Here is a 40,772-nt window from a genome sequence, read left to right as displayed (position 1 = left end):
CCTTGCGGGCGTTGAGCAGCTCGCGGAAATTGAAGAGGACCTGCACGCGCCGGGCCAGCGAGGTGTCGCGCCAGGCCGGGAAGGCGGCGGCGGCGGCCGCGACGGCCTGACCGACGGTGGCGGTGCTGGCCAGGGCCACGCGTCCGCTCACCTTGCCGGTGGCGGGGTTGGTGATCTCGCCAAAGCGGGAATCCGCGGCCTGCCCGGCCGTGGTGCCGTTGATCCAGTGGGTGACGGTCTGCATGATGTGCGGGGCCTTTCGATTGCTGCTCTTGCCTTTGGGCCGGGGTGATGCCCGGCTTCTTCCTCAATCCTGACGACGACCCGACGATAGGGGTAGTGACGTACTGTATGTTCTTTTTTCTTGAGCTATACAATATGTAAATGCATCGACTACCCGAAGAAGAGGAGACCCCAAGTCCCGGCGGGCAGCAGGCGGCCACCCTCACGCTGCGTACACTGCTGGATCTCGACGAGGTACGGCTCGGCCATCCGGAGCTGCTCTCCGGCGGGGAAAGCTTGGACGCGCCCGTGCACTGGGTCCACATCGCCGACTCCGAACGCGTGGAGCCGCTCCTTGAGGGTGGTGAACTGGTCTTGAGCACGGCGACGTCCTTCCGTGCTTCAGCAGTGGCAGTAGGGTCGTTTCTCGACGAGCTGGAGGCCGCGGGAGCGTCCGGGGCCATCGTCGAGCTCGTGGATGCCGACGGCGGCCCCGACCTGTCGGCCGTCGAAGTGTTGCGCCAGGCTGCCTCCGGCAGGAAACTTCCGGTGGTTGTGCTGACGCGGACCATTAAGTTCGTCCGCGTGACCCAAATGGCCCATCGAATGCTGGTCGGGGAGCAGTTAACCAGGCTGGAGCGCGCCCGCAGAGTCCACGAGGTCTTTACCCAACTCAGCCTGGAAGGAGCAAGCGAGCAGCGCATTGTTGACCGGACGGCAGAGTTGCTGGGCGCAGCGGTCGTGCTGGAGGACGTGGCACACCGTGTCCTCGCCTTCAACCCGGCCGATATGGAGTCGGAAGAGCTTCTGCGGGATTGGGCGGACCGGGCCCGCCACGTGGGCTACCGGGAGCAAACCGGCCGCCGTGATTCAGGAGACTGGCTGCAGACTCCGGTCGGCGTGCGTGACCGCCGCTGGGGCCGGCTCGTGGTTCCCGTGGGCCTCCAGGACGACGCCGACGGTTCACAGGTCCTTGAACGTGCCGGACAGGCGCTGACCATTGCCCGGATGGCCGGGCGGGACGAACAAGACTTGCTTCAGCAGGCACAGGCGGGGCTGATGCACGACCTGCGACAGCCCCATGCACTGGACGAGCGGGAGGCTGTCGCCCGAGCACAGTCCCTGGGTCTGGAACCGAGCGCTTTCTACGTTCCACTCGTGGTCAGGCTCGATCAACCAATGGAAGAGAACCCCACGGGCCTCCACCTGCGAGAGAGGGCCCTGATGGAAGAGTTGACTGCCACGGTTCGCCAAGCACGGCACTCCCTGCTCGCCGGCGGACTTCATTCGGGCTCGTTCGGCGTCCTTCTCGGCGTGCCTGCACGCCAGTTGGAGGACAGCATCCTTGAGCGGGTTTTCGGCCAGCTCGCAGAACTGGAGGAGCAACGGACCGGAGGGCAGCAACGTCGAGGGGTGGGCACCCCGACGTGGACCGTTGGGGTGGGACGGAGCAGTACCTCATTGCTGGAAGCGGCCGCGGGCCTGGACGGAGCCATCCAAGTGGCCGATATTGCCGCAACCCTGGAGACCCGCCCGCGACGCTACTACCGGTTCGCGGACGTAAGACTCCGTGGCCTCATGGCGGCCCTGCGGTCCGATGCCAGGGTCCGGGCCTTCGCCGAAGCCGAACTGGGTCCGCTGCTCGAGGAACAGGACGCCGAGGCTCTGGACTTTCTTGAGCTCTACCTGCGGCACGGAGGCAACAAATCCTCGGTCGCCCGCACGGGTTATCTGAGCCGGCCCGCGCTGTACGCTCGAATAACCCGGCTGCAGGACCGGCTGGGGGTTTCCTTGGACGATGCCGAATCGAGGGCTGCGCTGCATGTGGCTCTCCTGTGGCATCGAATGCGAGGACAGGTAGAAGGCGAAACCGCCTTCGGCCCCGCGGGAGGCGGGGGCAAGACATAGATTCCCGGCCCTCCCCGGGGTAGGCTATGACACGAGTGTCTGACAATCAGCATTACAGCGCGGCAACCGCGGGGAGGACAGCAATGGCATCGATAAATACGTCAGCCCCGGAAGGCAACCTAGTCGGCCCGGTATTGTCGCTCTCGCGGCGCGACGGGGCCATTCAAGAGATCCGCCGGGCCGTTGTCCGGGGATGGCTGAAGCCCGGCGACAAGCTCACCGAGGTGCAACTCTCCCAAATGCTGAACGTGAGCCGGCCGACAATCCGGGAGGCGCTGAATCAGCTCTCGCAGGAAGGCTTGCTGGTCCAGGAACCCTACCGGGGCCTGCGCGTGGCGACGGTGGACTCAGAGCAGATCCTGGACATCGCCAATACGCGCCAGGCGCTGGACATGCTGGCCGTCGACGGAATCCTCGACGATCCCAGTGGATCGCGTATGGACGCCGTGCGGCAGGCCTGGACGGAATTTTCCCAGGTCGAGGACGATCCCGATCCGTTGTTGCGGCACGAGGCGCACATCGCCTTCCACCGCCGCATCTGGGCCGCTTCGGGAAACTCCCTTCTGCTGCGCCTCTGGCCGGTCGTCGAGGCCCACATCACCATCGCGCTGGCCTGCGACCAGGCTGTCCGGTCCGACCCGGAGCGCGCCAAGCTCGTCCACCACCACCTCGTGGACGCCCTGCTCTCCGGAGACCGTGCCGCCATCGAGAAGGCCTTTGAGTCCCACACCATCGGCAGCGCCCACGAACTGATCGAACTGATGCGAAAGGAAGGTGCAGCATGAGGATCCTCGTCACTGGGGCCACGGGCCTGATCGGCAATGCCGTGGCCGAGACATTAGAGGATGGCCACGAGGTCATCCGCGCCTCCCGCGAAGCGGACCCGTCCGTAGACCTGACGGACCGGGAATCGATCGTCTCGCTCTATAAGTCACTCGGCACGGTGGACGCGGTAGTCTGTTGCGCCGGCAAGGTCCCCTTCAAGCCGCTGGCCGAACTCACTGAGGACGATTTCCGGGCTGCACTCAATGACAAGGTCATGGGCCAGGTTAACCTCGTCAGCGCAGGGTTGGACCACGTCGCCGACGGCGGCTCGTTCACATTGATCACCGGGGTCCTGGCGCAGAACCCGATCGCCACCGGCACGGCCGCCTCGCTGGCCAACGGCGCGATCGAGTCCTACGTCCGGGCTGCGGCCACCGAACTGCCGCGCGGCCTGCGGATCAACGCGGTCAGCCCCACCGTGCTTGAGGAGGCCACCGGATACCACCCGTTCTTCCCGGGCTTCCCGCAGGTCCCGGCCGCCGATGTGGCCGCTGCATTCGTCCGCTCGGTCATGGGAGTAGAGACCGGGCGCATCTTCCGCGTCTAGCGCGGTTCCCCCCACGTTTCACGGCACGACGCCGGGACTGGTACCCATGGTGCCACCCCGGCGTCGTGCCGTTTTCGGGACCGTCTGCACTGGAACCAACTCGTGCCGGCGTCACTCCCCCAAGCCTGAATGCGCGGACGGCCCCCGGCCCCGTCCAACGGACGGGGCCGGGGGCCGAACCGACTGCTGCAGCGAGATTGCGCCTACAGCGAGAAGACCGTGCGGTGCCAGTCCTTGACGGACTGCCCGGTGAGGTCGAACATCACGTGCTTGATGACGGTGTATTCGTCGAAGGAGTAGGTGGACATGTCCTTACCGAAGCCGGATTCCTTCATGCCTCCGTGCGGCATTTCGCTGATGATCGGGATGTGGTCGTTGACCCAGACGCAGCCGGAGCGGATTTCGCGGGTGGCCCGGAGCGCCCGGTAGACGTCGCGGGTCCAAGCCGAGGCGGCCAAGCCGTAGGGGGTGTCGTTGGCCAGCGCGATCGCCTCGTCGTCGGTGTCGAAGGGCATGGCCGCCAGGACCGGGCCGAATACCTCGTCGCGGACGATCTCGCTGTCCGCCGGGGCGTCGGCGACCAGCGTGGGCCGGTAGTAGGAGCCGGCCTCCAGCTCCCCACCGGGGATGCCGCCTCCGAGGACGCGGGCGTACCCACGGGCGCGCTCCACCATGGCGGCGACCTTGTCCCGGTGCGCTTGGGAGACCAGGGGTCCCATGTCGGTGGCGGGATCGGAGGTGGGGCCGAGCTTGACCTTGGCGAAGAGCTCCGCGACGCCTTCGACAAACGCCGGGTAGAGCGAGCGGTGCACGATCGCACGGGTCGCCGCCGTGCAGTCCTGGCCGGCGTTGATGAGGCTTCCGGCGACGGCTCCGTGGATAGCGGCCTCAAGATCCGCGTCATCGAACACCACCAGCGGGGCCTTGCCGCCCAGCTCCAGGTGTACTCGCTTGGCGGTGGTGGCCGCGGCCTCCAGCACCGTGCGGCCGACCCCGGTAGAGCCGGTGAAGGACAGCATGTCCACGTCCGGGTGGCGCAGCAGCGCCGCCCCCACGGTCGAGCCCCGCCCGCACAGGACGTTGATGACGCCATCGGGAACGCCTGCGTCGGACGCCGTTTGGGCGAACAGGAGGCTGGTCAGCGGGGTGATCTCGGCGGGCTTGAGCACGATCGTGTTACCTGCGGCGATGGCGGGGAGAATCTTCCACGCCGCCATCTGCAGCGGATAGTTCCACGGTGCGATCGACCCGATCACGCCGATGGCCTCGCGGCGGATGGAGGAGGTGTGGTCCGGCGAGTACTCGGCGCTGGCCTTACCTTCGAGGTTCCGGGCGGCGCCGGCGAAGAAAGCAATGTTGTCGATGGTACCGGGGACGTCGAATTCGCGGGTGAGCCGAATCGGCTTGCCCGCTTGGCGGGACTCGAGCTGCGCGAACTCTTCCGCGCGCTCCTCGAGCAGGGCGGCGAAGCGGGTCAGTACCGCGGAGCGCTCGGCCGGCGTGGCGCCGGACCAGCCCGGGAATGCCGCACGGGCGGCAGCGACGGCTGCTTCCACGTCTGCCGGACCGGCGGAATCGAGGGTGGCTACGACCTCGCCGTTGGACGGGTCGAGGACCTTACACACGTCGCCCGAGTTTCCGCGCACCGGGCGGCCGTTAATGAACTGGCCAGCGGTGGCCTGGACGGTCGTTTCACTCATGGTGATTCCTGCTTTCCTTGGCGGTGCCCTACGCGGAGGCGGGGCCCCAGATGTCACCGACGGTGTAGCCGGTCGGGAACGGGTCGGTCGGGTCGAGGGTCCACTGGCCGCGGCCGGTAATCCAGCCCCGACCCGTGATGGTGGGGAGGACGGCGGAGTGCCCCGCCACCATGGTTTCCCCCGTGAGGCGCCCGATAAATTCGGTGCCAATGATGGACTTGTGGCTGAAGTCCTCGCCGATGGCCAGCTGCCCCCGCGCGTGGAGCGCCGCCATGCGCGAGGAGGTGCCCGTCCCGCACGGGGACCGGTCCAAAGCGCCGGTCCAGGTGGTCGGGTCGTTTGGCAGGACCGGTCCGCTGGTCAGGATCACGGTGTTCCGCGCCTGCATTCCGGGGACGCGGTCCCCGGAATGCAGCATGACCAGATTGACGCCGGAGACGCCGGGGTTTTCCGGGTGGACCGCGTGGATCTGCTCGGCGGCTGCCATCCTGATCAGCGCGCCGGCCCGTGCGAGCTCCTTGCCGCGGGACGGGTCCAGGTCCAGTCCCAGGTCCGCGGCCTTCGCCTGGGCGAAGTACTGTCCGCCGAAGACAATGTCCACCGGCACCGTGCCGTACTCGGGCACCTCCAGCGGCACGTCAAGGCCGACGACGAAGCTGGGCACATTGGCCACGGTCACCGAAGTGACCTTGCCGCCGTCAACCCGGGCAGTCGCGTGCACACGCCCGACCGCCGTGTCGATGAGCACTTCGACGACGGGTCCCGGGCGGTCGACGATGCCGGTTTCGATGGCGGCGGTAACCGCGCAAATCGTGTTCGATCCGGACATGGGGGTAAACCCGCCCTGCTCCATGACGACGATGCCGAAGTCGGATCCGGCGTTGACGGGCGGCAGCAGGATCACTGCGCACAGCCCGGGGTAGCCGCGCGGCTCGCGCAGCATCAGCCGGCGCAACCAGTCCAGGTTTTCCCGGCAGTACGCCAGCCGCTCGGCCATGGTCTCGCCCTGGACCAGGTGGGCGGCGTTGGTCAGGATCCTGCCGGGTTCACCTTCGGCATGGACCTCGACGGCGTCAAGGAGCAGGGGCGAGGTCATGCCGCGGCCGTCTTGAGCACACCCGCCGCGGCCAGCAGGGTGGCCAGGCGCTCGCGCTGCTCAGGGGCGAGCGGCTGGATCGGGGCGCGAGCCGGGCCGGCCGACTCGCCGACGAGGTCGAGTCCGGCCTTGATGCCGGCAACGTAGTTGACCGACTCGAGGAAGTCGCTCAGCGCCCACAGCGGCTTCCACTGTTCGCGGGCCGCGGCCAGGTCCTTGCGCTCGGCCAACGTGTTCCAGAACTCGACCGCGAGCTCGGGAACCAGGCCGGCAGTGCCCCACACCGAGGCTTCGGCCCCGGAGGCGATGCCGAAGAAGGTGAGCGTGTCCCAACCGTTGAAGGCCTTGATGTCGTCAGTGCGGTTAGCCAGCAGGTCGGCCAGGGTTACGGCGTCCCCGGAGGTGTCCTTGAGGTAGTCCAGGCCGTCGATCGAGCCAAGCTCGGCGATCTGCGCCGCATCAAGGGTGATCCCCGTAGCGCCGGGAACGTTGTAGTAGACGATCGGCAGGGTGACCGCGCCGGCGACGTCGGAGAGGAACTTCTTCAGCGTCGGGTAATCCAGCGGGTCGTAGAACGGCGGTACCACCATCAGCGCATCGGCGCCAACCGCCTCCGCGTGCCGGGCCAGCGAGATGGCGCCGGCCGTGGAGAGGGAACCAATGCCCGCGACGACGGGAACACGGCCGGCCGCAGCCTCTACGTAGAGCTCGATCACGCGGCGGTATTCAGCGTCGGACAGGGTGGTGAATTCTCCGGTGGTACCGGTGGGCACGAGGCCGTGGATGCCGGCACCGACCAAGCGCTCGACTTGGCGGCGCAGGGCGTCCTCGTCGAGGGTGGAGGCGTCATCGGTGAAGGGGGTGGTCACCGCTGCGAGGATGCCGCGGAGTTCGACCTTCTTGTGCTGGGACATGTGTGGGGTTCCTTATCTAACGGGGTGGTTGTCTAGTGCGCCGCGACAGGCAGCTTGCGCTGCACGCCGCGGAAGCGGTCGGGCGCGAAAGGCTGCAGCGTGGGGGCGGTGCGTCCGTGGACGATCAGGTCCGTGAGGGCCGCGGCGGTGCCCGGAGCCAGGGTGACGCCCATCATGCCGTGGCCGGAGGAGACATAGGCGTTCTCCAGGCCTCCCAGGTGGCCGATGACCGGCAGCCCGTCCGGGGTCATAGGCCGCATCCCGGCCATAGGCACGGGCGGGACAGAAGGCGCCTGCCAGGTACGGAAGTACTTGGCGGGGGCGCGCAGGATCGCATCGACCCGGATCTGGTTGATCTTCTCGTCCAGGCCGCCGAACTCCATGGTCCCGGCGAGGCGGAGGCGGTCGTTGAACGGGGTGACGGCGACCTTCGCGTCCCACAGGTTCACGGCGCTGCGCAGGCCGAGCGCCGGCACCTCCACGGAATAGCCCTTGCCAGGGCGGATGGGCAGCGGGACGCCGAACTGCTTGGACAGTCCGCCCGTCCAGGCGCCGGCGGCGAGGACGATCCGGTCCGCCTGGTAGCGGCTGCCGCGGCTGTGCACCGCAGTGATCCGGTCACCAGTGCGGTCCACGGCGTCGATTGGAGAGTTCTCTATGACCTTCACGCCCATGGAAACCAGCCGGCGGTGCAGGGCGGCCGCCATGGCTCCGGGGTCGACGTGCCGCTCGTAGGGGAAGTAGATGCCGCCCAGGACCGCGTCGGTGAGCAGCGGCTCGTGCTCGTGGACGGCGTCCCGGCGCAGTACCTGCGGTTCCCGCCCGTATTCGGTGGCGAGGTCCAGGTTGTCCAAGTGGTGGTCGAAGTTGTCCTGGTCCGTAAACGCCATCAGGAGTCCGTCGGTGTGCATCTCAAAGTCCATGCCATCGGCACGGTAGTCGTCAAAGATCTCCAGTGTGTCCGCGGCGAGGCGCAGGTGACCCTCGAATCCGGCCCGCTGGTCGCGGGCATTGGACTTGCGCCACATGCCGAACATAAAGCGCAGGAACTGCGGGTCCAGCGAAGGCTTGATGTAGAGCGGGCTGTCCGGGCGGAGCATCCACTTCATGGACTTCAGGACGACGCCGGGTCCGGGGACGGGCGCGGATTCGGCCGGGCAGATCCAGCCGGCGTTAACCTTGCTGGCGCCAAGGCCGGTGGCCCGCGCGTCGATGACCGTCACCTCCGCGCCTTCCCGGGCGAGGTGGTAGGCGGTTGTCAAGCCGATGACCCCGCCTCCGATGACGAGCACGTGCATGGTGTTCCTTTCGATGGAGTGGATAGCCCTAGAAGCGGACGGCATCCACGAAACGCTTGAGGTCCTCGTTGGTGCAGTGGTCGAAGGCATCCGCCGGGGAGGAGTTCACTGCGATCTCCCCTTCATGGAAGAACACGACCCGGTCGGCAGCCTTGGAAGCGAAGGCCATGTCGTGGGTCACTAGGGCCAGGGCGATGCCGTCCTCCTCCTTCAAGCGGCGGAGGACCTCGAGAACTTCTGCCGCGACTGGCGGATCCAGGGCGGAGGTGATCTCGTCGCAGAGAAGGAGCTTGGGCTTCATCATCAGCGCCCGGGCGATGGCCACGCGCTGGCGTTCGCCGCCGGAGAGTTGGGTGGAGCGGCTGAGGATGTGGTGCTTCATGCCCACTTCCTCGAGGGCAATCTCTGCGCGGTCGCGCGCCTCACCGGCCTTCATGCCGAGCCGCTTGCGCGGGGCGAGGGTCAGGTTCTCCAGGACGTTCATGTGCGGCCAGAGGGTGTACGTCTGGAACACCATTCCGACATCGGACTTGACGGTGTTCCATTCCTTGGTCCGCGCACCGTCGGCGAAGACGGTCTTGCCGCCGATCGCGATCTCCCCAGCATCAGGATCGGTGAGCCCGGCGATGGCCCGCAGCAGGGTGGATTTGCCGGACCCGGATTTGCCGATGATGACAGTGATGTCGCCGGTCTTCATCTCGAAGTCGACGTGCTTCAGGATGGTGCGGCCGTAGAAAGATTTTTCCAGGCCACGCGCGGAGACGAGGACTTCGCCCCTGCGGGATGCCTGCTCCACGTTGTCGATGGTGGGTGCATTTTCCATGGTGGGTGCCTTTTCCTGTGCCAGGTGCGCGGGCCTCATAGCGTCACCGTTTTCTTGCCGGGGACGAGCCGCGCGAGGAAGAGCTTCTTGCCGATAGGCCCATGCCCGGCGGCCAGTTGCATGCGCCGTTCGATGTTGCTGGTAATGAGCGAGACCGGGAAGGCGATGGCGAAGTACATCAGTGCCGCCACCGTGAATACTTCCAGGGAACGGTAGGACTGGGCCGAGACGGTGTTGGCGATGAACATCAGGTCCGCCACGGCGATGGTGGAGACCAGGGCGGTGTCCTTGAAGAGCGAAATGTTCAGCGACAAAATGACCGGCAACTGCTGGCGCAGGGCCTGCGGCAGGATGATGTAGCGCAGCTGCTGCAGGTGGCTCAGCTGGAGCATACGGCCGGCTTCAACCTGCTCTACAGGAACCGACTGGAACCCGCTGCGGTACGCCTCGGCCATGAACGCGGTCAGGTTGGCGGAGAGGGCAATGAGCGCCGAGACGTATCCCGGGAGCGTGATGCCGGTCAGGGCCGGCAGTGCGTAGAAGATCCAGAAGAGCTGAACCAGCAGCGGGGTGCAACGGAACACCTCGATGTAAGCCTGGGCTGCCCAGCGGATGACCTCGATGCGCGCCATGCGGGCCATGGCCAGCGGGACCGCGAGGACCATGCTGATGACAATGGTGATGACCGCGAGCTGCAGGGTCAGGCCCAAGCCACCCAAGAGGGTGGGGAAAGCATCGACGACGACGCCCCAGTCAAAGTTGTAGTTCATGGCAGAGCCTTTCGGGGGCTACTTCTTGCGCAGGTCGCCGAGGTTATCGACCTCAACGTAGTTGACTTCCTCGTAGGCCTTGGTGAGCAGGCCCTCGCTCTGCGCCCGCTCGATCGCGATGTTGACGATCTGCAGGGAGCGGGCGTCGGCGCTGGCGGGGACGCCGTAGCCGGTCGAGGTTTCGTAGAGGGCCGGCTCGGGAACCACAATCTTCAAGTCCTCGTCAGCCTGGGCCTGGCTCTCCGCGGTCGGCAGGTCAGTGAACTCGGCGATGGCGCGGTTTGCCTTGACGGCCGAGATAGCGTTCGAGTAATTGTCCATGGACATGATCTTGTCGGTCCGCTCCTGCAGCGGCGGGACCATGGAGGCGCCTTGGGCGACCGCGATCTGCCCCCCGTCATTGATGATGTCCTCGGCAGTGAGGTACGGAGAATCCGCCTTGACCACGAACACGGCAGGGTAGGAGTAGACGGGGTCGGTGAACTGGATCGCGAGCGAGCGCTCGATGGTCAGGTCCAGGTTGGCGGCGAAGTCGTAGCGGTCCGCCTGCAGGCCGGCCACGATGTTTTTCCACTCGGCGGCTACGGGGACCAGTTTTACGCCCAGCTGTTCCGCGAGCTGCTCCAGCGGGACCAAGTTGGCTCCGCCGAGCGTTCCGTCTTCCTTCTGGACGGTCATGGGAGGGGCGATGGCCACGCCCACGCGGAGCTCGCCGCGTTCCTTGATCTTCTCGATAAAGGCGCCATTGCCTACGGCCCCGCTGGCCGCTGAGGCCGGGTTGCCGCGCAGCCCAGCTCCCAAAATGCCTCCGCCGATGGCGAGGACGAGAACGGCGAGGGCAGCGAGAACGATCTTGCTGGTCTTGGTCATAGTGGGCTTCTCTCGGTTCAAAGCGGGGAATCCGCAACGCCAGTGGAAGAATACTGAGTAGATAGACAGATTGTCAGGCAATCTGCAACTACAAAAACTGTAGACCAGTGAGGCACGTCACGTCTAGTCCTTTCGGACAACGTCACGTTCCCGGCGCCGGACTCAGCGAACGTAGTCCGCCCCGGTGACATCGATCGTCGCGCCCGTGGCATGGCGGCATTTCCCGCTAGCCAGGAAGGCGATGAGCTCGGCTACATCCTCAGGGGGCGTCACCTCGCCCAGAGGCAGATGCGCGGCCAGATCCTCGGCCACATGTCCGTCAGCCAGGTCGGTTGCCACCCAGCCGGGGGCGACCGCGTAGGCCAGGACTCCGTCCTTGCCGCAGCCCCGGGCAATGCCCTTTGTCAGTGCCAACAGGCCGGCCTTGGCCGCGCCGTAGGCCAAGTGCTCGACATCGTCGCCGCGATGAGCCGAACGGCTGGTGACATTCACGATGATGCCCCCGCCCCGCTTGCGGAAATGCTCGATGGCCAGCCGGCACAATTCCGCCGGCGCGGTGAGGTTCAGGCCCAGGTTCGAGGCCCACCCCGCATCCCACGAGTCCTTATCCTCGATCGGCGATGCGATCCAGGCGCCGGCGTTGTTGACTAACGCATCGATACGCCCCCGCCAGAGAAGCGCTTCCTCCCAGATGCTTGCCAGCCGCGCCGGATCGGCCAGGTCTCCGCCGACCACGGTTGTCCCATCCCCGAGTTCGGCGGCCAATGCATGGGCCGGAGCCGCCTGCGAGCCGTAGTGGATCACCACGGAAGCGCCCTGTCCGTGCAAGATCCTGGCCGTGACGGCGCCGATACCGCGCGAGGCACCGGTGACCAGCACGACCTTTCCTTCCAGCGGCCTCATCAGGACACCGCCTGGGCGCCGGTGATTTCGACGACGGATCCGCACAGGTACGGGGCCTCGTTCGAGGCGAGGAAGGCGATTAGTGCGGCGATCTCGTCCGGTTCCCCGATACGCCCAAAGGGGACGAGGGCATTGAGATCGGCGACGGTGCGGCCGGTGCGCTGCAGGTTGCCTTCCAGCATGGGCGTGCGGACCTCGCCGGGAGCGACCGCGTTGACGCGGATGCCGTGCGGGGCGTAGTCGCGAGCCAGATTCTGGGTAAAGGCGACGACGGCCGCCTTGGAGACGTTATAGGCAATGTGCCCCGGTGCGGGATGCAGGCCCCACTGGGAGGCCGTGTTCACGATCGCACCGCCGCCAGCCTCGATCATGTGCGGCAGCACCGCCCGGCACAGGTGGAACAGCGCGTCCACATTGACCGCGAAGCTCAGGTCCCAGTCCTCGGCCGAAAGGTCCAAGAGCGCCCCCCGCCGGTTGATGCCAGCGTTATTGACCAGAACGTCAACCTTGCCATGGTCCCGGACAATGTCTCGCACGGCGGCGTCGACCGCGGCAGCCGATGCCAGATTGAAATTCAGGGCCTGCGCGGACCACCCCGCCCCTACAAGCCCTTCTGCTACCTCGGTAGCCGTAGCGGCATTGGCGTCACAAACCACCACATGCGCCCCTTCACTGGCCAGGCGGGCTGCGACGGCAGTTCCGATCCCGCCGCCTCCACCCGTCACGACGGCAACCTTTCCCTTGAAGCGACCACCCGCCCCTCGTCCGGAACGCGCTTCTTCCAATGCTTCCATGCCACTGTCCCTTCGTCATGACCACTGCCACTATTACTGCCAGATTGTCAGGCAATCTTTAGTGAAGGTAGGAGGTCGAAGTGATGTGTGTCAACGTCGTTCCCCCACAAGAAGTGACCGCCCGGGAATCATGCCGCCGTAAACCAGAAGATGCGATCCTGAAACAGCCGGAAGGAGCACGGGTCAAGTCCATTTGCGTGGTGTAACGCGGTTGCCGCGTGATTCTTGGGTTGGTTAGGCGCTGAGCGCCAGGTCGGGGTGGCTGTCCTCCTGCTCGTCGGTGCCGGTCGCCGGTTCGGTGCCGACGGTTTGGGATTGCTGGATCAGGTCCAGGCCCAGGTAGCGGCGGGATTCGGTCCATTCGTCGTGCTGCTCGGCCAGGACGGCGCCGACGAGGCGGATCAGCGCGGCCCGGTCCGGGAAGATCCCCACCACGTCGGTGCGTCGGCGGATCTCCTTGTTCAGCCGCTCCTGCGGGTTGTTGGACCACACCTGGCGCCAGAGGCCCTTGGGGAAGGCGGTGAACGCGAGGATGTCCTCGCGCGCGGCCTCGAGGTGCTCCGCAGCCCTGGGCAGCTTCTCGACCAGGGCGTCCAAGACCCGGTCGATACTCAAGCGTGCACGCCGGCCGCGTCGGGCTGGTCGTAGACCGAGCACAGCAGCGTCTTCACCCACGGCCACGAGGCCTGCGTGGGCGTCGGAGGTCACCAGCTTCACCCCGGACAGGCCCCGTGCGGTCAGGTCACGGAAGAAGGCGAGCCACCCGGTCCCGTCCTCCGCGCTGGAGGCCTGGATGCCCAGGACCTCGCGGTAGCCGTCGGCGTTGACCCCGGTGGCGAGGCAATTGCGTGGACGTTCACCACCCGGCCGCCCTCGCGGACCTTCAGGACCAGAGCGTCGGCGGCGACGAACGTATACGGGCTGGCATCCAAAGGCCGGGTGCGGAACGCCTCGACCTGCGTATCCAGGTCCTGGGCCATGACCGAGACCTGGGACTTCGGCAGCCGGGTGATCCCGAGGGTTTCCACGAGCTTTTCCATCCGCCGGGTGGAAACTCCGAGCAGGTAGCTGGTGGCCACGACCGTGGTCAGTGCGGCCTAGGCGCGGCGCCAGCGCTCGAGCAGCCAGTCCGGGAAATACGAGCCCTGCCGGAGCTTCGGGACGGCCACATCCAAGGTCCCTGCGCGGGTGTCGAAGCCCCGGTACCGGTACCCGTTGCGGGAGTTGGTCCGTTCCTCGGAGCGGGCCCCGTACTCGGCGCCGCAGACCGCGTCCGCTTCGGCGCTCATGAGCGCGTTGATGAACGTGGTCAGCATGGAACGCATCAGGTCCGAAGAGGCCTGGGCGAGCTGTTCGGACAGGAAACGGGCAGGGTCGATAACATGGGGTGCTTATCAATCGCGTGGAAACTCCTTGAGAAAAGACTTTGGTCGGTCTTGCCAAGAATCACGCGATGGCCGCCTCACGTTCCGGAGCAACACGCCCCTGACCGGGGCCGTTACACCACGCTAATGGGCACTACTTCACCCAACTGGGCTGACTAATCCATACCCGGCTCAGAGTGCGGCCGGACACGCCAGCATGCAGACCACCCAGAAGTACATCGACCCGGATGCCCAGGGCGTAACAGACCTGTCCAACTTGGAGGCCGGAAAACCATCCCCTGACACATTTAGGCGGCAAAAAAAGGGGGCCGAGGGCGTTGCCGCAAAAAGGGAAACAGCCCTAATTCCCCGAAAGTACGGGGAAGTAGGGCTGCCCCAGCGTGCCCCCAGTGGGACTCAAACCCACACCACAACGATTGCGAGTCGGACGTTTCGGCCCTCTTGAGTTCCCGAAGGATTTCGCGCAGTGACTGGGGAAAAGATCCTCTTGGTTCCACCCGTCATGTGCCACTCAGTGCCAAAAAGTGACACGTGGTGACGCAACCGAGCGGGATAAAAAAGCCGATCCCGCTCGGTTACCCCAACCCCTCCCGGTTCGGCGTGAACCGGATCGGGCCCGGTGTACACGGGAGGGCATGACGACTTCAACGAGCACGGCCCGCGTAGCTTCCGCCCTGGCACGCATCCCCCTGGACCAGGCATGGCTCGGCACCATTGACCGGCTGGCCGCGGCCCTGGCGATCGAGCATGGGTTCATCTACGGGCAGGACCACAGGGCGCACCTGCTGCGCACGCTCACCCGCTGGCCGAACGGCGGGGTCGAACTCGGGTTCCTGGACACGCTGGTTCGGGCGACCCTCGGGATCGAGGTCGACGCGGCCGAGGCGGTGGACGCGTTCCGGGTTCCGGAATGGACACCGCTCGGGGTACCTATGGGGCGCCTAGCCGCCACCACCGTCCTGGATACCGGTGCCCTGCGCGAGGCTATGACCCCGCACGGGACCTGCTGACCGGGGCCGCAGCCGGAACATGGCTGCCACCAGGTCAACCAACACGAAAATTCGAAGTAGCCATCCGGCGTACCCTTCACCGCAGAGGATTCCGCTGCCGCATCAACGTGAAGAAGTTGCAAGGAAAACCTGACGTAGTTCTGCCCCGGTACCTCGCCGTGATCATGGTCCGCGACTGTTTCTGACGTGGTCTTGACTGTGCCCATTTTTACGCTTTCTCAGGGAGTGCCGTTCATCTGACACTCCCTTCCCCGGCCTGCACGGCACTTGATTCCCGCCGTTTCCGGTGTGGTGAGACGGTCAAGCACGTACCGCAGGGCTGGCCAGGTGTCGTGTCCCTTCCGGGTTTGGGCGTAGGAGCGCAGCCTGACTCCGGGTTGGTCCAATGCAAGAATGGCGACGCCGGCGCGGGGCTTCCGGTCCTGGGGCAGCAGTCCGACACCCAGCCCCGCGAGGATCAGGTCCTCGACGAGGTCGAGACTATCGGCTTCATGGCGCGGTTTGGGTTCGAACCCTGCGAGGGATCCGATAATCCGTAGTACCTCCTCGTCGCCCTGGTTCCGGGAGGCGCCGATCCAGTCCCGCCCGACAAGCTGCGCGAATATTTCCGGCGCGGTTCCCCGGAGGCCCCCGGCATCCTTTGCGGGAACGCCCAGCCCCCACGGAGTGGACCACAGTTCGGTGACGTCGAGCCGGGGGTCCCTGAGTTGTGGCGCCAGGCTGTAGTCGTAGGTGAGGGCAACGTCGGTCTGACCGGAGAGGAGCATCTTGACGGCTTCGGCAGGCTCGTGTTCGTGCACCTCGATCCTAAAGGAGGGGTACCTGGCCGCGGCCTCACTGATGATGGGAATGACGCCTTGGCGGATTGCCGTGGCGAAGCCCGCAACGCGGAGCGTGCCCGCAGGCTCGGCGCCGGCACGCAGATCGGAGCGTGCGGCCTCAACAGCCGCAAGGATGGCCACCGCATGCTCGGCCAACCGCCGTCCGGCCGGAGTGAGGCGCACTCCCCTGCCGTGCGGCTCCAACAGTTCGCTGCCGACTTCGTCGGCCAGCGTGGCGATCTGCGCCGAAACGGTCGAGGTCGTGGTGCCTAGCAAGTCCGCAACCTCGCGCATGGACTCGGCGCGGGAGAACTCAAGAAACGTTCGGAGGCGGCGCATGTCCATATGCCCCATTGTCCATAATTTTTTGACAAAAGGACCACTTTTATCACGTGGACATGCATGGTCAGACTCGGTCTACTTGGGTGCATGATGATTCTCCTCCGGCTTTCCCCCGCCATGACAGGCACCGTCATGGCTGTGACGGCAATGTGCTGCGTCCAGTTAGGGCTGGCGGTCTCGGTTGGGCTAACCGGCCAGCTGGGCGCTGGCGGGGTCGCGTGGTTGCGGCTGGCGTGGGCGGCGGTCATCGTAATTGCGTTCACCCGTCCCTGGCGGATGAAATTCCACGTCCGGGCCTTGCGCACGTGTGCGCTGCTGGGTGTGGCCACAGCCGGCATGACGATTCTCTTCATGGCCGCGGCTGCCCGGCTTCCGCTGGGTACGGTGGCGGCGCTGGAGTTCCTGGGCCCCTTGGGCATCGCGGTGACGCGCGGCAAGGGCGCGTCGCGCTTGTGGGCCGTTGTGGCGGGAGCCGGGGTGCTCGCACTAACGGAGCCATGGCATGGACAGACCGACGCCGCCGGGGTGCTGCTGGCCCTCGGGGCGGCCGCGTGCTGGGCCGGTTACATCCTGCTTACCCAGCGCGCGGGGGACGAAATGACCGGCCTTCACGCATTGTCCGTCTCCATGCCTGTCGCCGCCCTGGTCGCCACGTTCACCGTGGGCCCCTCGGCCTTCGGCCATCTTGACCCGGGCCTGCTGCTGGCGGGCCTGGGGTTGGCCGTGCTGCTGCCGGTGGTCCCTTTCAGTCTGGAAATGCTGGCGTTGCGCCGGCTCAACGCAGCCTTGTTCGGTACCCTCATGTGCCTGGAACCAGCGATCGCGCTTCTGGTGGGCCTGGTTTTCCTAGGACAGATTCCGGGACCGACGGCGGTGCTGGGCATCGGACTGGTGGTCGCTTCCGGCATCGGGGCCACCCACACCGGACAGCGGGAGCCCGACGCTGACGCTCCGGACTCCCTCCGACAGGACGTTACCGCACCCACCGCCTGATCGCCCGCCAACCGCTTCATCGTGCACGAGTCCATCGCTGACGCCTTCGCGACAAAGTTTCCTGCCAGGATCGGCGTGCTCACCGCTGCCCGTGGAACCGAGCCCGATTCCCAGAGGGGCCCGTTCGTCGACGGCAAAGCCTGCAACGGCGTTGGCGCACTGGTCGCCTACGTCTTTCACCCAGGACCTCGACCGGGGCCTGCGCGTGAGCGAACGTCTCGAAACCCGCATGTTGGGCTGGGATGCCGGCGTCGTTCCCAATGCCGCCACACCCTTCGGCGGAGTCAAGCAACCCGGGTCGGCCCGCGAAGGCGGATCCGAAGGCATCGAAGAGTGCCTCTACGCCTAACATGTGAAAACTGTGAACCCGTATGCCGCCTAAAGGCATCAATCCCCCGTCGAAAGGAAGCGGAACGGCTCCCCGGCAGCATGCCGGGGAGCCGTTCCGTGCCGAGAGTGCGGGTCATCCATCACAGGCCACGCCAGGGGGAAGGGCCGCTCGTGAAGAACCGGCCGGTCCACCACGGAGTTACCGTATTAGTGGCGGTGGACTTCCTCCAGGCCCTCCAGCGGCACTTCTTCGGTCACGGTGCCGGCGACGCGGCGGTTCCAGGCGTTCATGGTGTCCGGATCCGTGGGTTTGCTCAGCAGCGAGAAGGCAATGTAGGCCACCAGTGCCGCAATCAAGCCGTAGTAGATTGGCTCGTTGGCGTAGACGCCGTCGTACTGGTTCTCCGCGTTGATCTCCAGCACGATCATGGTCGCCAGCGTAACCACAGTGCCCGCGGCCATGGCCGCCGCGGCGCCGAGTCCTGTGCCGCGCTTCCACAACAGCCCGCCGAGGATCGGGATCAACAGGCCACCGACCAGGATGTCGTAGGAGATAGTCAGCGCCGCGACCACATCCTGGACCACGATGGCCAGGCCGATCACCAGCACGCCCAGGCCCAGCACGTACCAGCGGCTGCCCTTGACGTCGTGTTCCGGGTTCTCCCCGTGGTCATGGTGGACAGGCTTGCCGAACCAGGAGCGGACGAAGGGAACCACGTCGGCCTTGGCCACGGTGGCGGCGGCGATCAGGGCGCCCGAGGCGGTGGACATCATCGCGGCCACGGCGGCGGCCAGCACGATGCCGCCGATGCCGATCGGCAGGATGTTCATGGCCACGTCCGCATACACGTCGTCCTTGACCTCCACGTTGGGCAAGATCACCGAGGCGGCCATGCCGATCAGGGCACCGGCCACGCCGTAGAGAATGCAGTAGACGCCAGCAGTGGCTCCGCCCCAGCGGGCGATGCCCGGGGTGCGGGCGGTGAAGACCCGCTGCCAGATGTCTTGGCCAATCAGCAGGCCCAAGGTGTAGACCACGAAGTAGGTGATGATGGTCTGCAGGCCAATGCCAGTGATGTCGAAGAAGGATTCGTCCACGCGCTGGCGAATCCCCTCCAGCCCGCCGGCCTGGGTGAGGGCGAAGGGCAACATCAGTAGGAACACACCGATGGTCTTGATGATGAACTGGGCCGTATCGGCCAGGGTGATCGACCACATGCCGCCGATGGTGGAGTAGATCAGCACGATCACGCCGCCGACGGCGATGGCCGCCCACCGCTCCCAGCCGAACAGCACCACCAGGATGGTGGCATAGGCGCCGGTGGAGGTGGCGCAGAGCATCAGGGTGTAAGCCAGCATCACGATGCCCGAAACCTTGGTGGCGTTGACCGCGTAGCGCAGTGTGAGCATCTGGGCCACCGTGTAGATCTTGAGCCGCTGCAGGGTCGGCGCGAAGAGCAGGCTCAGCAGCAGCACACCGGCGCCGATAGCCACCACAAGCCACATGCCTGAAATCCCGAACTTGTAGCCGAGTCCCACGCCGCCAACGGTGGAGGCCCCGCCCAAAACGACGGCAGCCATCGTGCCGGTGTAGAGCAGAGGGCCCAGGCGCCGGCCGGCGACCAGGTAGTCGCTGTCGTTCTTGGTGCGGGACTTGCCCCACCAGCCGAAAAGCAGCATCGAGACGAGGTACGCGACCACGATCCCGGCATTGACGATTTGTCCGTCCACGAGGACTCCCATTGGTCAAATATTGAAAGCTTAAGGAAAGAATTTTTGCCTAATAGGCAACAATTGTTGAGCATTAGGCTAAACATGACGTACCGCACACGTCAATCCCATGACGTGACTGGCGGCTGCACCCGCCTCGCCGGGAACCACCGAGGATCGGGGCCCGCCATGAATCCACTGCCCATTGAGCCGGCCAATTCGCCCGCGACCATCGACTCCGGATCCGGGCCCCACGGGAATCTCATCGCACCCTCGGCGGTGAAGGCATTCGCGAAGAGTTGCTCACGCCGTGCCACGAGCGCCGGCCGGGAAATCCCACGCCTGAGTCCACGAAACCGACTAGGAAGCGGTGGCGATCTGGGCTCTCGCGCCAACTGAGGCCCACTGAGGGCACAACCCCAAGCACGGGCCGTACTGGCTAAAAGGACCTTTTTTTGACGGATGCGCCACGTCACATCTAGCCTCTTGAGCAACATATGATGCATATGAGAAAACTTTTGAGAGGGAGCAGCGGCATGGATGAGCTTCGGATTGAGGCCAACGGGAACATCGGTCCCATCGATTCTTCGCGTGTCCCCCGGTATGCGGGAGCGGCGACTTTCGCCCGCCTCCCCAGGCTCGACCAGGTCCAGGCTGCCGACGTGGCCGTGGTGGGCGTGCCCTTTGATGCGGGGGTGTCCTACCGTCCGGGGGCCCGGTTCGGTGCCAGCCACGTGCGCGAGGCCTCCCGCCTGCTGCGTCCCTATAACCCGGCTTTGGACGTGAGCCCGTTCGAACTGGTCCAGGTCGCGGACGCCGGGGACATGGCGGTGAACCCGTTCAACATCCAAGAGGCCATCGAGACGATCCAGGCCAATGCCATGGACCTGACCTCTTCCGGAACGAAGCTGGTGACCCTGGGCGGGGACCACACGATCGCGCTGCCGCTGCTGCGCGCGGCGGCCGAGCGGGCCGGGGAGCCGGTGGCACTGCTGCACTTTGACGCGCACCTGGACACCTGGGACACCTATTTCGGGGCCGAGTACACGCACGGGACCCCGTTCCGCCGGGCGGTGGAAGAAGGCATCCTGGACACCGAAGCGCTCTCCCACGTGGGCACGCGCGGGCCGCTGTACGGGAAGAAGGACCTGGACGATGACAGGCGGTTCGGGTTCGGCATCGTGACCAGCGCGGACGTCTACCACCAGGGGGTGGTGGAGGTCGTGGCGAAGCTGCGCGAGCGCATCGGGAACCGCCCGCTGTACGTCTCGGTGGACATTGACGTGCTGGACCCGGCGCATGCCCCGGGCACGGGTACGCCGGAGGCCGGGGGCATCACCAGCCGGGAGCTGCTGGAGATTTTGCGCGGGTTGCGGGGGATGAACCTGGTCGGGGCCGACGTGGTGGAGGTCGCCCCGGCCTATGACCATGCCGAGATCACCGGGGTCGCGGCCTCCCACACCGCCTACGAACTGGTCACCCTGCTGGCAGACAACACCGTCCCGGGCGACCGCCGCGGACAGGCTAACGGATACGCCGCCCAGGCAGTGGAGCGCCGCCCTACCGCCGTGGCCACGGGCCTGGGCGGCCGGTAGGAAACGGTCGCCGGTCAAGCCTCCGGCGCCCCGCGCGTGGGCGTAGACCCGACCGTCGAGGCTCTAACGGGGCCAGCCATCGCCGACAGCGACTGATGGCCTGCCTCTCCTGTTTCGTGTGCGTCGACCGTGCCGGCCCTGCTCCTGCGTCGACCGTAGGTGGCCTCGGCTTCGTGCCGGGGCCCCGCGCGCCGAGCGCAGGCGTGCGGCAGGCCTCACCGTGGCGCATGCGCCACATCAATCAGAGCTTGATACGAAAGGCATCGTCATGGGAATCATCGCACCATGGAATGAGTTGATCGGCCGAATGGTGCAGATCCAGCACCACGGCCACACCATCCGCACCGGCTATGTCGAGGAAGTCACCGATTCCGCGGATGCCCTCTGGATTGCAGCCCACGGCATCGACCGGCGCGCCCTATACGAAAAGGCGCAGGGCCACACGGCCCTGCCGGTCGTCGAATCCGAAAGGTCAAGCCGTTGACGCCGCCACTGACACCCTCATCGAAGTCCGGGGCAGCGACAAGGGGTCCAGGGACGAGTGCCTCAACGTCGCGGTCGATCGGATGATCTAGGTCGCCCTGCGGGACTGCCAGCAGGGCATCCTGGTCACCCACCTAAGAGCAGGCCACTTCAGCATCGAACTCAGCGAGGAAGTCCCCTACGGCTGCACCGAACAGTGCGACGCCCGGAACAGGTCCTCCTGACCGCCAGCTCGCACCTACTGCATCAAAAATGTCTTGCAGCCGCAGGGGTACGAGACAGCTTGTCGAGACAGTGTAGTTATCCGAGCCCTCGACAATAGTCGTGTCCCCGGCAGTGCCCTACGCCTCCCGCAGCTTGCAGGGACGAGGCCCATCCGGCCCCGCCGAAACCGGCAAAAGGACCAAGTCACATGCCCGGCCTAGTGGGAGCAATGAAGGGACCACGACAATCATGGGACGTTCCCGAAGGGTTTCGAGGACCCATCTTCTTGATCATTTATTCGGATCAAGCGCACGGCATGGAACGCGGCTCATGTTCACCGTGTTTGGGGTGGCAAGCCATTAACCTGGAGCGATCCGGAACATGGGCAACCGGTGGGGCAACATCTTCACGGCCTAGATCCGGAAAGACGCCTCCCCGCTGCGTCGGCATGCTTGTCGGGCCTACTTCTTGATGGTTTTCTCGATGATTTCCATGATGAAGGGTGCCACGACCGTTCGGCTGATGCGCAGATCGACCACCAGGGTACCCCGGGCGCCGGCCTCGACCCAACCGCGGACACCATTGAGGTCCTGCATGGTCTCGACCACCAGGCCGGCGGCGCCGAAGCCTAGGGCGAGTTGCGCGAAGTCGGCCTGCTCGATTTCCATGACGGCCTCATGCAGCCCCTGCGAGCCGTATTGGTGAATTTCGGCGCCGTAGCACGCATCGTTGAACACCAGGACGACGGCGCTGCTTGCGGTGCGCACTAGCGTGTCCAGGTCCGGCAGGCCCATGATCCCGCCGCCGTCTCCGGTCACCACGACCGTGGTGGCATCCGGGCGGGCGCGCACGGCGCCGGGCGCCGAGGGGAACCCAAGCCCGATGGCCTGGTAGTGCGTGCCGACCATGATCAGCGCATCGGGTTCGGGCAGGTCCAGATGGTAGCTGGGCCAGCCGATGAAGTGCCCGCCGTCGGTGACGATCTGGCGGTTGGCGGGCAAGATCGTGTTCAGCGCGGCCATGACGCTACGGGGGTCGAGCCGTCCGTCGGCGGCCTGGCCGGTGCCTTCGTCGCGCCGGAACGTCAAGCGAGAATGCCGCGCTTCCTCCGCCAGGCCCTCCCACCGTTGCGCGGGCGGGGTGTGCCCGGAGAGCGCGTCCAGCAGCGCCTCGGTGAGAATGACGGAGTCCCCGGCCAGGTGCCGGTCCACCTGCGGATGGGTGGGTGATGGGGCCAGGTCAATTTGGATCAGTGTCGCCTCGGCGGCGAACTGGTCGCCGAAGGCCATGGTGAACTGGTTCAACGACGTGCCCACGGCCAGAACAACGTCCGCCTGTTGGATGAGCTTGGAGGAGTCTTCGGAGGCGAAGCCGCCGCACACGCCCAGGTCCCAGCCGCGCCCGGCGAACGTGCCGCGCGCCGGGGCCGAGCTCACGGTGAGGGCGCCGATCCGGTCCGCCAGGTCACCGAGCCGGGCCGCAGCGGCGCGGGCGCCGCGGCCGGCCAGGATAAGCGGGCGCTTCGCGGAGGTGAGCGCGCGCGCCGCCTCCGCCACCCCGTCAGCGACGGCGTCGAGAATCCGGGGGTCGGCGTCGTGCCGTGCAGCGTCGGACAGGGTGGCTTGCTCCTGGGCTTCGTCGTGGGCCTCGGCTGCGCCGAGATCGTACGGGATGAACAGGACCACGGGCCGCCGTTCGGCCTCGGCCAGCGCGAAAGCCTGCCGCGTGGTGCCGCGCGGCGTGGCGGCGTCCACGATGAGAACGCGTGCCCCCGCGGCCTCGGCCATCGCCGCCTGGTCCACGTCCCAGGGGCGCGGGCCGGTGCTGGGCTCGGCGCCGACCACGAACACCAGGGGGATCCGGGCGCACGCAGCCTCGGCCAGCGGGGTGATCGCGTTCGTGAAGCCCGGCCCGTAAGTGGTGGTGGCAGCGGCTATCCGGCGCGTGGCGCGCTGGTAGGCATCGGCCGAGGCAACCGTGGCCTGCTCATGCCGCACCGCCGTGATGTGGACTCTGCTCTGACGGGCGAGGGCGTCGGTGAAGTAGGCGTTGCCGTTGCCCATCAGGGCGAAGACCTCATCGGCGTGCTCGGCGACGGTCTCGGCGACGGCGGCGGAAACAGTGATCATGGTGGGTTGTGGCCTCCGGGCGAGGGACCGGGCGGACGCTTCGCCTTCCCAGTCAATGGGAATTATATTTCAATGTACGGGAAGACAGTATCAGTGAGGCGCGTCACCCGACAAGGGGGCCTCCACCCCGGAGCGCCCGCCCGGCCTTGGCATGCTGATTCCTTAGGATGGAGTGCATGGAATCAATGGCAGGCAATGGCGGCAATCGCACCCTTGAGCGGGTCGCGGCGATCCTCGACGCGGTCGGAACCTCCGCCGTGTCCGCGAGCGAACTCGCCCGCCGCACCGGCCTGTCCGTCTCCACCACGCATCGCCTGGCCCTATCGATGGCGGACTACGGGTTCCTGAGCCGGGACGCCGACGGCGGTTTCCGCATGGGTGAGCGGTTTGTCCGCTCGGCGCTGGAGAACGCCGCCGCCCCCGTGCTCGATGAACTGCGCCGGGCCACCGGCGAGACGACCCAGCTCTGGATCCGCCGCGGTGATGAACGCGTCTGCGTCCTCAGCCTTGACGGCCCGCATGAGCTGCGGGCAACTTTGCCGGTCGGCGCCAGACTGCCCCTGCCTGCCGGCTCCAGCGGGCGGCTCTTGGCCGGGGACGAGGCCGCCTTGGCGGATGTCCAGCGGCAGGGCTGGGTCGAATCAGTGGGCCTGCGCACGCCGGGCTTGGGATCGGTGAGCGCCCCCGTAGTGCTCGACGGCGTGACCATCGGGGCCGTTTGCCTCGCCATGCCCCTAGCCCGCGTCCAAGCCTCGCCCGGTGAGGACTTCGGCAACGAAACGGTCGCCGCGGCCCGGCGCATCGCCGAGGCCATGGCCGGACGCCTCCGATAATCCACTCCCACACGGTCCCACCTCCCGCTAGCCCCGCGTTTGTCATGCGTGCGGCCGGGTTCCTGCTCCGCGCGTTTGCAGCGACACCCCCGCCTGGCACGCTGCCCCGTCACACAAGGGACTTGAGTTTGAGCGCATCGCCGCACCCCAAGCGAGCAGGGGTCTTGTGGCACAGCGCACATTTCGTGTACGGTCTATCCATAAATTGGTAATCGCTTCCCATTAGGTGGGAAAATCACGAAAGGCCTCGCCCTCCGGCAATCAACACCGGCCAGAACCGGCTCCCGCTCCCAGATATTCGCGCACTGGAGCCGTTTACGCACCAACCCCCGCAGCGGCACCGCCCTGCTGCGATTCCCTCCTGGTGCCGGTCCGCCCAGCCTGGAGCGGCCGCCCGACGCAATGATGCGCGGCGCACCTACACACACCTCACCCCCTTGGGAGACTCTCATGTCCGAGAACAAACTGGACAGCATGAACGACGAGACCGCAGCCCCCGGCGGGACCGGGATGTCCCGCCCGGTCGAGGCCTCGGTCGGCAACCGCCTGGGCACGCACCACCCGGGCAAGCAGGGCCTGAAGATCGCCAGCCTGCCGCTGCCGGCCTACCTGGCGATGGCCGCCGTCGTCCTCATCGCCGCAATGACCGGCACGCTGCCTGAGTCCATGGTTTCCGGGTTCGCCGTGACCATCCTGCTGGGCGGGCTGCTGATCTGGATCGGCAACCTGTTCCCGGTCATCCGCGACTTCGGCCTGCCCACCGTCCTGTGCACCTTCGCCCCGGCCCTGCTGCTGTTTCTGGGACTGCTGCCGGAGAACCTCGTCACCGTGGTCCAGACCTTCGTGGCCCCTCAGGGTTTCCTGGACTTCTTCGTCGTCGCGGTCATCGCCGGCTCGATCCTTGGCATGCCGCGGGCGATGCTGCTCAAGGCCGGTCCGCGCTTCGCGGTCCCGCTGCTGGGCTGCCTCGCGGCCACCTTCCTCATCATCGGGGCGATCGGCGCCCTGATGGGCATGGGCTTCTTCAACGCCATGCTGCTGATCGCCGCCCCCATCATGGCCGGCGGCCTCGGCCTGGGCGCCCTTCCGATGTCGGAAATGTACGCCGCCAAGACCGGAACCGATCCGGCCACGTTCATGGGCGACCTGATGTCCGCCGTCGTGCTGGCCAACGTCGTGTGCATCCTCATCGCTGGCGTCTACAACGGCCTGGGCAAGAACCGCCGGCAGCTGTTCGTCGGCTTCAATGGCCACGGCGAACTGCTGCGCATCAAGGGCAAGGCCGGCGAGCTCGGCACCTCCAAGAAGCGTGATGCCTCCTCCTACATCGCCTTGGGCAAGGGTCTGGCCATCGCGGCCGTGCTGTTCGTGCTGGGCGAGCTGCTCGGTACCTTCCTGGAGTTCCTGCACCCGTACGCCTGGACCATCATCGCCGCCGCCGCCCTGAAGATCTTTGGCCTGCTGCCCAAGGACCTTGAGGACTCCACCTCCGACTGGGGCGAAATGGTCACCTCGGTGCTGGTTCCGGCCCTGCTGGTCGGGGTTTCCATCACCTACATCAAGATCGACGAGGTCCTCGCCTCGATGGCCAACCCGGTGTTCATCGTGCTGACCATCGCCACGGTCATCGTCGCGACCCTCTCCTCCGGCTTCCTCGGCTGGCTGGTGAAGTTCCACTTCGTCGAAGCCGCGATCACCCCCGGTCTGGTCATGGCCGACACCGGCGGCTCCGGCGACGTGTCCGTCCTCTCCGCGGCCAACCGCATGCACCTGATGCCGTTTGCGGCACTGACCAACCGCGTCGGCGGAGCGCTGGTCCTGTTCGTCACCGCCCTGCTGGTCCCCTTCATGGGCTGACGCCCGGCCATTCCGGAAGAGATCAGGCACTGCCTCCAATACGCCGGAACGTACGCAAGGCTCACGGACGAGCCTTCAGCCGCTCTCAGCGGTCAGGCTGAAGCAGCCGTCCAGCCAAATGCGCACGGTGGGGCCGGCTCCTCGAGGGGGAGCCGGCCCCACCGTCATCGTTTTTTTGGGGCATGTCCGAGCCCGACCGGCCCTGTTGGGCCGTCATCGATGCCTCAGAAGCCCTCGAACAGTGTCCGGTTGACGGCGAACCCCGCGCCCCGGCAATGTGATGCGCCCAGTCATCAGGTGGGCTTTGGGTCGCAGGCAACCATGGGGATGGCGCCAGTGAAGGAAGCAACGAATGCCGAGGCGAAGAATCGCCAGGTCGGCCTTTCCTGAGCCCCTGCGCCAGCCCTCGCGCCATTCCGGTGCGTCGTGCCACGGCGCTGTCATGCCGATGCCCTGGCTCGTCCTTGCCTCTTCCCGCTCTTCCGCCTGCCCCCGCCCCCCTCCCACGGATATGCCCTTCGTGGTCGCGGCCGGTCTCGGACGCCCCCGTAGCGCCGTGGCGATCTTTGATGCCGCCTCCATGAAGCAGAGATGGACCCCTTTTCAGGCTTTGTGAGCCGCATCACCGCATGCTACAGTTTTCCCACGGAACAAACATACATTCCCATTCTGTGGGAAGATCACAATGAGTGCCTCCCGTAAGCAAAGCTCTCGCACTGGGCAGTCGCCGGACGCGGAAGTACTCGCCAAAAGCAAGGCAGGAGAACCATGACTGATTACGAAATTGCCGTCATTCCCGGGGACGGGATCGGCCCTGAGGTCGTTGACGCCGCCCTGGCCGTACTAAAGGAATGCGAAGCGCGCTATGGGCTGAAGATCAACTACACCTTCCATGACTTCAGCGCGGACCTGTACCGCCGTACCGGACGGAAAATCACCGCCGCCGACATGGACGAGATCGCCAAGGCGGATGCGGTGCTGTTCGGCGCCATGGGACTGCCCGACGTGCGCGGTCCGGAGGGTCTCGAATTGGGCGCCCAAGTTGAAATGCGGGCCCACTACGGACTCTTCTCCAGCCTTCGGCCCGTTCGGCTCTTTGCCGGCGTGGAGAGCCCCGTGAAGGCGAAGAACGTCGACATGCTCGTGATCCGCGAAACGTCCGAAGGGATGTTCGCCGGCCTGGGCGATGAGCATGAGCCCAGCGACGAGAGCGCAAGTGACCGCATGACGATCACGCGGGCCACGTGCGAGAAGCTCTTCGACGTCGCGTTCTCCCAGGCCCGCGCACGCCGCAAGCGTGGAACCCCCGGGCACGTGACCCTGCTGCACAAGTCCAACGCCCTGCGCAGCAACGTCCTCATGGAGAAGGTGTTCGACGAGGTCGCCGCGAAGAACGACGACATCGGCAGCGCAAAGTTCTACATTGATGCCGGGGCCATGTACATGGTCACCGACCCGCAACGCTACGACGTCATTGTCACGGAGAACATTTTCGGCGACATCGTCTCCGAGATTGCCGCCGGCCTCGTAGGCGGCCTGGGCGTCGCCCCGTCCGCCGACGTCAACCTGACGCACGGTGTGTTTCAGCCCTCCCACGGAAGTGCGCCCGATATTGCCGGCCAGGGAATCGCCAATCCGACGGCGATGATCCTCTCCGCCGCAATGATGCTCGAATGGCTGGGCGAGCGCCGCGGGGACGACCGCTGCGCCAAGGCGGCACAGAGCATCCAGGAAGCCGTCGAGTCCACACTAGCGAGCGGCCCCCGTGCCCGCGACCTCGGCGGGACGGCGAACACCCGGGAAGTGGTGGACGCCGTTATCGACGCCCTGCCGGCGTAGGTCAAACCCGGGGGCCTGCACCCCGTCCCCCATCCGGGACCGGAAGGTCCTCCTCCGACACCCCCGCTCCGGCCGGATTCGCGTGTTGCGATCGCCAGCTCTTGACGTACGAAAGGTGCGCACCAATGACATACAAGGTTCTGTTCCTCAACCCCTTGAAGGACTACATAGACCGCCTGGTGGATTCCACCCCGGAGGGCTTTAGCGTCACAGTGATGCCGGCCGGGGCCGATGTTGCGGACATGTGCCGCGAAGCCGCGGAAGCCGATTTCCTCATTTCGGGCATCAATGTTCCCGAAGAGGTGTTCCAGGCCGCGAAGAACGTGAAGTTTATTCAGTACATGAGCTCCGGATACGGGCAACTGCCGCTGAACATCCTGGACGACTTGGGTGTCCCAGTGGCCCAGATGAAAACCCACTCCATCTCCGTCGCCGAGCACGCACTCACGCTGATGCTGACCCTGCTGCGGCGGATTCCGGCCACCACGCAGCTGATGCGCGAAGGGAAATGGCGCGAAGACCTGGACGAGATGTCCTACTCAGAGCTGTACGGCAAGACGGTCGGGATCGTCGGCCTGGGCAACATCGGACGCTGGGTCGGCAAGGTCGTCCACCACGGCTTCGGTGCCAACGTGGTCTTCTACGACAACGCGGAAATCCCCCTGACCGTCTCCGAGCTCATCCCGGCCCGCCCCGTCCCGCTGGAGGAACTCATGGCGACCTCCGACATCGTCTGCGTGAACGTTCCGCTGAATGCCGAATCCAACAAGCTGATCGGGCGCAACGAACTGGCGCTGATGAAGCGCACCGGAATCCTCGTCAACGTCGGACGGGGCGAGGTCATCGACGAGGACGCGCTCATCGAATGCCTGCGCGAAGGGCGCATCGCAGGGGCCGGACTGGATGTCTATCAGAGCGAGCCGCTGGACACCAACAGCGAACTGCTGACCCTGGAGCAGGTCGTGTGCACGCCCCACATGGCCGGCGTTGGCTGGGAAAACGTCCAGCGACGAATCTCGACCGTATGGCAGAACTTTGATGCGGTCTTGCGCGGCGGCATTCCAAGTGGGGTCATTACGGCGACGAAGCGAGCGGAAAATATACCAGCACCCTTGAAACTCGTGACTGCAGCGACGCGAGTCTAGCGAACCGCCGCCGGCAGCGAAGTAGCCACTACTCCGGCTAGCTCCTTGCCCGGCACCTCCACGCGCAGGGACACAACCCCCATAAATTGACTCGATCCGCTCCCGGGGGACTTTTACGGTGGCGCCCGCATGACGGAGCGGGTGCCACCGTTCTTTGAGGAGCCGCAGAGGATGCGCACTGCGGCTTTGGCGGACACCACAAGCGACCGCAGATGCGTCCTGCACCCAAGGGGCGGTTTCGAAGGGTCGTCGCAACACTTACTTGAGCGGGGTGTTGTTGTGCCAGAAAACCAGGCTCGAGGGATCAGCGGAGGGTGACTAGGGCCTGTCCTGCGAATCGGTTGAAGCGGTTGGCAGGCTGTGCTGGTCTGGAGTCATGGTCGGGCGCGGTGAACTGACGGACAAGGCGTGGGCGCGGATCGAACCGCTGTTGCCTGTCTCCGGGCGGGGCGGGCAGTGGCGGGACCACCGGCAGGTGATCAACGCGATCCTGTTCAAGCTGCGCACCGGAGCCCCGTGGCGGGACCTTCCCGGACGCTATAGACCGTGGAAAACCGCCCACGAACGTCTGCGCAAATGGACCCTGGACGGCACGTGGCAGAAAATCCTCGACGAGGCGGTCGTCAAGGACGACGCCGTCGGGGAAGTCGAATGGATCCTGAGCATCGATTCGACCATTGTCCGGGCCCACCAGCACGCCGCCGGGGCCAGGAAAAAGGGGGGTGCAAACCCGAGATCGAGGCCATCGCAGTGGACGGCGAAGGGATTGGGCATTCCCGAGGCGGACTGAGTTCGAAGATCCACCTGGCCGTGGACGGCCGCGGCATGCCCCTGAGCGTGATCCTGACTCCGGGCCAGGACGGGGATAACCCGCAGCTGATCCCGCTGCTGGAGGCGATCAGCGTGCGCCGCACCGGCCGGGGACGGCCCCGGTCAAGGCCCGAGGCCGTCCTGGCCGACAAGGCGTATTCGCATCCCTCGACCCGGTCCGCGCTGCGGTCGCGGCGGATCAGGTTCACCAGCCCCGAGCGCAGCGACCAAAAGGCACGCCGCGCCGCGCTGGGCAGCAAGGGCGGCCGCCCGCCGGATTTCGATCCGGCCGAATATCGCCGGCGCAACGTGGTCGAACGCTGCTTCAACCGGCTCAAACAGTTCCGCGACCTAGCCACCCGCTACGCCAAACGTGCCGCCTACTACCGCTCGGAACTGATCATCGCCGCCATCGTCCTGTGGCTTCGATGATTCACAGGACAGGCCCTAGGCGTGGCGCCGGCGCTCGAGCAGCCAGTCCGGGAAATACGAGCCCTGCCGGAGCTTCGGGACGGCCACATCCAAGGTCCCTGCGCGAGTGTCGAAGCCCCGGTACCGGTACCCGTTGCGGGAGTTGGTCCGTTCCTCGGAGCGGGCCCCGTACTCGGCGCCGCAGACCGCGTCCGCCTCGGCACTCATCAGCGCGTTGATGAACGTGGTGAGCATCTGGCGCATCAGGTCCGAAGAGGCCTGGGCGAGCTGTTCGGACAGGAAACGGGCAGGGTCGATAACATGGGGTGCTTATCAATCGCGTGAAAACTCCTTGAGAAAAGACTTTGGTCGGTCTTGCCAAGAATCACGCGATGGCCGCCTCACGTTCCGGAGCAACACGCCCCTGACCGGGGCCGTTACACCACGCTAATGGGCACTACTTCACCCAACTGGGCTGACTAATCCATACCCGGCTCAGAGTGCGGCCGGACACGCCAGCATGCAGACCACCCAGAAGTACATCGACCCGGATGCCCAGGGCGTAACAGACCTGTCCAACTTGGAGGCCGGAAAACCATCCCCTGACACATTTAGGCGGCAAAAAGGGGGCCGAGGGCGTTGCCGCAGAAAGGGAAACAGCCCTACTTCCCCGAAAGTACGGGGAAGTAGGGCTGCCCCAGTGTGCCCCCAGTGGGACTCGAACCCACACCACAAGGATTTTAAGTCCCCTGCCTCTGCCAATTGGGCCATGGGGGCGGCACCCGTCCAGCGTACTGGATCCGCGGTCCCGGATGCCCGCACGCGGGCGGGGCCACGCCGCTCCCGGTCCCGCGTATTACGCAACCTCCTGCCCGTTCCCGCCCCGCACCCGTTTCAGCCTCCACGAAATGGCGTGCGTCGGCTGGAAAGCACCGAGGCCGCCCCCGGTACGGGGACGGCCTCGATGGTGCTGTCCGGCTGCTTCCGCGCCGGGGCTACTTGCCCGCGGAGGACCCGGCAGGCGCTGCGGGTCCTGCAGGCGCCGCAGGCCTGGCCTCGGCCTCCGCCGGCTTCTGGGCCGGCTTCGGCTTGGGCGTGGCGGCCTCGACGAACTGGCGGCGGGGGTTGTCCAGGTCGGACAGCGGAGTGAGGTCGCGGTTGAAGAACAGGGACCAGAACCAGCCGCTGACAACGCGGAACTTGCGCTCGAACGTTGGCATGGCCATGCCGTGGTAGCCGCGGTGGGCCATCCAGGCCGGCCAGCCCTTGAGCTTGATGCCCATGACCTTGGCGACGCCCTTCCAGGAGCCAAAGCCGGCGACCGCGCCAAGGTTCTTGTGCTTGTACTCCTTGATGGAGCCCACGCCGTAGCGGGCGGCGTAGAGGTTCTTGGCCAGGCGCTTGGCCTGGCGCACGGCGTGCTGGGCGTTGGGCACGCAGGTGCCGTCCGGCAGCCCGCCGGTCAGGTCCGGCACCGCGGCCACGTCGCCGGCCGCCCAGGCGCCCTCAAGCGGGTTGCCCTCGGCGTCGACGATCCGCAGGTCCGCTCCGGTGGTGACGCGTCCGCGCGGTTCGATGTTGAAGTCGGTGGAGCGCACCATGGGGTTGGCCTGTACGCCGGCGGTCCAGATCAGGGTGTCGGCCTCGAATTCCTGGGCCGGGGACTTGTCCGCCATGTTGATGAGCTTGAGCAGCCCGCCCTCGGCGTTGGCCAGGGAGGTGTTCAGCAGGACCTCGATGCCGCGGCTGCGCATGTGGTCGATGACCCACAGCGCCTGCTCCTCGGTGACCTCCGGCATGATCCGGCCCATGGCCTCGATCAGGACGAAGCGGATTTCGGAGGGCTGGAGGCGGTCGTTCTTGGCCACGGCGGCGCGGGCCATGTCCTGGATCTCGGTGATCGCCTCGATGCCGGCAAAGCCGCCGCCGACCACGGCGAAGGTCAGCGCCCGCTTGCGGGCGGCCGGGTCGGTCATCATGGAGGCGGTTTCGATGCGCTCCAGCACCTTGTTGCGCAGCGCCACGGCCTCTTCGATGGTCTTCAGGCCGATGCCCTGCTCGGCCAGGCCCGGAATCGGGAAGGTGCGGGTGATCGCGCCGGCGGCGACGACGACGTCGCGGTAGCCGATCTCGAACGGCTCCCCCGCGGCGGGGGCAATGACGGCCTTGCGGTTGGCGTGGTCGATCGCGGTGACGCTGCCGCTGATGAGCTCCGCGTCCTCCAGGTGCGTGCGGTGCGAGACGAGCGCATGGCGGGCCTCGATCTGGCCGCCGGCGACCTCGGGAAGGAACGGCTGGTAGGTCATGTAGGGCAGCGGATCCACGACGGTCACGATGCCGCCGTGCGCCTTGACCTTCTTCTGCAGCTTCATGGCCACGTAGAGACCTACGTAGCCACCGCCGACCACGAGGACGCGCGGACGATCGGAAAGAGTGGGGGTGAGTGCCATGCACACCATCATAGACCCTTTTGGGGCATTATGTGAAAACCTTCACTAGCTCCCCGCGCCTCCCCGGATCGGCCGTGGTCAGGCCTCCGGAAGGTCGTCGAACACGTCATGGCGGCGGCTCGGGGCGGCGACGACGAGTTCGGCCACCGTCGCCTCCGCCGCCCGCAGGGACCGCTCGCGGCGGCCGGTGCGTACCAGATGCACGGTGCCGCCGGCCACGGTTGCCGCAAAGAGGATCCCGAAGCCGGCCAGGACGGCCCCGGGAAGCGCCCCCCCGGGCGGACCGGGCGGCACCGCGGCGGGGGCCTGCGCCACCGGCACCGTGGATTCGGCGGAGGGGACGGCCGCAGCACTGGATGAGGCCGCGCTGCCGCGCCGGTGCACACGGATCCATTCGGCGATCGTGTCCATGGGGCTTGCGGCCACGGCGGGCACGTCCGCGGTCAGGGCCGCGTGGGCGTCCAGCAGCCCGTGGCCGTAGAGGTTGTCCACTCCGGGGTCGCCCGCGTCCCGCGCGGTCACCAGGATGCGGTTGATGACGTCCCGGGCGGGCATGTCCGGATACTTGGCGCGGATCAGCGCCGCGACTCCCGCCACCAGCGGGGCGGCCCCGGAGGTGCCGGACCAGCTGGCGTAGCCGCCCTCGGGCAGGCCCCCGACCAGGGGCTCGGCCGGCGCGGCGACGCCGATGCTGATCCCGGTCGTGGAGGAATCCCAACTCGCGTTGCCGTCCTTGTCCACTCCGGCGACGGTCAGCACGCCCGGAATCGTGGCGGGGGCGCCGACCTGGACCATACCGCCGGCACGGTTGCCGGCGGCGGCCACGACGACCACGTCCTTCTGCTCCGCGTAGAGGAAGGCGCTGTCCCAGCTCGCGGGCCATTCGGGCGTGGTGGATCCGAGCGACATGTTGATGACCGAGGCGCCGTGGTCGACGGCCCAGCGGACCGCCCGCGGCACCTGGTCCTGAACGCTCACGCCCCCCGGGTTGGCCGATCCGAGCCACAGCGAGACTGCCAGCAGGTCGGCCTCGGGGGCGACGCCGACGATCCCGTCGGGACCCGGTCCGGGGTCGGGGACCTTCACGGTGTCGGGTTTGGGGGGAACCGGCCTTCCGCTCGCCCTGGCCTCGGCCGCGGCACGTTCCCACGCGTTGCGCTGGACGTCGTTCTCCGCCTCGGCCCGGGCAATGGCCTCCCCGTTGTTGCCGTGTCCGGCCAGCAGGGTAGCCACCAGGGTGCCGTGTTCGGGAAGGGCGCCGATCGGACCCGTCCCGTCCTTCTCGCCGGCTCCCGAGACATCGGTGCCGCCCACCACCTGGCCGTGGAGGTCGGGGTGCTGGGCGTCGATGCCGGTGTCGATCACGGCCACGGTGACTCCGGCCCCCTTGGTTTCGGCCCAGGCCTTCTCGATCCCGGAGGACTCCAGCCAGTACTGCTCGTCGCGCACGGCATCGGCGCGGGCGGCGGGAGCGGCGGCCAGCACCGTTCCCAGGGCCAGCACGGCGGCCAGCGCTGCGCCAACCACCGCGGTCCGGGCACACAGCGGCGCGGTGGGCCTCATGCGGACACCTCCCATGGCTCGGGCTTACTGGAGCGGGTCACCGGGTGCGGGGAACAGCCCGAGGGCGATGCCGTCCAGAATATCGTGTTCGCTGGCCAGGGCCGTGGTGATTCCGCCGCGGGTCCTGTCTTCGAGCCGGCGCAGGATGGTGCGCCAGATCAGCGCGCCGGCCCCGATCACGTCGACGCGGCCCGGATGCATGAAGGGCAGTCCCGCGCGGCGCTCGCGGGGGAAGGAAAGCAGTTCGGCCGCCGCGGCCTCCACCAGCCGGATGGGCAGCTCGGCGCCGTCGATCTCGCTGGACCGGTACTCATTCAGGTCCAGGGCGTGCGCGGTCACGGTGGTGATCGAGCCGGCGACCCCAATCACGCGGGTGGCCGCATGGAGGGGCACGGTGCGTTCCACCTCATCCAGGAGCCGCTCCGCCTCCGCTTCGGCGGCGGCGACCTGCTGGGGGGTGGGCGGATCGTCGTGCAGGAAGCGCTCGGTGAAGCGCACGCAGCCCATGTCCACGCTCAGGGCTGCCTCCACGCCTCCCGCTCCCCCGACCACGAACTCGGTGGATCCGCCGCCGAGGTCCACCACCAGGACCTTTTCGCCGGCCAGCGGGGGGAACACCGACACGGCGCCGGCGAAGCTCAGCTGCGCCTCCTCCTCCCCAGCCACCACCTCGGGTTCGACCCCGAGCCGGGCGCGCACGCCATCGACGAAGTCCTCCCGGTTGGAGGCGTCGCGGGTGGCGGAGGTCGCCACGAAGCGCACGGCGTCGGCGCGGTGCGCGCGGATCAGTTCCGCATACTCGTCCAGGGCGGCAAAGGTGCGCTCCAGGGCCGCGGGGGCCAGCCGTCCGGTGGCGTCAACGCCCTGCCCCAGGCGGACAACGCGCATCAGCCGCACGACGTCGGTCAGGCGGGGCGATCCCCCGTGTTCGGCGATGTCGGCGATCAGCAGGCGGATCGAGTTGGTCCCGCAGTCGATCGCGGCGACGCGCATCAGGCGATGCCTCCGTCGCGGCCCTGGGCGGACTCCCCGGCGGACTCCCCGGCAGGCTGCCCGGCGGCCAGGGCCGCACGGGCGGCCGCGCGCGCACGCTTCTTCTCCGCCGGGTCCCCGGCCTGGGTCTTCACGTGGCGGCTGCGGTCGCGGTTGGGGGCCTCGCCGGTGGTGTCCCAGGCACCGGCGCAGTAGCAGCGGTCCTTGGTCCACCATTCGGAGATCTTCTCCAGCGCCTCGTCGCCGAGCGGATTCACGCCCGGGCCGGCGGCCAGCGAATGGCCAACCAGCACGTGCAGGCACTTCACGCGGGTAGGCATTCCGCCGGCGGAAATGCCGGCGATCTCCGGGACGGGTCCGACGCCGGTGCGCGCGCCGATCGCGTCGCGCACGGCCAGGTAGTGCTCGTGGGCCGCGCGGTAGGCGGCGGCCAGGTCCGGGTCGGCGGCCAGGCGTTCGCTCATCCCCATCATCTCGCCGGCGGCCTCCAGCCGGGACACCGCGGCGGTGATCACCGGATGGGTCAGGTAGTAGGTGGTCGGGAACGGGATGCCCGAGGACAGCCGCGGGGCGGTGGTGGCCACCAGCGGATTGCCGCAGACGCAGCGGGCCCCGATCTCGGCGACGTCGCGCACGGGCCGGCCCAGCTGGCGGCTGAGGGTGTCCAGGTCCGCTGCGCTCGGCACGCGCTCGGCGGCGTCGAGGGCCTCGTTGTTGGCTGGAATGTGGGGGGTGGCCGCCACGGGTCCTCCTGGTGTCGTCAGTCCGTGGCGGAGCGCTTGACAGTGTCCCACAGCGCATCCATCCACGGCAGGTCGGTGCGGACCTGGTTGGGGCTCTCGTTGACCGGCACGGCCTCGTCCTCGGCGACCTTGCCGATCACCATGTACTTCCGTTCGCCGGGCATGACCAAGTTTATGCGATCGCGCGCCTGCTGCTTGATGTAGGCAGGATCGTCCCAGCGGGCAATCTGCTGCTTGAGGTCCGCCTGCTCGGCCGTCTTGGCCTCGATCGAGGAACGCAGGGCCTCCAGTTCGGAGCGCTGGCGCGCGTAGGTGCCCACGGTGGGCAGGAGCATCACGGTGATCGCCACGAGCACCACCGCCAGGGCGAGCATCCGCCCGGAGAAGGTGCGGGCGGGAACCGGACGGGCCTCCGGCCCGGGCACCGGAGGAGCCGCCGGAGCGCCGCCGGAGGCCGCCCCGGCCCTGATCGCCCCGGAGAGTTCGGCCCGCTCGCGGGCCCGCTGCTCCGACGCCGGCCCCCTGTCAGCGCGGCCGGCCGGCTTGGGCGCGGACTGGGATTTCCGGGCGGCCGGAAATTTCCGGGCAGGCTGGGACTTCCGGGCAGGCTGGGATTTCCGGACGGGCTGGCCCTCCTGCCGGGCCTGGCGGGCCGGGGACGGCTGGTCCTTCCGCTCCGGCTGGTCCTTCCGCTCCGGCCGGGCCTTCCGCGGGGCGGGATGCCGGTCCGGGCCGCCGTCCGCCCGCCGGCCCTGGCCGGAGCGGGCCGGGTGCCCGGCAGTGTCCGCATCCTCAGTGGGCGGGACCGCCCCCAGCGGGATGACCTTGGCGAGCCGTTCGGCCCCGGCGTCCGCCCCGCCGGGCGCGGGCGTGCGCCGGGGATCCTGCGGCCCGCCGGCGCCGGTTGCGCGCGGCATGTTGGGACGTCGGGTGGACATCGGACTCCTGCCGGTCTGCTGCGCCTTCGGTGCCGTCCGGGCGGCCGCCCGACGGCGACCAGGCCCGCACTGCGTGTTGCGAAGCTGCGCTGGATAGTTCAGTGCTGGTCAAACTGTGCGTGAGGGGAACCACCCTGCCGGGCGGTTCCCCTCACGAGACTACGCGGTGAACGCGCGCGCTAGGCGGTGAAACGCGGGAACGCGCCCTTTCCGGCGTAGACGGCAGCGTCGCCCAGCTCCTCCTCGATGCGCAGCAGCTGGTTGTACTTCGCCACGCGCTCGGAGCGGGCCGGGGCGCCGGTCTTGATCTGCCCGGCGTTGGTGGCCACCGCGATGTCGGCGATCGTGGTGTCCTCGGTCTCGCCGGAGCGGTGCGAGGTGATGGTGGTGTAGCGGTTGCGCTGGGCCAGGGCAACGGCGTCCAGGGTCTCCGTCAGGGAACCGATCTGGTTCACCTTCACGAGCAGCGAGTTGGCGGTGCCCTTGTCGATGCCGTCCTGCAGGCGCTCCGGGTTGGTCACGAACAGGTCGTCGCCGACCAGCTGCACCTTGTCGCCAATGGCGTCGGTGAGGGTCTTCCAGCCCTCCCAGTCGTCCTCGTCCAGCGGGTCCTCGATGGACACCAGCGGGAAGTCGGCGACCAGCTGGGCGTAGTAGTCGCTCATTTCCTGGGCGCTGCGGGACGTGCCCTCGAACTGGTAGGCACCCTCCTTGTAGAACTCGGAGGAGGCAACGTCCAGGGCCAGGGCGATGTCCTCGCCCAGGGTGTAGCCGGCCTTGGCGATGGCCTCGGAGATCAGCTCCAGCGCGGCCCGGTTGCTCGGCAGGTTCGGGGCGAACCCGCCCTCGTCGCCGAGGCCCGTGGACAGGCCCTGCTCCTTGAGCACGGACTTCAGGGAGTGGTACACCTCCACGCCCCAGCGCAGGCCCTCGGAGAAGGTCGAGGCGCCGATCGGGGCGATCATGAACTCCTGGATGTCCACGTCGGAGTCGGCGTGGGAGCCGCCGTTGAGGATGTTCATCAGCGGCACCGGCAGCACGTGGGCGTTCGGTCCGCCCAGGTACTTGTACAGCGGCAGGTTGGAGGACTCGGCGGCGGCATTGGCCACGGCCAGGGAGACGCCCAGGATGGCGTTGGCGCCCAGGTTCGACTTGTTGGAGGTGCCGTCCAGGTCGATCATGGTCTGGTCGATGGCGCGCTGGTCGGTGGCGTCCATGCCCACGAGGGCCGGCTGGATGATGTCGATGACGGACTCGACGGCCTTCTGGACGCCCTTGCCCAGGTAGCGGCCCTTCTCGTCGTCGCGGCGCTCGACGGCCTCGAAGGCTCCGGTGGAAGCTCCGGACGGGACGGCGGCGCGGCCCATCGAGCCGTCGGACAGCAGGACCTCGACCTCGACGGTCGGGTTGCCGCGCGAATCCAGGATCTCGCGGGCGTGGATGGCATCGATCAGGGCCATGGAAGGTGCTCCTTCGTGGTGTGAATGGTGGGTCGGGACCGCACAGCAGAACAGGCCCCGTTGCCAGTGCCCTAGCCTAGCCTGCGGCCGGGCCGGTTAACGAAGCGGAGTCCACGTGGCGGACGGGCTGTTTCAGGGGCGGGCCAACTGCCCCTCCGGTTCCACCCCCCGGCCCTGCTCCAGGCGCTCCAGCTCCGCCTGCAGATGCTCCAGGTCCTCCCGCGCCGTGGCGAGCCATGCCTCAAGCTCGTCCGTGAGCGCCCACCGGTCGTAGAGGTCCGAGGCCTGCGGGCTCAGGACCTTCTCCGCGGCCACGGCCAGCCAGCCGCGGTACTCGGGTGTCAGCCCTTCCCGGAAGTCCTCCGGCCGGATGCCGGCAACAGCCGGATCCGGCGCGGCCCCGGCCGCCCCGGCCGCCCCGGCCGGGGCCTCGTCGACCATCCGGGCCTCGTCGATTATCCGGGCAATACGCAGCAGGGCCAGCACCCCTTCGCCGTATTCGCCAACGTATCCGTCCGCGGACAACTCGGCCTCGAACCCCGCGCGGAACCGCGCCAGGTCCGTGCCGCCGCGGGCGATCTCGTCGATCCAGTCGAGGCCGCCGTCGTTCTCAAACGGCCCGGTTCCCCAAGTACCCATCCGTCCCCCTCGGTTGTGGTCAGCGCGGCGCGCGCCAACCGGTCTCAGTGTGCCGGACGACGGCGGCGCGCAGGGCCCGCTCGGCGTCCAGTCCGGCGGCCCGTGCCGCCCGGACAATCCCGAGGAGGTGCTCCCCGAGCTCCTCCTCGCTGGCAAAAACGGCCCCGGCCCGCCCTGACGGCGCGGGACCTCCTTCCGGCGCCCCCGCGCCGTCAGGGGAAGCGGCAGGGCCCGGGTCAGCCGCAGGGCCCGGGTCAGCGGCGGAGCCTTCATTAGCGGCGGAGCCCGGCGTGGCCGTTCCGCCCGCGCTGTCCTCCAGCGCCAGCCACCGCTGGCCGCGCTCCAGGGCCTTGTCCGCGAAAACCAGGGCCGGCAGGTGCCGGGGCAGTCCCGCGAACGGGTCGGTGCGCCCGGGCCGCTCGGCGCGCTTGGCCGCGTCCCAGGAACGCACGATCTCCTCAATGGAGTCCGGGAAGCTGTCCCGGAGCGTCCCGTCGGGGGCAAACACGTGCGTGTTGCGGCGCACCATTTTCTCCGTCAGCGTCCGTGCGATCCCCTCGAGGTCGAAGGCGCCGCGTTCGGAGGCGATCCGCGCATGCAGCACCACCTGCAGCAGCACGTCGGCCAGCTCCCCGCGCAGCTCGTCGTCCGGGCGGTGCTCCTCGATCGTTTCAACGAGCTCGTAGGACTCCTCCACGAGGTACTCGACCAGCCCCTCGTGGGTGAGCGCCGCCGTCCAGAGGCAGTGCTCGCGCAGGGCGGCAACCACCTCCACCAGCCGGTCGACGGCGGCGCCCATCCCCGCTACTCCTCGTCCTCGAATTCGTCCCCGAACTCGTCCTCGAGCCCTCCGGTCCCGTCTTCGCCGCCGGAGAGCTCCGCGTAGGCGTTGTTGATGTACTCGACCAGCGCCTCGCGCTCCTCCAGGGGCAGGAAGGCGGCCTCGGCGGCATTGAGGGTCAGCTCCAGCAGGTCGTCGAGGTCGTAGTCGAAGGCCTCCACCAGCAGCTCGAACTCGTCGGAGAGCGTGGTGCCGCTCATCAGGCGGTTGTCGGGGCTGACGGTGACGTTGAAGCCGGTCTGGTAGAGCAGGTCGAAGGGGTGGGACTCGATGCCCTCGCCGAAGGCGGCGGTGGCTCCGGTCTGCAGGTTGGAGGACGGGCAGATTTCCAGGGCGATGCCGCGGTCGCGGACCCAGTTCGCCACCGGTCCCAGGCTCACCAGCCCGGTGTCCTCGCCGACCTCCTCGCCGTCGTCGTCCCGGCCGCCGAACTGCACCTCGATGTCCTCGGCGATGCGCACGCCGTGGCCCAGGCGCTGGGCCCGGCCGACGACGATCGCCTCCTTGATGCTCTCCAGCCCGGCGGCTTCCCCGGCGTGGACGGTGGCCGGGAAGAAGTTCTCGGCGAGCAGGGTGAA

The 40,772-nt window shown here is 67.4% G+C and carries 35 protein-coding genes, 1 tRNA gene and 4 pseudogenes (1 of these 40 only partly in view); 14 read left to right on the top strand and 26 right to left on the bottom strand.

Features of this window, described 5'->3' with window-relative positions:
• The coding region (locus tag NCCP_RS11090) for an aldehyde dehydrogenase family protein (protein WP_149957345.1) at window positions 1-244 on the bottom strand (244 nt) is incomplete at its 3' end.
• Between the two features lie 140 nt (window positions 245-384).
• Between NCCP_RS11090 and NCCP_RS11085 the strand changes: the two genes are divergently transcribed.
• The 3 genes from NCCP_RS11085 to NCCP_RS11075 all read left to right on the top strand — a co-directional run bounded on the left by NCCP_RS11085 (window position 385) and on the right by NCCP_RS11075 (window position 3,502).
• Window positions 385-2,130, top strand: coding sequence for a PucR family transcriptional regulator (locus NCCP_RS11085; RefSeq protein WP_149957344.1), 1,746 nt, complete (start codon window positions 385-387; stop codon window positions 2,128-2,130).
• Between the two features lie 83 nt (window positions 2,131-2,213).
• Window positions 2,214-2,915, top strand: coding sequence for a GntR family transcriptional regulator (locus tag NCCP_RS11080; RefSeq protein ID WP_149957343.1), 702 nt, complete (start codon window positions 2,214-2,216; stop codon window positions 2,913-2,915).
• The gene (locus tag NCCP_RS11075) at window positions 2,912-3,502 is read left to right on the top strand and encodes a short chain dehydrogenase (RefSeq protein WP_149957342.1); all 591 of its coding nucleotides are present in this window, start codon (window positions 2,912-2,914) and stop codon (window positions 3,500-3,502) included. Before NCCP_RS11080 ends, NCCP_RS11075 begins: the two co-directional genes overlap by 4 nt.
• Before the next feature lie 203 nt (window positions 3,503-3,705).
• Here the strand turns inward: NCCP_RS11075 and NCCP_RS11070 are convergent, their stop codons facing one another.
• The 11 genes and pseudogenes from NCCP_RS11070 to NCCP_RS15460 all read right to left on the bottom strand — a co-directional run bounded on the left by NCCP_RS11070 (window position 3,706) and on the right by NCCP_RS15460 (window position 13,986).
• Window positions 3,706-5,202, bottom strand: coding sequence for a gamma-aminobutyraldehyde dehydrogenase (locus tag NCCP_RS11070; RefSeq protein ID WP_149957341.1), 1,497 nt, complete (start codon window positions 5,200-5,202; stop codon window positions 3,706-3,708).
• 28 nt (window positions 5,203-5,230) lie between these two features.
• Window positions 5,231-6,298 carry a proline racemase family protein gene (locus tag NCCP_RS11065; protein ID WP_149957340.1) on the bottom strand — a complete coding sequence of 356 codons (1,068 nt, stop codon included), beginning with the start codon at window positions 6,296-6,298 and terminating at the stop codon, window positions 5,231-5,233.
• Window positions 6,295-7,212 (bottom strand): dihydrodipicolinate synthase family protein, encoded by a 918-nt coding sequence (locus tag NCCP_RS11060; protein WP_149957339.1) that lies wholly within the window; start codon window positions 7,210-7,212, stop codon window positions 6,295-6,297. The genes NCCP_RS11065 and NCCP_RS11060 overlap by 4 nt, the downstream gene beginning before the upstream one ends.
• 32 nt (window positions 7,213-7,244) lie before the next feature.
• Window positions 7,245-8,510 (bottom strand): NAD(P)/FAD-dependent oxidoreductase, encoded by a 1,266-nt coding sequence (locus NCCP_RS11055; protein WP_172627377.1) that lies wholly within the window; start codon window positions 8,508-8,510, stop codon window positions 7,245-7,247.
• Window positions 8,511-8,538: 28 nt separating this feature from the next.
• On the bottom strand, window positions 8,539-9,333 hold the full coding sequence (locus NCCP_RS11050) for an amino acid ABC transporter ATP-binding protein (protein ID WP_172627376.1): 795 nt from the start codon (window positions 9,331-9,333) through the stop codon (window positions 8,539-8,541).
• 35 nt (window positions 9,334-9,368) lie between these two features.
• Complete coding sequence (locus tag NCCP_RS11045; RefSeq protein ID WP_149957336.1) at window positions 9,369-10,103, bottom strand: amino acid ABC transporter permease; 735 nt, start codon at window positions 10,101-10,103, stop codon at window positions 9,369-9,371.
• An 18-nt stretch (window positions 10,104-10,121) separates the two neighbouring features.
• Window positions 10,122-10,973 (bottom strand): substrate-binding periplasmic protein, encoded by an 852-nt coding sequence (locus tag NCCP_RS11040; RefSeq protein WP_149957335.1) that lies wholly within the window; start codon window positions 10,971-10,973, stop codon window positions 10,122-10,124.
• Between the two features lie 162 nt (window positions 10,974-11,135).
• Window positions 11,136-11,852, bottom strand: a complete 717-nt coding sequence (locus NCCP_RS11035) for an SDR family NAD(P)-dependent oxidoreductase (protein ID WP_263970139.1) — start codon at window positions 11,850-11,852, stop codon at window positions 11,136-11,138.
• Between the two features lie 23 nt (window positions 11,853-11,875).
• Entirely contained in the window at window positions 11,876-12,670 is a 795-nt protein-coding gene (locus NCCP_RS11030; protein ID WP_149957333.1) for an SDR family NAD(P)-dependent oxidoreductase, read from the bottom strand.
• A 234-nt stretch (window positions 12,671-12,904) separates the two neighbouring features.
• A complete protein-coding gene (locus tag NCCP_RS15465; RefSeq protein WP_263970140.1) occupies window positions 12,905-13,465 on the bottom strand; it encodes a transposase in 561 nt (186 codons plus the stop codon).
• Window positions 13,408-13,986, bottom strand: a pseudogene (locus NCCP_RS15460) (transposase). The gene NCCP_RS15465 and the pseudogene NCCP_RS15460 overlap by 58 nt, the downstream one beginning before the upstream one ends.
• Window positions 13,987-14,690: 704 nt before the next feature.
• Between NCCP_RS15460 and NCCP_RS11020 the strand changes: the two are divergent.
• Together NCCP_RS11020 and NCCP_RS15550 are read left to right on the top strand one after the other, a co-directional pair.
• Window positions 14,691-15,065 (top strand): hypothetical protein, encoded by a 375-nt coding sequence (locus NCCP_RS11020; RefSeq protein ID WP_149957332.1) that lies wholly within the window; start codon window positions 14,691-14,693, stop codon window positions 15,063-15,065.
• Window positions 14,966-15,250 carry a PDDEXK family nuclease gene (locus tag NCCP_RS15550; RefSeq protein ID WP_149957331.1) on the top strand — a complete coding sequence of 95 codons (285 nt, stop codon included), beginning with the start codon at window positions 14,966-14,968 and terminating at the stop codon, window positions 15,248-15,250. Before NCCP_RS11020 ends, NCCP_RS15550 begins: the two co-directional genes overlap by 100 nt.
• 33 nt (window positions 15,251-15,283) lie before the next feature.
• Here NCCP_RS15550 and NCCP_RS11010 read toward each other — a convergent pair whose 3' ends face one another.
• Window positions 15,284-16,231 carry a LysR family transcriptional regulator gene (locus NCCP_RS11010; protein WP_149957357.1) on the bottom strand — a complete coding sequence of 316 codons (948 nt, stop codon included), beginning with the start codon at window positions 16,229-16,231 and terminating at the stop codon, window positions 15,284-15,286.
• A 333-nt stretch (window positions 16,232-16,564) separates the two neighbouring features.
• Here NCCP_RS11010 and NCCP_RS11005 point away from each other — a divergent pair, with 333 nt between their 5' ends.
• Window positions 16,565-17,221 (top strand): EamA family transporter, encoded by a 657-nt coding sequence (locus tag NCCP_RS11005; RefSeq protein ID WP_225873796.1) that lies wholly within the window; start codon window positions 16,565-16,567, stop codon window positions 17,219-17,221.
• Window positions 17,222-17,227: 6 nt separating this feature from the next.
• Window positions 17,228-17,570: pseudogene (locus NCCP_RS11000) on the top strand (aldehyde dehydrogenase family protein); the annotation flags it as partial.
• A gap of 188 nt (window positions 17,571-17,758) precedes the next feature.
• On the opposite strand, the gene NCCP_RS10995 reads toward NCCP_RS11000, so the two are convergent.
• Complete coding sequence (locus tag NCCP_RS10995) at window positions 17,759-19,294, bottom strand: sodium:solute symporter family protein (protein ID WP_149957330.1); 1,536 nt, start codon at window positions 19,292-19,294, stop codon at window positions 17,759-17,761.
• A 503-nt stretch (window positions 19,295-19,797) separates the two neighbouring features.
• On the opposite strand from NCCP_RS10995, the gene speB reads away from it, so the two are divergent.
• Both speB and NCCP_RS10985 read left to right on the top strand, forming a co-directional pair.
• Window positions 19,798-20,856 (top strand): agmatinase, encoded by a 1,059-nt coding sequence (speB, locus tag NCCP_RS10990; protein WP_149957329.1) that lies wholly within the window; start codon window positions 19,798-19,800, stop codon window positions 20,854-20,856.
• Between the two features lie 268 nt (window positions 20,857-21,124).
• On the top strand, window positions 21,125-21,340 hold the full coding sequence (locus NCCP_RS10985) for a hypothetical protein (RefSeq protein ID WP_149957328.1): 216 nt from the start codon (window positions 21,125-21,127) through the stop codon (window positions 21,338-21,340).
• A gap of 664 nt (window positions 21,341-22,004) precedes the next feature.
• On the opposite strand, the gene NCCP_RS10980 is transcribed toward NCCP_RS10985, so the two are convergent.
• Window positions 22,005-23,672 carry a thiamine pyrophosphate-binding protein gene (locus NCCP_RS10980; protein WP_149957327.1) on the bottom strand — a complete coding sequence of 556 codons (1,668 nt, stop codon included), beginning with the start codon at window positions 23,670-23,672 and terminating at the stop codon, window positions 22,005-22,007.
• A 176-nt stretch (window positions 23,673-23,848) separates the two neighbouring features.
• Between NCCP_RS10980 and NCCP_RS10975 the strand changes: the two genes are divergently transcribed.
• The 5 genes and pseudogenes from NCCP_RS10975 (at window position 23,849) to NCCP_RS10955 (ending at window position 30,588) form a co-directional block, all read left to right on the top strand.
• Window positions 23,849-24,505 (top strand): IclR family transcriptional regulator, encoded by a 657-nt coding sequence (locus tag NCCP_RS10975; protein WP_172627375.1) that lies wholly within the window; start codon window positions 23,849-23,851, stop codon window positions 24,503-24,505.
• 450 nt (window positions 24,506-24,955) lie between these two features.
• Window positions 24,956-26,362, top strand: coding sequence for a 2-hydroxycarboxylate transporter family protein (locus NCCP_RS10970; RefSeq protein ID WP_149957326.1), 1,407 nt, complete (start codon window positions 24,956-24,958; stop codon window positions 26,360-26,362).
• A gap of 768 nt (window positions 26,363-27,130) precedes the next feature.
• A complete protein-coding gene (locus tag NCCP_RS10965) occupies window positions 27,131-28,201 on the top strand; it encodes an isocitrate/isopropylmalate dehydrogenase family protein (RefSeq protein WP_149957324.1) in 1,071 nt (356 codons plus the stop codon).
• 125 nt (window positions 28,202-28,326) lie between these two features.
• On the top strand, window positions 28,327-29,346 hold the full coding sequence (locus tag NCCP_RS10960) for an NAD(P)-dependent oxidoreductase (RefSeq protein WP_149957322.1): 1,020 nt from the start codon (window positions 28,327-28,329) through the stop codon (window positions 29,344-29,346).
• Between the two features lie 376 nt (window positions 29,347-29,722).
• A pseudogene (locus tag NCCP_RS10955) lies at window positions 29,723-30,588 on the top strand (IS5 family transposase).
• A gap of 18 nt (window positions 30,589-30,606) precedes the next feature.
• On the opposite strand, the pseudogene NCCP_RS10950 reads toward NCCP_RS10955, so the two are convergent.
• The 11 genes and pseudogenes from NCCP_RS10950 to NCCP_RS10900 all read right to left on the bottom strand — a co-directional run.
• Window positions 30,607-30,885 (bottom strand): annotated as a pseudogene (locus tag NCCP_RS10950) (transposase); the annotation flags it as partial.
• Window positions 30,886-31,270: 385 nt separating this feature from the next.
• A tRNA-Leu gene (locus NCCP_RS10945) sits at window positions 31,271-31,344 on the bottom strand.
• 218 nt (window positions 31,345-31,562) lie between these two features.
• A complete protein-coding gene (locus tag NCCP_RS10940; protein ID WP_149957320.1) occupies window positions 31,563-33,017 on the bottom strand; it encodes an NAD(P)/FAD-dependent oxidoreductase in 1,455 nt (484 codons plus the stop codon).
• Window positions 33,018-33,095: 78 nt separating this feature from the next.
• Entirely contained in the window at window positions 33,096-34,580 is a 1,485-nt protein-coding gene (locus tag NCCP_RS10935) for a S8 family serine peptidase (protein ID WP_149957318.1), read from the bottom strand.
• Between the two features lie 24 nt (window positions 34,581-34,604).
• Window positions 34,605-35,576: a Ppx/GppA phosphatase family protein gene (locus tag NCCP_RS10930; RefSeq protein WP_149957354.1), complete on the bottom strand. Its 972-nt coding sequence runs from the start codon at window positions 35,574-35,576 to the stop codon at window positions 34,605-34,607.
• Window positions 35,573-36,316: a DUF501 domain-containing protein gene (locus NCCP_RS10925; RefSeq protein ID WP_225873795.1), complete on the bottom strand. Its 744-nt coding sequence runs from the start codon at window positions 36,314-36,316 to the stop codon at window positions 35,573-35,575. Before NCCP_RS10925 ends, NCCP_RS10930 begins: the two co-directional genes overlap by 4 nt.
• Before the next feature lie 17 nt (window positions 36,317-36,333).
• Window positions 36,334-37,254, bottom strand: coding sequence for an FtsB family cell division protein (locus NCCP_RS15320; protein WP_225873794.1), 921 nt, complete (start codon window positions 37,252-37,254; stop codon window positions 36,334-36,336).
• A gap of 179 nt (window positions 37,255-37,433) precedes the next feature.
• On the bottom strand, window positions 37,434-38,714 hold the full coding sequence (eno, locus tag NCCP_RS10915) for a phosphopyruvate hydratase (RefSeq protein WP_149957316.1): 1,281 nt from the start codon (window positions 38,712-38,714) through the stop codon (window positions 37,434-37,436).
• Between the two features lie 132 nt (window positions 38,715-38,846).
• Window positions 38,847-39,353: a DUF4259 domain-containing protein gene (locus NCCP_RS10910; protein WP_149957313.1), complete on the bottom strand. Its 507-nt coding sequence runs from the start codon at window positions 39,351-39,353 to the stop codon at window positions 38,847-38,849.
• A gap of 19 nt (window positions 39,354-39,372) precedes the next feature.
• Window positions 39,373-40,152, bottom strand: coding sequence for a MazG nucleotide pyrophosphohydrolase domain-containing protein (locus tag NCCP_RS10905; protein ID WP_149957311.1), 780 nt, complete (start codon window positions 40,150-40,152; stop codon window positions 39,373-39,375).
• A 5-nt stretch (window positions 40,153-40,157) separates the two neighbouring features.
• On the bottom strand, window positions 40,158-40,772 hold the 3' portion of the coding sequence (locus NCCP_RS10900; RefSeq protein ID WP_149957309.1) for an adenosine deaminase. 597 nt of this gene lie beyond the right edge of the window; 615 of the gene's 1,212 nt are visible here — the last part of the coding sequence; the start codon falls outside the window, past its right edge — the gene reads right to left on this strand; it ends in the stop codon at window positions 40,158-40,160.

The organism is Zafaria cholistanensis, from assembly GCF_008580665.1.
Taxonomy (GTDB): domain Bacteria; phylum Actinomycetota; class Actinomycetes; order Actinomycetales; family Micrococcaceae; genus Zafaria; species Zafaria cholistanensis.
Note: the sequence above shows the minus strand (reverse complement) of the source record. Positions and strands in the feature narration are given on the sequence as shown.

Coding starts and splice junctions, on each gene's coding strand:
- NCCP_RS11030 (WP_149957333.1), bottom strand. CDS start 12,670: ATGGAAGCATTGGAAGAAGCGCGTTCCGGACGAGGGGCGGGTGGTCGC.
- NCCP_RS10980 (WP_149957327.1), bottom strand. CDS start 23,672: ATGATCACTGTTTCCGCCGCCGTCGCCGAGACCGTCGCCGAGCACGCC.
- NCCP_RS10995 (WP_149957330.1), bottom strand. CDS start 19,294: ATGGGAGTCCTCGTGGACGGACAAATCGTCAATGCCGGGATCGTGGTC.
- NCCP_RS11005 (WP_225873796.1), top strand. CDS start 16,565: ATGACGATTCTCTTCATGGCCGCGGCTGCCCGGCTTCCGCTGGGTACG.
- NCCP_RS11020 (WP_149957332.1), top strand. CDS start 14,691: ATGACGACTTCAACGAGCACGGCCCGCGTAGCTTCCGCCCTGGCACGC.
- NCCP_RS11080 (WP_149957343.1), top strand. CDS start 2,214: ATGGCATCGATAAATACGTCAGCCCCGGAAGGCAACCTAGTCGGCCCG.
- speB (WP_149957329.1), top strand. CDS start 19,798: ATGGATGAGCTTCGGATTGAGGCCAACGGGAACATCGGTCCCATCGAT.
- NCCP_RS11055 (WP_172627377.1), bottom strand. CDS start 8,510: ATGCACGTGCTCGTCATCGGAGGCGGGGTCATCGGCTTGACAACCGCC.
- NCCP_RS11065 (WP_149957340.1), bottom strand. CDS start 6,298: ATGACCTCGCCCCTGCTCCTTGACGCCGTCGAGGTCCATGCCGAAGGT.
- NCCP_RS11085 (WP_149957344.1), top strand. CDS start 385: ATGCATCGACTACCCGAAGAAGAGGAGACCCCAAGTCCCGGCGGGCAG.
- NCCP_RS10985 (WP_149957328.1), top strand. CDS start 21,125: ATGGGAATCATCGCACCATGGAATGAGTTGATCGGCCGAATGGTGCAG.
- NCCP_RS11010 (WP_149957357.1), bottom strand. CDS start 16,231: ATGGACATGCGCCGCCTCCGAACGTTTCTTGAGTTCTCCCGCGCCGAG.
- NCCP_RS10965 (WP_149957324.1), top strand. CDS start 27,131: ATGACTGATTACGAAATTGCCGTCATTCCCGGGGACGGGATCGGCCCT.
- NCCP_RS11045 (WP_149957336.1), bottom strand. CDS start 10,103: ATGAACTACAACTTTGACTGGGGCGTCGTCGTCGATGCTTTCCCCACC.
- NCCP_RS15550 (WP_149957331.1), top strand. CDS start 14,966: ATGGACACCGCTCGGGGTACCTATGGGGCGCCTAGCCGCCACCACCGT.
- NCCP_RS11050 (WP_172627376.1), bottom strand. CDS start 9,333: ATGGAAAATGCACCCACCATCGACAACGTGGAGCAGGCATCCCGCAGG.
- NCCP_RS10960 (WP_149957322.1), top strand. CDS start 28,327: ATGACATACAAGGTTCTGTTCCTCAACCCCTTGAAGGACTACATAGAC.
- NCCP_RS11060 (WP_149957339.1), bottom strand. CDS start 7,212: ATGTCCCAGCACAAGAAGGTCGAACTCCGCGGCATCCTCGCAGCGGTG.
- NCCP_RS10910 (WP_149957313.1), bottom strand. CDS start 39,353: ATGGGTACTTGGGGAACCGGGCCGTTTGAGAACGACGGCGGCCTCGAC.
- NCCP_RS11075 (WP_149957342.1), top strand. CDS start 2,912: ATGAGGATCCTCGTCACTGGGGCCACGGGCCTGATCGGCAATGCCGTG.
- NCCP_RS10975 (WP_172627375.1), top strand. CDS start 23,849: ATGGAATCAATGGCAGGCAATGGCGGCAATCGCACCCTTGAGCGGGTC.
- NCCP_RS11040 (WP_149957335.1), bottom strand. CDS start 10,973: ATGACCAAGACCAGCAAGATCGTTCTCGCTGCCCTCGCCGTTCTCGTC.
- NCCP_RS10940 (WP_149957320.1), bottom strand. CDS start 33,017: ATGGCACTCACCCCCACTCTTTCCGATCGTCCGCGCGTCCTCGTGGTC.
- NCCP_RS10905 (WP_149957311.1), bottom strand. CDS start 40,152: ATGGGCGCCGCCGTCGACCGGCTGGTGGAGGTGGTTGCCGCCCTGCGC.
- eno (WP_149957316.1), bottom strand. CDS start 38,714: ATGGCCCTGATCGATGCCATCCACGCCCGCGAGATCCTGGATTCGCGC.
- NCCP_RS15320 (WP_225873794.1), bottom strand. CDS start 37,254: ATGTCCACCCGACGTCCCAACATGCCGCGCGCAACCGGCGCCGGCGGG.
- NCCP_RS10935 (WP_149957318.1), bottom strand. CDS start 34,580: ATGAGGCCCACCGCGCCGCTGTGTGCCCGGACCGCGGTGGTTGGCGCA.
- NCCP_RS11070 (WP_149957341.1), bottom strand. CDS start 5,202: ATGAGTGAAACGACCGTCCAGGCCACCGCTGGCCAGTTCATTAACGGC.
- NCCP_RS10970 (WP_149957326.1), top strand. CDS start 24,956: ATGTCCGAGAACAAACTGGACAGCATGAACGACGAGACCGCAGCCCCC.